Genomic DNA, 53,546 nt, shown 5'->3' on the forward strand with positions numbered 1-53,546 from the left:
GATCAAACTCTCCATAAAAAGAAATTTGATTTGCTCAAATTGTTTTGCTGGCATCTCATCTTCATTCGATGTCCAAATTTATTTCGTTCACTTACTAAAGTAAGCTACTAAAATTTATTGATTACGTTTTGCTTGTTCAGTTTTCAAGGTTCATGTTAATTTACCGTGTCACCTCTTGGCGACTTATACATAATAACATCGATTATTCATGAAAGTCAACACTAAATCATAAGTTTTTTTAAAGAGATTCATTTTTTATTTAAAATCTTAGAAGCGAGGTCGTTATTATGGTTCGCAAAACATTGATTTCACTGCTTTTAATCGTAACACTTTTTGTCTTTTTTAAGCCTATAAATTCAACAATGATTTCTGTATTTAATATCGCCAATGCTCCAACAGTTGTGACAAAAGGACATTACGGTACATCTCTTATCGTGGAGATTTCATTCTCTGATGAATCTCTATTAGACTGGCTACAAACGGTGAAAGAACCTTATCCATTGCTTCTTCTAGATGCAGCATGGATGAAACGCTCACCAGAACATATAAAAGTCATTCAAGAACGGAAGCTGCCTACAGGATTGCTAGGTCCAGAAGATTCAGTAGATAAGCCAGTCGATATTGCTCTTGTGCAAAAAGATATTGATACGTATGAAAAATATTTAAAAGAGAAACCGTTATGGTTTGCTACTCGAAACCATCAATACTCACAGGATTTACAAAAGTCTTTATTTCAACAACAAATGAATTTGCTTTCACCTTCACTAATTTGGCAAGGCAAACAGACACCTAAAATGCAAAAGGGCGATTTTGTTTTTATTCCATTGCATCAAGATCTTTCTATTTCGCTTAAAGACCTTAATACGTTAATGCAACAACATCAATTTATGTCAATTGAAGAAAATATATTTGGCTATAAAGTGCAAACGAAAAAATCTCCATAAAAAAATTGCCTCCATTATCGAGAGGCAATTTTTTTATGCGTTTTTAGCTTGTTCACGACGCGCTTTGCGGCGTGCTTCTAATTTTTGACGATCTTCATCAGATTTTGCATTATATTTAGGTAACACCAATAATTGGTAGGCATTAACAGCTAGTAATGGGAATAATAATAATGCAACATATTCATTAATATTTTCGTCACGACCCATTAACGCAATTGTCCATTCTAATGTTGTTATAACAATCATAAAGAACAATGCAGAAATAAATACATGCTTTTTACCTGTTAATTTTACTTTTTGAACGGCTGTTGCAACCGCTGCAAAAATTAGCACAATTAATAATCCTACATAGAATAACCAACCTTGCCCTTCTTTTATGCCTGGTATAAAGCGGAAGAAAATAATATCAAAAATAGTGATTGCAATTAATAATAGCTGTACCCAATTCCATAATGTCAGTGTTCTAAAAATATTAACACCAACTTGATGAAGTGTTAAATAAGCAAAAAAGCCAGCCTGTGCAATTACACTCATTGTAAATCCTAAGAAAACCATCCATAAAAGTCCGGCGAAAAATTCACCCCATTGACCATTTGCTATGTATGGTTGGAAAAATTCCCAACGAATAAACAAACTACAAACTCCGTTGACTACACCACCAACGAGCATTGCAAAGAAGAAAAACTTTGCCCAATTTCGTATCGTCACAACTAAAAGTCCCCCAATTTCTCAATATATCTGTCCTTATTTTATCAATGCATTGTTAAAAAAGCTATTTCTCATCTTAACCAATACATAAAGTCATCAGAAATGTGAACAATAATTGAAAGAGTCTATCTACAGAAAGGACTGATTGTCGATGCGAAAATTCACCTTATTACTCATGCTAACGCTTTTGCTTTCTGCCTGTGCACAAGATAAAACCTCTACCATGTCCTATGATGAAATCAAAAAAATCATGATCGACTCTTTGCAAACAGAGGATGGTAAAAAGGCATTGCGACAGCTTTTAGAAGAGCCGAGCTTCCGTGAGCTTTTGATTTTAGAGCATGAAGAAGTAAAAAAAGCTACTGAGGAAACATTACTTTCCAAGGAAGCAGAAGATTTTTGGAAAAAAACATTTGAAGACCCAAAGTTTAAAGAAACTGTTGCAAAAAGCATGCAAAAACAACAGCAGGATATTATGAAGGCTTTAATGAAAGACCCTACTTTCCAAAAAGATATGGAAGCTTTTTTTGGGCAGCCTGATATGCAAAAACAATTAGAAACCATTCTAAAATCATCCAATATGCGAAAGCAAATGGAGGAAGTAGTAAAGGAAACAATTGAAAGTCCTTTAATGCAGTCTAAATGGCAAGAGCTGTTAAAAAAGAGTGGTGGTGACACCGCTTCATCAGAAGGTGGCGATAAGAAAGAAGCCAGTGGTGAGGGCGGAAGTAGTGATGAGGCAGGTAAGGAGCAAAAAAGCGCTGAGTAACCTATTTACACATAAAAAGCGGATTTCCACACTCATCAAGGGAAATCCGTTTTTTTATTATTTATTTAATTTTTGAGTGATCTTCGTCGCGATATCTAAATAAATTTGTCCTGTTGGATGGTTTTCCGCATAAACAGAAGGTGCAAAATCTTCATCCGTCCAATCTGGTTGGCCTAGTGGAATTTGTCCAAGTAACTCTGTACGTAGCTCTTCTGCTAATTTAGGACCTCCGCCTTGCCCAAAGACAAATTCACGCTCGCCTGACTTAGATTCAAACCAAGCCATATTTTCAATAACGCCAAGAATTTCATGATCCGTTTGTAAAGCCATTGCCCCTGCACGAGCTGCAACAAATGCTGCTGTTGGGTGCGGTGTCGTTACAACAATTTCTTTTGACGATGGTAACATTTGATGGATATCTAATGCAACATCGCCTGTGCCTGGTGGTAAGTCTAATAATAAGTAATCAAGCTCGCCCCATGCTACATCACGGAAAAACTGATCTAATACTTTCCCTAGCATTGGACCACGCCATACGATTGGCGCATTATTTTCAACAAAGAAGCCCATTGAAATCATTTTTACACCGAATCGGTTAACTGGGGAAATTCGATTATTCGATACTTTTGGCATATCTGTAACACCCATCATATCTGGTACGCTAAAGCCATAAATATCTGCATCAATTAAGCCGACCTTCTTGCCTAAGCGCGCTAAAGCAACTGCTAAATTTACCGACACTGTCGATTTACCTACGCCGCCTTTACCAGAAGCAATTGAAATCACCTGCACTGTACTTAATGGTGATAAAATATCCTGTGCTTCCGACTCTGTAGCTGTGCCTCGGAAGTTTTGAAGCTTTTCTGCTGATAGCTCTTCAAAACGAATACCAACTGTATTGGCACCCGCTTCTTTCAATACTTCAACAATTTTCATTTGTAGTTGTAATTGTTCTGGTGTATTCAACTTAGCAATCGCAATTTTTACACTGACATGATTTTTTTCTTCTTTGATAGATACATTTATAATACCGTCAGTTTCTGCAAGTGATTTATGTAAAAATGGATCTTGTAGTTGTCCTAGTATTTCTCGTACTTGTTGTTCAGTAATCACGACGAACACTCCCCTTATATTGTTTCAAATAATAGTATATCATAATGATTCGATTTACGTTGTAGATGGCGCTTTACTCTAATTTAGCTAATAAATATTCCTCAATGCCTTCGACAATAGCATCTGCCATCTTTTTTTGATAGCCCTTATCTATTAATAATGCACGCTCCTCATCATTGCTAATAAAGCCAGTTTCTACTAATGCAGCAGGTACTTCCACTTTTTTGAGTAAATAAATTTGTTTAATAGACAATGCTTCCCGATCTGTATTTTGTAAATTTGTACGAATAGATTGTTGGATACTTTTAGCAAGAAGCTCTCCATCAGCATGTCCTTCTTTATGGTAAAATACCTGTGCACCTCGCCATTTTGTTTCAGGAATGGCATTTGCATGAATTGTAATAAAGATATCTGGTTTTTCTTTTTCAACAATATCCTTTCGTAAAAAGATATCTTGTTTTTTTCGTTCCCTTAATGTTCCGTATTTTTCTGATGGCGCATGCTCATCAATCACATCTCCATTTTTTGTTCGCGTCATAACAACTGTTGCGCCTTTTTTCTTTAATTGCTTTTCAACATGTTGAGCAATTGCCAATGTAATATCCTTTTCAATTACTTCACCTTTCGAAGCCCCTCCATCCTCACCACCATGCCCGGCATCAATAACAATCTTTATGCCACTAAGTGGGTCTGGTAAGAAGAAGTTACGGTCCGAAGCATTTGTTTCATATGCCACGACCACTATACTCATAAGCATAATTACTCCTAGTGCAAGCCAGCGCTTCACCCATATCCACCACCCTTTTACATTTAGTGTACGAAATTGGTGGATGAACTATGCCAGAAAGTAAAAAAACTCTCAAGTATTGCACTTGAAGTTTTTTAATTATTGTAGTGTAAACTCAGGTTTAAATTCACCCTTATATGGTGTATGCTCGACAAATACAGTTATATCATTCCCATCCTTATCTTTGCCTGTTCTTTTATACGTAAATTTCTTATCATTTAATTCCGTAATCTCAAGTGCAATACCATACTTCTTCTCACTAACTGACATATGGGCTCTAATTTTATTGTTATGAATGACATTAAAGTAACCATAGTCACCGCGACTTTTGCCTGTTTCAGGGTTGAAAAATTCGTATTGATTTGTATTCGCATCATATTTGGCAATACTAATAAAATTCGTATTCAATTGTGTGACATCGTTACCTGCTTCATCTAATACAGCAGACCCCTGCCATAGTGTCTTAGCTAGAATCACATCCCCATCAACGTCCGTCACAATATCGCCTGTCGTCGAATCAAGCGTCTTATCCTGATCTGTAAATGTAAGCTCCTTTTCTTTATATGGAATATGTTCCACAAAGACCTCTACATCATTACCAGCCGCATCCTTCCCCATTCTTTTATACGTGAAGATATTATCGTTTAGCTCTATAATGTCTACAATGGTTTGAGCGTCTTTGGACTCCGAAATGAAGACCCTATGTTTCCCATCATTTGTGATAAAGAATGTTCCTTGATCGCCACGGCTTTCGCCAGTCGTCACATCAAATAGTTCATAATGCCCTGCATCTGCATTGTATTTAGCTAAACCAATAAAGTTTGCGTTCTCTGCCGTTACGTCATTGTGATCCTTATCATAGGCTTTTGTCGCTTGCCAGTTTGTGCTACCAAGAATGTCGATCATTTCTTGCCCCTTTGTTACTTGCTTCTCGGCTTGTTCCTTCACTGGATTTTCTGTTCTGACCTCCTCGTGCTTTGTCGAACTGTCTTGCGCTGGCTTCTTATCTTGACATGCAACAAGCAGTGCCATTGCTGCAACAGATACTATCAATAGCTTCTTCATATCTCTTACCTCCATTTTATATTTTTCAAGCTATGCAAAACTTATTGATCTTGCTTTCACAATAGTGTTTGCTCTAGCTTCAAAAACTATACTGAAATGGAATGTAAAACAAAAAACCCTCTCCCGTATAAATGGGAAAGGGTTGAAAACATTGATATAACGCTTGATTAACGTTTTGAGAACTGAGGTGCACGACGAGCGCCGCGAAGACCTGGTTTTTTACGTTCTTTCATGCGTGAATCACGAGTAAGTAATCCAGCTGATTTTAATGCAGCACGGAAATCTGGGTCTACTTGAAGTAGAGCACGAGCGATACCATGACGAATTGCACCAGCTTGACCAGTGTATCCACCACCGTTAACGTTTACGTGGATATCATAGCTTCCTGTAGTTTCAGTAGCTACTAATGGTTGTTTAATTACTTCACGTAATGCAGCGAATGGTACGTATTCTTCGATTTCACGTTTGTTGATAACAATTTTACCTGTACCTGGTACTAGACGTACGCGAGCTACAGAGCTTTTACGGCGACCAGTGCCGATGTATTGAACTTGTGCCAAAGTAATATCCTCCTCTTAATTTATATTATCCACGAAGCTCGTAGCTTTGCGGTTTTTGTGCAGCATGCGGATGCTCTGTTCCAGTGTAAACGTTAAGTTTAGTGAACATTTTGCGACCTAAAGAGTTTTTAGGAAGCATTCCTTTAACTGCTAATTCGATCATTCTTGTTGGGTATTTATCTAACATTTCACCAGCAGTACGAGTTTTTAAACCACCTGCAAATTGAGTATGGTGACGGTAAAGTTTACCCTCTAATTTGTTACCAGTTAAATGGATTTTGTCAGCGTTGATGATGATTACGTGATCACCTGTGTCAACGTTTGGTGTGAATGTTGGTTTATGTTTACCACGTAAGATTGCAGCTACTTCAGAAGCTAAACGTCCAAGAGTTTGGCCTTCTGCATCAACTACTAACCATTTACGGTCTACTTCGTGACCTTTAGCCATGAATGTTGTACGCATGTATATATCCTCCTAATCGATTCGATTACCGTTATTTTTCATTAGACTACACTATAAGTTTCGGGGCTTATTTGTGGTGGTAATGAAAATACCATCTGTTATCATATAATGAATGACTTTCAAAGTCAAGCAATTTCATTAAACACCAGGCGATGTTGTTAAGAATCATAGAACGTTATAAATAGAACACTTTTTCTAGGTACAAGCCGTGTGGTGGTGCGGTTTTTCCTGCTTGATTGCGATCCTTTGAAGCAATTACAAGTGCTACATTATCAATTGCACGGCGACCTATGCCAACCTCCCAAAGAGTACCTGCAATAATCCGCACCATATTATATAAGAAGCCATTTCCTTCAATCACCATATGGAGCTCTTCACCATGCCATTCAAACTGTAGGGCTGTCACAGTACGTACTTTATCCTTAACGCTTGTATTGGCTGCGCAAAAGCAGGAAAAATCATGCGTACCAATAATCGCCTTTGCCGCTTCCTGCATTACCTCGACATTCGGCTTCACACCATTTGTTTCAACTGTATAATATCTTCTAAATGGGCTTTGAATAGATTCACAGGACCAAATATAGCGATAACGCTTCCCTGTGACACTATAGCGTGCATGAAAATCATGTGCCACTTCTTCTACCAACAATACGCGAATATCTCTAGGAAGCTGTACATTTAAAGCCTTGCTATATTTTTCAACAGGAATGGCGAGCGACGTATCGAAATGTACTGTTTGTCCTGTTGCATGTACTTTTGCATCTGTACGTCCACTAGCCGTTACCTTAACCTTTTCTCCTTTATGCATAATGGTTAACACACGCTCAAGCTCAGCTTGAACTGTACGCTCCCCAGGCTGTACTTGATAGCCTGAGAAATGTGTCCCATCATAGCTAATGATACCTTTTAATCGTCGCATCTAGCATACTCCTTTAGCTTCTATAGAAGAATAGCAATACACCTACTGCCACTAATAATACAAGTGCAAATGTATCACCCATATCCCATTTTAGCTTGCGATATCTCGTTCGCCCTTCACCACCACGGTAGCCTCTTACTTCCATGGCTGTTGCTAAATCCTCAGCTCGTTTAAAGGCACTGACAAAGAGAGGTACTAATAATGGTACAACAGCCTTGATACGGTCTTTAATAGGCCCTGACGATAAATCTGAGCCTCGCGCCATTTGTGCCTTCATAATTTTATCTGTTTCATCCATTAACGTTGGGATAAAGCGCAATGAAATCGACATCATTAAAGCTAATTCATGAACAGGTACTTTCAATGCCTTTAATGGATTTAATAGCACTTCAATACCATCTGTAATTGAAATCGGTGATGTTGTTAACGTTAAGATCGATGTCATAAATACTAATACTAAAAAACGTATTGAAATATAGATTCCTCGTCTAATTCCCTCATCATAAATAGTTATAAACTTCGACTCAAAAACAGGTACGCCCTCCTTCGTCATAAAAATATGAAGAAGGAATGTAAATGCCATTAAAAAGAGCACAGGCTTTAATCCATTAATTAAGAAATATAGGCGAATACGTGATATAAAAATAATTAGCAACGTGAATGCCAATAAGATAGCATATGTTACTGTATTATTAGCCAAAAATACAATAACAATAAAGGCAAATACAAAAATTAGCTTTGATCGTGGGTCAAGCTTATGAACGGGGGAATCGCCTGGTAAGAAACGTCCAAAAATCATTTTTTCCATCATGGTTTTGTACGCTCCTCTCTTAATGCTTGTGCTATTTCAGCTACAAGCTCCTCCTCCGTCAAACAAACTTTAGAAAAGGATTGCCCAATCATTTGCTCAACCTTGTGCTGAAAGCGAACAATACGTGGTGGCTCTAAGCGGAAGCTTTTCAATGTATCAACATCTTTAAAAATATCTCGTGGTGTTCCACTTAACACATTTTTCCCCTCATGCATAATTACGATATTATCGGCATACCGAGCTGCATCCTCCATGCTGTGTGTAACTAAAATTGTTGTCAGCTGACGTTCCTTATGAAGCTGGTAAAACAAATCCATAATTTCCTTTTGCCCTCGTGGATCAAGACCAGCTGTTGGTTCATCTAATACGATAACCTCAGGGTCCATCGCTAAAACGCCTGCAATCGCAACACGGCGCATTTGACCGCCTGATAAATCAAATGGCGATTTTTCAAGCACTGCTTCTGGTAAGCCCACTAAGCGAACAAGCTCCTTTGCTCGTGCTTCCGCTTCCTTCTCTGGTACACCAAAGTTCATTGGTCCAAACATAATATCCTTTAGTACCGTTTCTTCAAATAGTTGATGCTCAGGGAACTGAAAGACAATCCCAACCTTTTGTCGTACTGCCTTTAAGTCCTTTGCCTTTTTACCAGCTACTACTAGACGATCTCCAATATGTACTTGTCCTGAAGTAGGTCTTAGAAGTGCATTAAAATGCTGAAGAATAGTCGATTTACCAGACCCAGTATGCCCAATAATCGCTTGGTACGTATGTGATGGAATATCAAAATTCACATCGAATAATGCCCATTTTTCAAAGGGCGTTCCTTGTGCATAAGCATAGCTTACTTGTTGAAGTTTGATGTCCATAAATCATTCACCAACTCTTCTTCTGTCATATGTTGCCCCATTAACGGAACACCTTCCTTTTGCAATAGCTTTGATAACTTTAAGGCAAATGGTAAATCCAGTCCAAATTCAACGAGTTTATCACCAAGGGCAAAAATTTCAGCAGGTGGCCCTTCTGCAAACTTTTTACCATCGTTCATAAATAGAATACGATCTGCTAGCATCGCCTCTTCTAAGTCATGTGTAATAGATAATACCGTTAGCCCTGTTTCAGTGCGTAATGTTTGAACAGTTTGTAGCACTTCTCCACGTCCTTGAGGGTCTAACATAGATGTAGCCTCATCTAAAATAAGAAGCTTTGGCTTTAGCGCAAGTGCACCAGCAATAGCAACACGCTGTTTTTGCCCTCCTGATAAATGATGTGGCTCATGGTCTAAAAACTGACTCATTTTTACCTGCTCCAGCGCTGCATGTACACGCTTCACCATCTCTTCAAATGGTACAGCATTATTTTCTAATGCAAAGGCAACATCATCCTGTACTGTAGCCCCTACAAATTGATTGTCTGGATTTTGAAAAACCATCCCCATTAAAGAGCGAGATTGCCAAAGGTTTTCCTCACTTAACGGCTCACGTAAAATACGCACATCTCCCTGCTGAGGAAATAACAAGCCATTCATTAGCTTGGCAATGGTCGATTTACCAGAGCCATTATGACCGACTATCGCAATCCATTCGCCTTCTTCAACTGCAAAGCTGACATTTTCAACAGCATTACGATTGTTTGGCTCTTCTGGTGTATATGAAAAAGTAACATTATTTAAAGATAAAATTTCAGACATAACTAGAACTCCTCTCTCCATGCTCCGCTCTACTAACTAACTTACACTTTTTTATGTATGAATTCTACTACAATCCGTATGTCGATAAAGAAAAAGGTTAAAATAACAAAAGCATTACTTTAACAAGGAAATACTCTTCCAAGCAGTGGGGTCTTACCACCTGTTAATAGGCTTTAAAACTTGTATGGACAGCCATATATTAAAAAAAGCACCACAAATTGGCGCTATCTTTCAATAATAAAAAAGCGCGCACCTCATTCGATAGAAATGCGCTAGTCGTTACATTTGCAAGAAATATGGGTGCTCAAGCCCTTATCTCTCTGAATGAGGTGCGGAGAGCTAAACGAGACGCCACACGATTTAAGTGTCCGCTCATCATAACGCTCAGCTTAATTATTTGTCGTATAAATCATTTATAAAGAAAGAGGGTGGTGATTCCCACCCTCTTCACCACAAGTTTTCTCTTATGATTAAACTAGTTCAATCACAACAACAGGTGCACCGTCACCACGACGAGGACCTACTTTAAGAATACGAGTGTAACCACCTTGACGCTCTGCATAACGTGGTGCAACATCATCAAATAACTTTTGAAGTGCAAATGATGTTGTTTCGTTACCTTCTGCATCAGTCGTCGTTACTAGTTCACGACGGATAAATGCAGCAGCTTGACGGCGTGCATGTAAATCTCCGCGTTTACCTAAAGTAATCATTTTTTCAACAGCTTTACGTACTTCTTTAGCGCGAGCCTCAGTAGTTTCGATACGCTCGTTGATGATTAAATCAGTAGCTAAGTCACGTAACATCGCTTTACGTTGAGAACTTGTACGACCAAGTTTTCTGTAACCCATGGATGTTTCCCTCCTTTATAAAAAATATCTGATCTTATCAGTGTTGTATAAATCGCTTAGTCTTCTTTGCGTAATCCTAAACCAAGCTCTTCTAACTTCGCTTTTACTTCTTCTAATGACTTACGTCCAAGGTTACGAACCTTCATCATATCGTCTTCTGATTTATTCGCAAGTTCTAGTACTGTATTGATACCAGCGCGTTTTAAACAGTTATAAGAACGAACAGAAAGATCAAGTTCTTCGATAGTCATCTCTAAAACTTTTTCTTTTTGATCCTCTTCTTTTTCGACCATAATTTCAGCAGTTTGTGCCTCATCTGTCATGCCAACGAAGATGTTAAGATGTTCGGTTAAAATTTTTGCTCCGAGCGAAATCGCCTCTTTTGGACCGATGCTACCATCTGTCCACACATCAAGAGAAAGTTTATCGTAGTCAGAAGACTGACCTACACGAGTATTTTCCACTTGGAAATTGACGCGTGATACTGGAGTGTAAATAGAGTCGATCGGGATCACGCCGATAGGAAGATCCTCACGTTTGTTTTGATCAGCAGGAGTGTAACCACGACCACGTTGTGCATACATACGCATACGTAAATGACCGTTTTTAGCGATTGTTGCAATATATAGATCAGGGTTTAATATTTCTACATCACTGTCATGTGTAATGTCAGCAGCCGTAACTGTACCATCGCCTTTTACATCAATCTCAATAACTTTTTCTTCGTCAGAGTAGATTTTAAGAGCTAGTTTTTTCACGTTCAAAATGATTGAAGCTACATCTTCTACTACGCCTTCTACAGTTGAGAATTCGTGAAGAACACCATCAATTTGAATTGAAGTGACAGCAGCTCCTGGTAATGAAGACAGAAGGATACGACGTAAAGAATTACCCAAAGTGTTTCCATATCCGCGCTCAAGCGGTTCTACAACAAACTTTCCATATTTGGAATCTTCGCTGATCTCCACCGTTTCAATCTTTGGTTTTTCAATTTCGATCATTTCAATTTACCCTCCTTCAAAACATCGAATGTATAGGTTCTTTCCATCATAGATGCGATCGTCAATGACGTATCGTTTATTATCTGCACAAGACAGTCTGTACAAAAAATGATGTTCTCATACAATATGAGGCACCCATTACACGCGACGACGTTTTGGCGGACGGCAACCATTATGAGGAACTGGCGTAACGTCTTTAATAGCAGTTACTTCTAAACCAGCAGCTTGAAGTGCACGAATAGCAGCTTCACGACCAGCACCAGGACCTTTAACAGTTACTTCCAACGTTTTCAGACCATGTTCAAGGGATGCTTTAGCAGCAGTTTCTGCAGCCATTTGAGCAGCGAATGGTGTAGATTTACGTGAACCACGGAAACCAAGAGCACCAGCGCTTGACCAAGATACAGCGTTACCTTGCATATCTGTAATCGTTACGATTGTATTGTTAAATGTAGAACGGATGTGTGCAATACCAGATTCAATATTCTTTTTCACACGACGTTTACGAGTTTGTTGTTTACGAGCCATGTTAAGAAGGAACCTCCTTTACTAATTATTTTTTCTTGTTCGCAACTGTTTTACGAGGACCTTTACGCGTACGCGCATTGTTCTTCGTATTTTGACCACGAACAGGTAAGCCACGACGGTGACGGATACCGCGGAATGAACCGATTTCCATCAGACGTTTAATGTTTAATGAAGTTTCGCGACGTAAGTCACCTTCAAGTTTGTAAGAATCTAATTGTTCACGGATTTTGTTTAACTCATCTTCAGTTAAGTCGCGTACGCGTGTATCTTCTGAAACACCTGCGTCAGCTAGTACTTTTTGAGCTGTAGTTTTACCAATACCGTAAATGTACGTTAATGAAATTACCACGCGTTTTTCGCGAGGAATATCAACACCAGCAATACGTGCCATTCGCTAGAGCACCTCCTTTAGAATTAACCTTGTTTTTGTTTATGTTTAGGATTTTCACAGATTACCATTACTTTACCGCGTCGGCGAATTACTTTACATTTTTCGCAGATCGGTTTCACAGATGGTCTCACTTTCATCTAACCTAACCTCCTTAGTAGTCCGGAGCGCAAAAGATTATTTAAAACGGTATGTGATACGACCGCGAGTTAAATCATAAGGAGATAACTCGATAGTAACCTTATCTCCAGGTAGAATACGGATAAAATGCATACGAATCTTACCAGATACGTGTGCTAGAATCACATGTCCATTTTCTAATTCTACCTTAAACATCGCGTTTGGCAAAGTCTCAACAACTGTCCCTTCGACTTCAATTACATCATCTTTCGCCATCTACTCTGTCTCCTCTCTATATGCAAATTAAAGTTCTCATCGTTACATCAAACGGATATCTGCTGCAACTATAGAAGCAACCTCGTTTCAACATATGTTTGGATTGTATGAGAGATGTTTGAAAGACGCTCGTCTGGTTTCGCTTCACACAATCCACGGAAAATACAGAACCAGTAAGGGCACTGAATCCCCCATGTTTACACGAATACCGGAATGTCTTGGATGAGATATTCATACCCGTTACACAGATGCTTCCACGAAACCCATTATACTCTTCTAAAAGTAATGTTGCACTTTTTAAAAGAAATATATACCGGGCACAATATGCTTTTGCAACTCTCAAAAAAATTATGTTTCGTTGTTGCTCCCGCATGCCTCCCGCGGAAGCAGTATTCTGCGCCCGGAGCCGGGTATCAGCTGCGGCTGCCCTGTAATAGAGCATCAAGATCAGCAAACACTTTGTTAATATCTTGCTGTCCATCTATATTAGTTAACACACCTTTAGCTTCATAGAAATCAAGTAAAGGTTGTGCTTGTTTCATATTTACTTCCAGACGGTTCGCAACCGTTTCAGGATTATCATCTGCACGTGTATAAAGCTCGCCACCATCTTTATCACATTTTCCTTCCACAGCTGGTGGATTAAAAATTAAATGATAAGATGTACCACAAACTTTACAAATACGTCGACCTGAAAGACGAGCAATTAACTCATCCTTTGCAACTTGAATGTTTAATGTATGTTCAATTGCTTTACCAAGATCAGCAAGAATGCTGTCTAATGCTTCAGCTTGAGGAACAGTACGTGGGAAACCATCTAATAAGAAGCCCTTTTCACAATCAGGTTTAGCCAGTCGTTCACGAACAATGCCAATCGTTACTTCATCAGGTACAAGCGCACCTTGATCCATAAATGATTTAGCCTGTAAGCCTAGTTCAGTGCCTTCTTTAATAGCTGCACGGAACATATCGCCTGTAGAAATATGAGGAATCGCGTACTTCTCAACAATTTTATCTGCTTGAGTGCCTTTACCAGCACCTGGCAGACCCATTAAAACGATATTCATTAGGAAATATTCCTCCCACAAAAGGTTTGCTGATTTAAGGAAACGATACAACGTTCCCTAAAAACCAACATTATTTCATGAAGCCTTTGTAGTGACGTTTAACAAGTTGAGATTCTAGCTGTTTCATCGTTTCGAGCGCTACGCCGACTACGATAATAATACTAGTACCACCGATTTGCACTGAAGCAGGCAAATTCATGAAGTTCATGAAAATAATCGGCATTACTGCAATCACAGTTAAGAATATCGCACCAACAAATGTTAGTCGATATAACACGCTTGTTAAATACGTTTGAGTGTTTTCACCAGGTCGAATACCTGGAATATAGGCACCTTGTTTCTTCAAGTTATCTGCCACATTTTCTGGATTCACTTGTACGAATGCATAGAAATATGTGAACGCAATGATTAAAATAACGTAAATTGTCATACCGATAGGCTGCGTATACTGCAGATTATTGGAAATCCAAGTTGTGACGTTATTCTCACCAAAGAATACAGCAAGTGTTTGAGGTGTTACAAGAAACGCTACCGCAAAGATTACCGGAATAACCCCTGCAGCATTTACTTTTAACGGTAAATGTGTTTGTTGACCACCAGTTTGCTGATTACGTCCAGTAACTCGTTTTGCATATTGAATTGGAATTTTACGTAGTGCTTGTTGCACATAGATAACGCCAACTACAACAGCAAGTAATACTAACACAAGTAGAGCAAGGATGATAATATTGATAAATAATTTATCGCCAGCACCCTCGATTTGTTGTGCATAAATTTGGTTAACTCCTGTAGGCAATGCTGCAACGATACCCGCAAAGATAACAATGGAAATACCATTACCAACACCATGCGCAGTAATCTGCTCTGCAAGCCATACTAGGAATGCTGTTCCCGCTGTCAATACAATTGCGATTACAACATATGTTAGAATCCCCTCGTCTTTAATCAATGATCCGCCATACATTCTATTAAAACCAAATGACATTGCGAATGATTGGATAAAAGCAAGAATAATTGTAAAGTAGCGAGTAAATTGTGCAAGTTTACGTCTTCCGACTTCACCTTGCTTTGCCCACTCAGCAAATTTCGGTACTACATCCATTTGCAATAGCTGAACAATAATTGAGGCTGTGATGTAAGGCATGATCCCCATCGCAAAGATAGAGAAATTCATTAAAGCACCACCGCCAAAAGTATTGAGGAAACCAACGAGGTTGAACTCATCAGTTGCCTTTAATACATCAGCGTCAACGTTTGGTACTGGAATAAATGTTCCAATACGAAAAACGATTAACATTAAAAGGGTGAAAATGATTTTATTTCGTATATCTCGAACACGCATAAAGTTAGAGATTGTTTGAAACATTAAATCACCTCAGTAGTTCCGCCGGCATTCTCGATTGCTTCTTTCGCTGAAGCTGAGAATTTATGAGCTTTGACAGTAAGCTTTTTGTTAAGCGTTCCATTGCCAAGAATCTTAATTCCAGCTTTTTCATTGCTCACTAGACCAGTTTCAAGTAATAATGCAGCAGTTACCTCTGCACCGTCTTCGAAACGGTTTAAAGCTTCAAGGTTAACGATAGCGTATTCTTTACGGTTAATGTTCGTAAAGCCACGTTTTGGTAAACGACGGAATAGTGGGTTTTGACCGCCCTCAAAGCCTGGGCGTACTCCGCCACCAGAACGAGCGTTTTGACCTTTATGACCTTTACCTGCTGTTTTACCGTTACCAGAACCGATACCACGACCAACGCGGTTGCGTTGTTTACGAGAACCTTCTGCTGGTTTTAACTCATGCAGTTTCATAGTGGGTGGCACCTCCTTGTTCAATAATTGAAAATTAAATTTCTTTTACAGTAACTAAGTGAGCTACTTTATCAAGCATACCGCGAGTAGCTGCGTTATCAGCTTTCTCTACAGTTTGGTGTAATTTACGTAAACCTAGAGCTTCGATTGTTTTGCGTTGCGCAGGTTTAGTACCAATCACAGATTTAGTAAGGGTGATTTCTAATTTGTTAGCCATTATCTTTCCCCCCTTATCCTAATAGTTCTTCCACTGATTTACCACGTAATTTAGCTACGTCCTCTACGCGTTTTAATTCAGTTAAACCTTGAATTGTAGCACGCACCATATTGATTGGTGTGTTAGATCCAAGTGATTTTGAAAGAATATCAGTAATACCAGCAAGTTCTAGTACGGCACGTACTGGACCACCAGCGATAACCCCTGTACCAGGAGCAGCAGGTTTGATTAGGATTTCTCCTGCACCAAAGCGACCTTGCACTAAGTGTGGAGTTGTTCCACCTACGCGTGGCACTTCGATTAAGTTTTTCTTCGCATCTTCAACAGCTTTGCGGATAGCATCTGGCACCTCTTGAGCTTTACCAGTACCGAAACCTACATGTCCGTTTCTATCTCCAACTACAACTAATGCTGTGAAGCGGAAGCGACGTCCACCTTTAACAACTTTAGCAACACGGTTAATAGTAACTACGCGTTCTTCAAGTTCTCCAAGTTTGTTTGCGTCAATACGACTCATGAAATGTGTCCCTCCTTCTTATTAAAATTCTAAACCGTTCTCACGTGCAGCTTCAGCTAAAGCTTTAACGCGTCCATGATATAAGTAACCACCACGGTCAAATACTACAGCAGTAATATTTTTTTCCGCAGCGCGTTTTGCGATTGTTTCACCGACTTTAGTTGCAGCGTCAACATTGTTGCCAGCACCTTCAAAACCTTTTTCTTGAGAAGATGCGCTAACAATTGTTACGCCTGCTACGTCATCGATAAGTTGCGCGTAAATGTTCTTGTTAGAACGGAATACGTTTAAGCGTGGACGCTCAGCAGTACCCGAAATTTTAGAACGTACGCGTGCATGACGTTTTTTACGAACTTGATTTTTATCTTGTTTCGTAATCACAAGGGTCACTCCTTTCTAATGCTTAGGCCGCATTATTTACCTGTTTTACCTTCTTTACGACGTACATATTCGCCTTCATAACGAATACCTTTACCTTTATAAGGCTCTGGTGGACGAACGTCACGGATGTTAGATGCTAGAGCACCAACGCGTTCTTTGCTGATACCTTTAACGATGATTTTAGTGTTAGAAGGAACTTCAATTTCTAGACCATCTTCAGGTGTGAACTCTACTGGATGAGAGTAACCTACGTTAAGTACAAGTTTTTTACCTTGTAGTTGCGCACGGTAACCAACACCGATAAGTTCTAAAGCTTTTTCGAAACCTGCAGAAACACCAGTAACCATGTTCGCTAGAAGCGCACGAGTAGTACCGTGGTTTGTGCGGTGTTCTTTTGATTCAGAAGGACGTGATACAGTGATTACGTTACCTTCTTGCTCAATTTTCATATCTTGGTGGAAAGAACGAACAAGTTCGCCTTTAGGACCTTTAACAGTAACAGTGTTGTTTGTATCAACAGTAACTGTTACGTTAGCAGGTACCTCGATAATTTTTTTACCTACACGAGACATTTAGCTGCACCTCCATTCATTTATTGCTAATTACCAAACGTATGCTAGAATTTCTCCGCCAACTTGTTTAGCGCGAGCTTCTTTATCTGTTAATAAACCTTGTGAAGTTGATACTAAAGCGATACCAAGACCGTTCAATACTTTAGGCACTTCATTTGTTTTAGCATATACACGTAATCCTGGTTTAGAAATACGTTTTAAGCCAGTGATAACACGCTCGTTATCTTTTCCATATTTTAAGAAGATACGGATAATACCTTGTTTGTTGTCTTCCACGTATTCTACGTCACGTACGAAACCTTCACGCTTTAAAATTTCAGCGATTTCTTTTTTCACGTTGGAAGCTGGTACTTCTAACTTCTCGTGACGAACCATGTTCGCATTACGAATGCGAGTAAGCATATCTGCAATCGGATCAGTCATTGTCATTACATTTACCTCCTTCCCAAATTAGGGGATTACCAGCTGGCTTTTTTCACGCCAGGAATTTGTCCCTTATATGCAAGTTCTCGGAAACAAATACGGCAAAGTTTGAATTTGCGATATACTGAATGTGGACGACCACAGCGTTCACAACGTGTATATTCTTGCACTTTAAACTTTTGCTTACGTTGTTGTTTAACGATCATAGATTTTTTAGCCACGTTTTCGCCCTCCTTGTTTGATTACTTTTGGAACGGCATACCGAATTGTGTCAATAACTCGCGAGCTTCTTCGTCAGAGTTCGCTGTCGTTACGATCACGATGTCCATACCGCGTACTTTTGAAACTTTATCGTAATCGATTTCTGGGAAAATTAATTGTTCTTTAACACCTAGTGTATAGTTACCGCGACCATCGAATGCTTTTTTAGAAACACCACGGAAGTCACGTACACGAGGTAGTGCGATAGAAATTAATTTATCCAAGAATTCATACATACGCTCACCGCGTAATGTAACTTTAGCACCGATAGGCATACCTTCACGAAGACGGAAACCTGCGATCGATTTTTTCGCTTTAGTTACAACTGGTTTTTGACCAGTGATAGTTGTTAATTCTTCAACAGCTGCATCTAACGCTTTAGAGTTTTGAACTGCATCACCAACACCCATGTTGATAACGATTTTCTCAACTTTTGGTAGTTGCATAACTGATTTATATCCAAATTTGCTCATAAGAGCAGGTGAAACTTCATTTAAATATTTTTCTTTTAGGCGGCTCATGTGTGTACCTCCCTTCTTTTATACTAATTAGTCGATTACTGCACCTGATTTTTTTGCTACACGAACTTTTTTACCGTTTTCGATTTTATAACCTACACGAGTCGGCTCGCCAGATTTAGGATCGATTAGCATTACGTTCGAAACGTGAATTGCAGCCTCTTGGCTTACAATACCACCTTGTGGATTCAATTGGTTAGGTTTTACGTGTTTTTTCACGATGTTCACACCTTCAACAAGAACGCGATCTTGTTTTGGGTAAGCTGCAAGAATAACGCCTTCTTTGCCTTTATCCTTACCAGTGATCACCTTAACCTTGTCACCTTTTTTTACATGCATGCTGTCGCACCTCCTTGATTGGCACTATCATGAAATTAAAGAACTTCTGGAGCTAGAGAAACGATTTTCATGAAGTTGCTGTCACGTAATTCACGTGCAACAGGTCCGAAAATACGAGTTCCGCGTGGTGATTTATCATCACGAATAATTACACAAGCATTTTCATCAAATTTAATGTACGTACCATCTTTACGACGAACGCCTGATTTAGTACGAACGATAACAGCCTTAACAACGTCACCCTTCTTGACAACGCCACCTGGTGTTGCTTTCTTAACTGTACAAACAACGATATCACCGATGTTAGCAGTTTTACGGCCAGAACCACCAAGTACTTTAATTGTAAGAACTTCACGTGCACCTGAGTTGTCAGCAACTTTCATACGACTTTCTTGTTGGATCACTTAGGTTACCTCCCTTCGGAAATTGGTTGTTCCGAAATAGTTATTAAATAATAACCGCTTTTTCTACAACTTCTACTAGACGGAAACGTTTTGTAGCTGATAGCGGGCGAGTTTCCATGATACGTACGATATCACCGATTTTCGCTGTGTTTAACTCATCATGAGCTTTAAACTTTTTAGAATATTTTACACGCTTGCCATAAAGTTTGTGCTTTTTGTATGTTTCAACTAAAACAGTAACAGTTTTGTCCATTTTGTCTGAAACAACGCGGCCTGTGTAAACTTTACGTTGATTGCGCTCAGTCATACTTGAAAACCTCCTTTATCAGTTATTTGCACTGATTTCTCTTTCACGAATAACAGTTTTCATACGCGCGATTGCTTTACGCACTTCACGAATACGAGCTGTGTTTTCTAATTGACCAGTCGCCAATTGGAAGCGAAGGTTGAAAAGCTCTTCTTTCAGTGATTTCACTTTTAATTCTATTTCAGAAGTAGCAAGGTCACGGATTTCATTAGCTTTCATTAGATTCACCACCAGTTTCTTGACGTTTTACGATCTTACATTTAACAGGAAGTTTGTGTGATGCTAAACGAAGTGCTTCACGTGCAACTTCTTCAGATACGCCAGCAATTTCGAACATTACTTTTCCTGGTTTAACTACTGCTACCCAACCTTCTGGAGAACCTTTACCAGAACCCATGCGGACTTCTAGAGGTTTTTTCGTGTAAGGTTTATGTGGGAAGATTTTAATCCAAACTTTACCGCCACGTTTCATGTAACGAGTCATCGCGATACGAGCAGATTCGATTTGACGGTTTGTAATCCAGCTAGCAGTTTGAGCTTGTAAGCCCCATTCGCCGAACATTACTTCTTTACCGCCTTTCGCTTCGCCACGCATTTTGCCGCGGTGTTCACGACGGTATTTAACGCGTTTAGGCAATAACATATTATTTGCCTCCTTCCACAGATTTCTTCGTAGGAAGAACTTCACCACGGTAGATCCATACTTTAACGCCTAATTTACCGTAAGTAGTATCAGCTTCTGCGTGTGCATAGTCGATGTCAGCACGTAGAGTATGAAGTGGAACAGTTCCTTCACTATAGTGTTCAGCACGCGCGATATCAGCGCCACCTAAACGACCAGATACTTGTGTTTTAATTCCTTTTGCACCAGCACGGATTGTGCGTTGGATCGCTTGCTTTTGCGCACGACGGAATGATACACGATTTTCTAATTGACGAGCGATGTTTTCAGCTACTAGACGAGCATCAAGATCAGCACGTTTGATTTCGATAATGTTGATGTGTACACGTTTACCAGTTAAATCGCTAAGGTATTTACGAAGGTTTTCAACTTCAGTACCACCTTTACCGATTACCATACCTGGTTTCGCAGTGTGAATTGTAATGTTTACACGGTTTGCAGCACGCTCGATTTCTACTTTAGAAACAGAAGCGTCTTTAAGAGCCGTTTCAATATATTTACGCACTTTGATGTCTTCGTGAAGTAGAGTTGCATAGTCTTTTTCAGCGTACCATTTTGACTCCCAGTCACGAATAATACCAACGCGTAGTCCTATTGGATGTACTTTTTGACCCACGGATTAACCCTCCTTCTTCTCAGATACCACTAGTGTAATGTGGCTTGTGCGTTTGTTAATTGCGCTTGCACGTCCTTGTGCACGTGGACGGAAACGTTTTAATGTTGGACCTTCGTCAACAAATACTTCAGAAACTACTAAAGAGTTGATGTCAAGATCGTAGTTGTGCTCAGCGTTAGCAACTGCAGATTTTAATACTTTCTCAACGACTGGAGACGCCGCTTTTGGAGTATGACGTAAAATTGCAACTGCTTCACCAACTTGCTTACCTCGGATTAAGTCTACAACTAGACGTACTTTACGAGGAGCAATGCGTACTGTACGAGCGATAGCTTTAGCTTGTGTCATTAGGATTTACCTCCTCTCAAAATTAGCGTCTTGTTTTCTTGTCGTCTGCACCGTGACCTTTATAAGTACGTGTCGGTGCGAACTCACCAAGTTTATGGCCTACCATATCTTCTGTTACGTATACAGGAACATGTTTACGTCCATCATATACAGCAATCGTTAAACCGATGAAGTTCGGGAAGATTGTAGAACGGCGTGACCAAGTTTTGATAACTTGTTTTTTCTCAGAAGCCTCTTGTGCCTCCACTTTTTTCATTAAGTGGTCATCAACAAAAGGTCCTTTTTTCAAGCTGCGACCCATGTAGGAACCTCCCTCCGTGATTCCACCACGGCTCTCACATAGAACCGTAGTTTAATCACTTTATTTTTTACGACTACGGATGATAAATTTATCCGATTTGTTTTTCTTCTTGCGAGTTTTGTAACCAAGTGCTGGTTTACCCCAAGGAGTCATTGGTGATTTACGTCCGATTGGTGAACGTCCTTCACCACCACCGTGTGGGTGATCGTTAGGGTTCATTACAGAACCACGTACTTCTGGGCGTTTACCTAACCAACGGCTACGACCTGCTTTACCGATGTGTACAAGTTCATGTTGTTCGTTACCAACTTGACCGATTGTAGCGCGGCAAGTAGCTAACACTAAACGTACTTCACCAGATTGTAGACGAACGATTACGTATTTTCCTTCACGACCAAGTACTTGCGCAGAAGTACCAGCAGAACGTACTAATTGTCCACCTTTACCAGGTTTTAATTCGATGTTATGGACTGTAGTACCCATTGGAATGTTTGCTAATGGTAATGTGTTACCTACTTTAATATCAGCATCTGGACCAGAAATGATTGTTTGACCAACCTCTAATCCTTTTGGTGCTAAGATGTAAGCTTTTGCTCCATCAGCGTAGTTGATTAATGCGATATTCGCAGAACGGTTTGGATCATATTCGATAGTAGCAACTTTTGCCGGAATGCCATCTTTAACACGTTTGAAATCGATAACACGGTATTGCTTCTTATGACCACCACCATGATGACGAACAGTGATTTTACCTTGGTTGTTACGACCAGCTTTGCGTTTAGTTGGTTCAAGCAATGATTTCTCAGGCTTGTTCGTTGTAATTTCCGCAAAGTCTAATGACGTCATGTTACGACGACCATTAGAGGTAGGTTTATACTTTTTAATCGCCATTGTGTTTTCCCTCCTTCTTGAGTGTTCAAATCATAAATCCATTATGGATTACATTTCGAATAATTCAATTTCTTTGCTATCAGCAGTTAATTTAACAATTGCTTTACGGCGTTTGTTAGTGTAACCACCATAACGGCCAACGCGCTTGAATTTACCTTTGTAGTTAAGAACGTTTACTTTCTCAACTTTCACGCCAAAGATTTCTTCTACAGCGTCTTTTACTTGAGTTTTGTTAGCGCGAGTGTCTACTTCGAAAGTATACTTTTTCTCTGCCATAAGTTCTGAAGAACGCTCAGTAATGACCGGACGTTTTAAAATATCACGTGCTTCCATTATCCAAGCACCTCCTCAACTTTTTCTACTGCAGATTTAGTAAATACAACTTTATCATGACCTAATAGATCAAGAACGTTGATACCATTTGCAGTTAAAACTGTTACACCTGGGATGTTACGAGCAGATAATGCTACGTTTTCATCTAGGTCAGCAGTTACGAATAAAGATTTTTTCTCTAAAGAAAGATCTTTAAGAATTTTTGTGAATTCTTTTGTTTTTGGCGCTTCTAAAGTTAGAGCATCAAGAACTAAGAAGTTTTGTTCTACTACTTTAGCTGATAAAGCCGATTTAAGAGCTAAACGACGAACTTTTTTAGGTAATTTATAAGAATAGCTACGTGGAGTAGGACCGAATACGATACCACCGCCGCGCCATTGTGGAGAACGGATAGAACCTTGACGAGCACGACCAGTTCCTTTTTGACGCCATGGTTTACGACCACCACCAGCAACTTCAGAACGGTTTTTCACTTTGTGATTACCTTGACGTAGAGAAGCGCGTTGTGCAACTACTGCGTCGAATAATACTGCTTCATTTGGCTCGATTCCGAAAATCGCATCGTTTAATTCGATTTCGCCAACTGAAGCACCTGTTTGACTAAGTACAGATACTTTTGTCATTCCTGTTTCCTCCTTTCTTTCAATAATTACTTAGCTTTAATTGCAGTTTTTACTGTAACTAGAGCTTTTTTAGAACCAGGAACATTACCTTTAACAAGTAGTAAGTTACGTTCCGCATCAACCTTTACGATCTCTAAGTTTTGGATTGTAACTACATTGCCACCCATTTGACCAGGTAATTTCTTTTGTTTGAATACGCGGTTCGGAGCAACTGGACCCATTGAACCAGGACGACGGTGGTAACGAGAACCGTGGGCCATTGGACCACGAGATTGTCCGTGGCGTTTAATTACACCTTGGAAACCTTTACCTTTAGTAACACCTGTTACATCAATTACATCGCCTTCTGCGAAAATTTCTACATTGACTTCTTGACCAACTTCGTACTCTTCCACGTTCACGTTGCGGAATTCACGAATGAAGCGCTTAGGAGCAGTATTCGCTTTTGCTACGTGACCTTGTTCTGGTTTGTTAGAAAGCTTAACACGCTTATCTTCGAAACCAACTTGGATTGCTTCGTAGCCATCTGTTTCAACAGTTTTCTTTTGAAGAACTACGTTTGGAGCAGCTTCAATAACTGTTACTGGGATTAAATCGCCATTTTCAGCGAAAACTTGTGTCATACCAATTTTTCTACCTAAGATTCCTTTAGCCATCTGTCACACCTCCTGTAAGTTTTAAAAAAGTTATATTGTTTTTACCATTAAAGTTTGATTTCGATATCAACGCCAGATGGTAAATCAAGTTTCATTAACGCATCAACAGTTTGTGGTGTTGGGTTAACGATATCGATCAGACGTTTATGCGTACGCATTTCGAATTGTTCACGAGAATCTTTGTACTTGTGAACAGCACGAAGAATTGTGTACACAGACTTCTCAGTTGGAAGTGGAATCGGACCTGATACACTTGCACCTGAACGTTTTGCAGTTTCCACAATTTTCTCAGCAGATTGATCTAAAATACGGTGATCATACGCTTTTAAACGAATACGAATCTTTTGTTTTGCCATTATTTTCCCTCCTTCTCGCCTATTTTCTAGACATTCTCCACGAAAATTCTCCCACACACCGCCATGGCAAAGCGGCCGGGTGTGTCGGCAACCTCTCGCTTCATCGCAGTCAAAGACCAACATTCAACATTATATACAATAAAAAAAGAATAAGCAAGTCTTTTCGCTAAATTCTTTTAAATGTTGCTGATATTCTTACTACTACTAAATTCTTCGCTTATTTAAGCCGTTTATTAGTATATAAAATTTCAAGAGATATTGCAATACTTAAGGTTATCTTATTAATATTTTCAAACTTTCAAATAATTTCAGCTAAAGTAAAGCTATCAAGAAAGTCACATAACATCGGACTTTTTTGATAGCTCCTTTGAATTTCTTCTTATTAAATAGTTATAATGATTCTCGAACTACCCTTTTATAATAGCCTACTGACAAAATAGCAAAGATTGCATAGAGTGCAATATAGCAGCACATTGCTATCCAAAGTGGTGTCGTTAACTCTGTACCGAATAAAAACCACCCTGATTTTACAGCAAAATAGCTGTGCAATAAGCCAATCACTAATGGAACACCGAAATTAAAGGCTTGCTTCATATAAATACCTTTCATAATATCCTTTTCTGCAAAGCCAATCTTTCTTAGAATTGTATAGGAATCACGTTCTTCTTCTGCCTCAGACATTTGTTTAAAATATAGAATACTGCCTGTCGTCATTAAGAAAGCTAAGCCTAAAAATGCTGTGATAAAAATTGTAAGTCCTAAAGATTCAATATTACCCTTACGTTGCATCTCATAGGAGGATTGTTTATATTCATGCGTATCCCCTTCATTATCTACAATTGTTAAAATATCTGCACCTGTTTGCTGGTATAATTGCTCTGCTGCTGCTCTATCGCTTTCTGCTTGTAACGTAATTGTTGTTTGCTGATGCCAAGGATATAGCTCTGATTGTGTTGCAAGATGCTCAAACATTTTGTCTGTCACAACGAAGATTGGACCACCACCCCCAGCTGTTATAATACCGCTAATAAGACTATGCTCCTGAATATCAACAATATGAAGAGTTTCCTTAAACTCCCCTGCTGATACATCGATATCTCGATCTTTCTCTAGCGGAAACATCTCTGCCATATAGCCACCATAGTTTGTTAAAATAGCATCATTACCTGATAATGAAGCTGTAGGAACCTTTTGCTGGTAATCAGAGAGTGGAATCGTATAAATAACACCTTCCATTGTATATAAAGGATTGTCTTTTTGCTCTTCAGACATTAATTGACCTACAGTAGCTGACACACCTTGTAAACGGTAATCCACTGCACCATATGCAATATTATGTTGCTCTAACGCCTCTACAAATGCCTGACTGTTATTCTCTAGCAATACAAAATCACCCGGTACTTGACTATAAGCAGATGCCTCTGATGAATAGTAAGCAATATAGGACAAAGTTGTAATACCTAGAGATACACCTGTTAATACAGTAATAAGTGTTAATGACTTTGCATTGCTTTTCATGCGATGCATAATCGGTGTTAATGCTAAAACATCCTGAACTGATAAATGACCTTTTTTCTTTAAGCGAATTATGTTCATAATAAATGCTATAGAGAAACGGAAAACAAGGAAGGTTCCACCAATGGTCGTTGCTAAAATAATAAGCATGCTGACCAATAAATTACTAGTTGCTTCAATGTCAAATAGTTTAGTTGAGGCATAATAGCCGTAGCCAATTAAAATAAGTCCTAAAAACCCAATCACCATTTGTAAAGGGCTAAAGCGTCTTACACGTTCATCTGCTTGCTTGGCAGCGCTAAATAATGATAACAGTGAAACACGATGAATCATCCAAGCCATTTGTATAAGCACAATGATTAAAAGAACGGCAAATATAATGATGGACTGCTGTAATGCCTGTGTACTAAATGCCATTGTGACAAGAGCCTCTTTTTCAAGTACACGTAATAAAATCATAGCAAATACACGTGAGCTAAAGAAGCCTGCTAGCATTCCTACTATAACAGCCCCAACGAATAATAATATATTTTCAATCGCTAATAAGCGGACAATCAAGCCCTTTGTCATGCCAATTAATTGATATAAGCCGACCTCTTTACTGCGACGCTTCATAAATAGATGGTTGGCATAGAGCACAAAGAATAGCACAATAAAGTATAAAATATATGTTGCTGCTTTAAAGCCTGCTGTAGCTGTTCCACTTATTTGAACAGCCTCCCATACTTCAGCATTATATTGCAATGTGACAAAGGAAAAATACAATGTGACACTAAAAATAAGTGCAAAGAAGTAAAGATAGTAATGCTTCATATTTTTCTTCATACTACGCAGCACAAGCTTGCTAAGACTCATAGCCATCACCACCTAGCACACTTTGCGTATGCATAATTTCCTGGAAGAATACTTGCCTTGTTTTATCCCCCTTATAAAGCTCACTATAAATCAAGCCATCTTTCAAAAATAGTACACGTGTACAGAAGCTGGCTGCTACAGCATCATGTGTAACCATCATAATTGTAGCTTCTTTTGTTTCGTTGATGCTTTGTAAATTTTTTAATAGTGCTGTAGCTGATTTAGAATCAAGCGCACCTGTAGGCTCATCTGCAAAAACAAGGGATGGGTTTGTAATCAATGCACGAGCTGCTGATGTACGCTGCTTTTGTCCACCTGATATTTCATTTGGATATTTATTTAAAATTTCTGTAATGCCGAGTAAATGTGTTAGTTCTTTCACACGACTTTCTGCGACAGCTTTAGGTAGTTTACTAATAGCTAATGGTAAAAGAATATTTTCCTTTACTGTTAAAGTATCCAATAAATTATAATCTTGAAATATAAAGCCGAGTTGCTCTCGACGGAAATTTGCTAAAGCCTTTTCCTTCATGCCACGTAAGTTTTGCCCGTTTATTTCAATAACACCTTCTGTTGCAAAATCAATGGAGCATAAAACGTTTAAAAGCGTTGTTTTTCCTGAGCCAGATGGTCCCATAATCCCTACAAATTCACCTTTATTTACTTCTACATCAATGCCCTTTAACACTTCTTGAGCTGTTGATTTCTTTCCATAAACCTTTTTTATTTTACGACCAATTAAAACTGTCAATTTGGAAACGCCCCTTTCTCTATTTCAAGTGTACCCTGTTGTCACTGGTAATTCGTGCGTTTTACATGACAATATAAAAAGGTAGGTGACAATTTTGTCATCTACCTGTTAGTTTGGCATATTCGTTTTGTAGTGGAAAGCGTAATGTAAATAATGAGCCTTCACCAATCTTTGATTGTACATGAATACGAATACCTAATTTTTGTGCTACATTATAAGCTAAATAAAGACCCATACCCGTAGATTGTGTAGATTCTCTTCCAATTATACCAGTATATGATTTTTGAAAAATACGAGGTAAATCTTCTGAAGCAATACCAATACCTGTATCTTTGATATGTAATAATATTGCTTCTGTAGCATCAGCTTCTGTCCATATGATTATTTCAGAATCTGCTGGACTATACTTAATGGCATTTGAAAGAATTTGTCGAACAATAAATGCTAGCCACTTGCTGTCTGTTAGAACGGTTTCTGTAAGGTTATCAACATCAAAGCCAATACCTTTTTCGATACACCAAGCTTGCATCGCTCGAATTTCCTTATAAATAATTGGCTTCAGTTCGACCTCTGTTAAATAATTATCCTTTTCGATTGAGTGTAGTCGTGTTTGATGTAGCTGTTGATCCACTAATAAATGCAGCCTTAACCATTCATTTTCTAATTTTCGACGCAACTCTAAGTCCTCAACATGCTCTAGCATTAAATTAATAGCTGTTAAAGGCGCTTTTACTTCATGCACCCATGCTAGTAGCTCATCCGAATATTCCTGTAGCTGCACTTTCGCTTGATTTAACTCCACTTTCTTCTCATAAAAGATAGCTCCCATTTTTCGAAAATAAACTTCTTGAAAAGGCAATAAAGCTAGACGACTTTTATGAATCTCATCTAAATAGTTCTCCATATTTCCCAGGAAATCTTTTAATTTCCCAACTTCAACAATATAACGCCATACAAAAAAGAGTGTAAAACTAATAAGCAAACTAATGTTTACATACAAGGTGGAAATATCCTCTAATCCTATATCTAAAGCAAATAATATGTTCAATATTGCCAAGATAAAGATAAAAAAGCCTAGCCATGCTAACCGTTCTCGTATAAATAGTAGTAGCAATTTTATTCACATCCCTTGGTTTACTGCTATATAGCCAAGACCTTTTTTTGTTTGAATAACTTCTTGTAAACCAATATCCTCAAGCTTTGTGCGTAAACGATTAACATTTACCGACAAAGTATTATCATTTACAAAACGTTCATCATCCCAGAGCTTTCTCATTAGCTCATCTCTCGATACAATTTGATTTGCCTTTTCCACTAAGATTCGTAAAATAAAGAGCTCATTTTTTGTTAATGAGGCAGTCGCTCCATTATAGACAATCTCACTTCTTGCATAATCAATAACAGCATCATTAAAACGACTTATATCCATTTGCTCCTCAACATAATCGTATGTACGACGCAAAATAGCCTGTGTCTTAGCAAGCAATACTTCCATATGAAAAGGCTTTTGGATAAAATCATCTGCGCCCATTTGCATTGCCATTACCATATCCATTGGATGGTCACGAGAGGATAGGAAAAGGATTGGAACTTTTGAAAGATAGCGAATTTCTCGACACCAATGAAAGCCATCATAGGCAGGCAGTTGAATATCAATAAGCACAAGATGGGGCTTTTCCTCTATAAAATCATCCATCACCTTTTGAAAATTTTTTGGACCAATTACTTGTAATGACCATTGTGCAAAGCGTTCTTGAATCATCTTAAAAATGGATGGGTCATCTTCAATGAGTAAAATTTTCATCTCCACTTTCAAATTTCCTCCTCATACTTTCTAGTGGCTTACTTTATTGACATGTTATTGGCTATGTAAACATAAACTATGAAAAGCTTGAATTCCCTATATTTTAACATAAAAAAACCAATCTGTAGGCGTCCCCACAGATTGGTTTAGGAAATTAGCAAAAGCTAAAATTATTTTTGGATAGAAGAAACTACGCCAGCGCCTACAGTACGGCCACCCTCACGGATAGAGAATTTAGTACCTTCTTCAAGAGCGATTGGAGCGATAAGTTCAACGTTCATTTCGATGTTATCGCCAGGCATTACCATCTCAACGCCTTCTGGTAAGTTGATTACACCAGTTACGTCAGTTGTACGGAAGTAGAACTGTGGACGGTAGTTAGAGAAGAATGGAGTATGACGGCCACCCTCTTCTTTTGATAAAACGTAAACTTCTGCTTTGAAGTTAGTGTGTGGTGTGATTGAGCCTGGTTTAGCTAATACTTGACCACGTTGGATTTCTTCACGAGCTACACCACGAAGTAATGCACCGATGTTGTCACCAGCTTCAGCATAGTCTAATAATTTACGGAACATTTCTACACCAGTTACAGTTGTAGATTTAGCTTCTTCAGTGATACCGATGATTTCAACAACGTCACCAACTTTAACTTGACCACGTTCTACACGGCCAGTTGCAACTGTACCACGACCAGTGATAGAGAATACGTCCTCTACTGGCATCATGAATGGTTTGTCAGTTTGACGTTCTGGAGTTGGGATGTAGCTATCTACAGCGTCCATTAACTCAATGATTTTTTCTTCCCATTCTGGTTCACCTTCAAGAGCTTTAAGAGCAGAACCTTTGATTACAGGGATATCATCACCTGGGAAGTCATATTCAGAAAGTAGGTCACGGATTTCCATTTCTACTAATTCTAATAATTCTTCGTCGTCTACCATATCACATTTGTTCATGAATACTACTAAGTATGGAACACCTACTTGACGAGATAAAAGAATGTGCTCACGAGTTTGTGGCATTGGGCCATCAGCAGCAGATACTACTAAGATACCGCCGTCCATTTGAGCAGCACCAGTGATCATGTTTTTAACATAGTCAGCGTGTCCTGGGCAGTCAACGTGTGCATAGTGACGAGTTTCAGTTTCATACTCTACGTGAGAAGTATTGATTGTGATACCACGCTCTTTTTCTTCTGGAGCGTTATCGATTTGGTCGTAAGATTTAGCCTCACCACCCATTTTTTTAGAAAGAACTGTAGCGATAGCAGCAGTTAAAGTAGTTTTACCATGGTCAACGTGTCCGATTGTACCAATGTTAGCATGCGTTTTAGAACGGTCAAATTTTTCTTTAGCCATTAGAGATTGCCTCCTCAAAATTGTATGTTTTGTTTTTAAATTTATAGAATGAATGTTGATAGAGAACGGGCCCATCCCCTATCCTACAATCATACCTTACAGATTAGTTATACTTGATGCAAGATGAAATTTCAATTATTCACCTTTATTTTTTTTAATGATTTCTTCAGAAATTGATTTTGGTACTTCTTCATAATGATCGAATACCATAGAGAATACACCACGACCTTGCGTTGCAGAACGTAAAGTTGTTGCATATCCAAACATTTCTGAAAGTGGAACCATTGCACGAACAACTTGAGCGTTACCGCGAGCTTCCATACCTTCTACACGACCACGGCGAGAAGTGATGTTACCCATGATATCACCAAGATATTCTTCTGGAATTACAACTTCAACTTTCATCATTGGTTCAAGTAAAACTGGGTTACATTTAGAAACCGCGTTTTTAAGAGCCATAGATGCAGCGATTTTGAATGCCATTTCGTTTGAGTCAACATCATGGTAAGAACCATCGAATAATTTCGCTTTAATGTCGATTAATGGGTAACCAGCAAGTACACCATTTTCTAAAGCGTCTTTAAGACCTGCTTCTACAGCAGGGATGTATTCACGTGGAACTACACCACCAACGATAGCATTTTCAAATTCGAAGCCTTTTCCTTCTTCGTTTGGAGAGAATTCGATCCAAACGTGACCGAATTGACCACGACCACCAGATTGGCGAACGAATTTACCTTCAACTTGAGCAGAGCCACGGAATGTTTCACGGTAAGATACCTGTGGAGCACCAACGTTAGCTTCTACACGGAATTCACGGCGCATACGATCAACAAGGATATCAAGGTGAAGCTCACCCATACCAGAGATAATTGTTTGACCAGTTTCTTGGTCTGTATGTGCACGGAATGTTGGATCTTCTTCTTGTAGTTTTTGTAAAGCTTGACCCATTTTGTCTTGGTCTGCTTTAGATTTTGGTTCTACAGAAAGAGAGATAACTGGTTCTGGGAATTCCATTGATTCAAGAATAACAAGGTTTTTCTCGTCACATAATGTATCACCAGTTGTAGTATCTTTAAGACCTACAGCAGCAGCGATATCCCCTGCGAACACTTGAGAAATCTCTTCACGAGAGTTAGCGTGCATTTGTAGGATACGACCTACACGCTCACGTTTACCTTTTGTAGAGTTTTGTACATACGAACCTGATTGTAAAATACCAGAATATACACGGAAGAATGTTAACTTTCCAACGAATGGGTCTGTCATTACTTTAAACGCAAGAGCCGAGAATGGTTCTTCGTCTGAAGAATGACGTACGATTTCTTCGTCTGAATCTGGTAAAGTACCCTTAATAGCAGGTACATCTACTGGAGATGGAAGGTAATCGATTACTGCATCAAGCATTTTACGAACACCTTTGTGTTTGAATGCTGTACCACAAAGAACAGGGTAGAATTCTACCGCAATTGTTGCTTTACGGATTGCTGCTTTCAATTCTTCTTTTGTAATTTCTTCACCAGCAAAGTATTTTTCCATGATGTCTTCATTAACTTCAGCAATTGCTTCGATTAATTTTTCACGGTATTCTTCTGCTTGTGCTTGATGTTCTTCAGGAATTGGTTCACCTTCACGTAATGCTGTACCTTCTTCGTTATCGTAGTAAGTTACATTCATTTCGATTAAGTCAATAATTGCTTTGAACTCATCTTCAGCACCGATTGGTAATTGGATTGGATGAGCATTTGCTTGAAGACGCTCATGTAAAGTGCCTACAGAATATAGGAAATCCGCACCCATTTTATCCATTTTGTTAATGAATACGATACGTGGAACACCGTAAGTAGTAGCTTGACGCCATACAGTTTCAGTTTGTGGCTCAACACCTGATTGAGCATCAAGTACTGTTACTGCACCATCAAGTACACGTAAAGAACGTTCAACTTCTACAGTGAAGTCTACGTGTCCAGGAGTATCGATGATGTTAACACGATGGCCGTTCCATTGAGCTGTTGTTGCAGCAGAAGTGATTGTGATACCACGTTCTTGCTCTTGCTCCATCCAGTCCATTTGAGAAGCGCCTTCATGAGTTTCACCGATTTTGTGAATCTTACCTGTGTAATAAAGGATACGCTCAGTTGTTGTTGTTTTACCAGCATCAATATGAGCCATGATCCCAATATTACGAGTATTCTCTAGAGAGAATTCGCGTTTCATTAGGTATTTCTCCTTCCATATTGGGCTTATGCAATGTTTAGATTACCAACGGTAGTGAGCGAATGCTTTGTTCGCTTCTGCCATTTTGTGCATATCTTCACGTTTCTTAACTGATGCACCAGTGTTGTTAGAAGCATCAAGAATTTCGTTAGCTAAACGCTCTTCCATAGTTTTTTCACCACGAAGACGAGCATAGTTAACTAGGTAACGAAGACCTAAAGTTGTACGACGTTCTGGGCGTACTTCAACTGGTACTTGGTAGTTAGAACCACCAACACGGCGAGCACGTACTTCAAGAACTGGCATTACATTATTTAGAGCAGCTTCGAATACTTCGATTGGATTTTCACCAGAACGTTCTTTTACTAATTCGAACGCACCGTATAAAATCTTTTGAGAAGTACCTCTTTTACCATCAATCATCATTTTATTGATTAAACGAGTTACTAGCTTTGAATTATAAATTGGATCTGGTAACACGTCACGTTTGGAAACAGGACCTTTACGAGGCATGTGTTTTCCTCCTTTCATTGAATAAATAACTTATAAGTTTTAGATTATTTTTTTTCTTTAGGGCGTTTTGTACCATATAAAGAACGTGATTGCATACGACCGTTTACACCAGCAGTATCAAGAGCACCACGAACGATATGGTAACGAACACCCGGTAAGTCTTTTACACGACCGCCACGGATAAGAACAACACTGTGCTCTTGTAAGTTGTGGCCTTCACCAGGAATGTACGCTGTAACCTCAATTTGGTTAGTTAAACGTACACGAGCGTATTTACGTAACGCTGAGTTTGGTTTTTTAGGCGTCATTGTACCTACACGAGTACAAACACCACGTTTTTGAGGAGATTTAACATCAGTTAAAGATTTTTTAAATGAGTTGTATCCTTTGTTTAACGCTGGTGAATTTGATTTCGTGCTTTTAGATTTACGAGGCTTACGTACCAATTGGTTAATTGTAGGCATCGATATTTCCTCCCTTCATTCCTTCTTTTTTAATACCACACATCCAGGTGGTTCATTTTTAGGGTAAAAACAAAGTCTTTGTGCTTTTACACAAAAACTACTCTACAATAATCGCAACTACTGCAGCTCCAACGTGGATTCCACAGGCCTTGCCCAGTTCCTTTTTGGACTCAACAAGAATAACTGGTATACCGATTTCTCTCGCGAAAGATATGGCCGAATCGGTTACCCAATTGTCTGCATCAAGTGCCACAAAAAGTTCTTTCACTGAACCAGCTCGCATTGCTTTTACTGCTTGCTTTGTACCTATGATTGTTTGACTAGCCCTTACTTTATCATAAGACATTTTCATATCCTCCGAAGTACAGACAGTTAACTATCAACCTTCAATATATTATCATTACCCATTTATACTGTCAACTATTATCTTTAAAAAGTCCGAAGAGATGTGTAGAATACATCTCCTCGGCCTTATTTTAATAGCTATTCAGCAGAAATAACTTCCGTGTCAAGCTCATCTTTTTCGATGCGGATTTGACGATAACGTTGCATACCAGTACCTGCAGGAACAAGTTTACCGATAATTACGTTCTCTTTTAATCCAAGAAGCTCATCACGTTTACCTTTAATTGCTGCATCTGTTAACACACGTGTTGTTTCTTGGAATGATGCTGCAGATAAGAATGATTCTGTTTCAAGAGAAGCTTTTGTAATACCAAGGATGACAGGACGACAAGTTGCAGGGTTTTTGCCATTCATCACAGCATCTGCATTTGCCTCTGTAAATTGGTGAATATCTAGCAATGAACCTGGTAGTAGCTCTGTATCACCAGCTTCAATGACACGCACTTTACGAAGCATTTGACGCACCATTACTTCAATATGCTTATCCCCAATTTCTACCCCTTGCATACGGTATACTTTTTGAACTTCTTTTAGTAAATATTCTTGAACAGTTGAAACGTCTTTAACTTTTAATAATTGTTTTGGATCGATAGAACCCTCTGTTAACACCTGACCACGCTCTACTGTATCGCCTTCGATAACTTTTAGACGAGCATTATAAGGCGCTTGGTATTTACGAGTTTCTACATCACCTTGAATTGTAATTTCTTTTAAGCCCTCACGGATTTCTGTAATATCCGAAACCGTACCAGCGATTTCTGAAATAACAGATTGACCTTTAGGGTTACGCGCTTCGAATATCTCTTGGATACGTGGAAGACCTTGTGTAATATCATCCCCAGCAACTCCACCTGTATGGAATGTACGCATTGTTAATTGCGTACCTGGCTCACCGATTGATTGGGCTGCAATAATACCGACTGCTTCTCCAACCTCAACCTTTTCACCAGTTGCTAAGTTCATGCCGTAGCATTTTTTACATACACCATGTTTTGTATTACATGTAAACGCTGAACGGATTGTTACTTCCTCAATGCCAGCTTCGATAATTGCACGAGCAACATCTTGGTCGATTAAGCCGTCTTTTGCTAAAATCACTTCACCAGTTTCAGGGTGGAAGATTGTTTTCTTCGTATGACGCCCAACAATACGTTCCTCTAAAGACTCAATCAATTCTGTGCCTTCCATTAACGCACCAATTGTTAAACCACGGTCAGTACCACAGTCATCCTCGCGCACAATAACATCCTGTGCAACGTCAACAAGACGACGTGTTAAGTAGCCTGAATCGGCAGTTTTTAGGGCTGTATCGGCAAGACCTTTACGAGCACCATGCGTAGAGATGAAGTACTCTAATACTGTTAAACCTTCACGGAATGAAGATTTAATTGGAAGTTCGATGATACGACCAGCCGGGTTGGCCATCAGTCCACGCATACCAGCTAACTGAGTAAAGTTAGATGCGTTACCACGGGCACCTGAATCAGACATCATGAAAATTGGATTTGTTTTCTCAAGTGACTTCATCAGTTTCGCTTGAATTTCATCTTTTGCAGCACTCCAGCTTGAGATAACACGATCATAACGCTCATCTTCTGTAATGAAACCACGACGGAATTGCGCTTGAACTTTATCCACTTTTTCTTGTGCTTCTGCTAAAATTTCACCTTTATCTGGTAATACCACGATATCAGATACACCTACTGTAATACCAGCACGTGTTGAATATTTGAATCCTAGATTTTTCATGCGGTCAAGCATTTTAGATGTTTCTGTAATGTGGAAACGTTTAAATACTTCAGCAATGATATTTCCTAAGAATTTTTTACGGAATGGATTCACAACAGGCACTGACGCAAAATGTTTACGTAGAACAGCTGAACGTTGTGCATCAATTTTCCCTTTTTCATCAAGGCTGTTATAAGCAGCATCTGACTCAAGCTCTTTCAGTGTTTCTTCGTCAATTGTTAAATTCACAAAGTATTTATCTGGCGTTGCTTGCTCTAAGTTAAAATCAGTTGGCTCATTAATATATGGGAATGATTCTGGCAAGATTTCGTTAAAGATTACTTTACCAACAGTTGTTAATAAGAACATATTATTTTGTTCTTCTGTAAATGTTGGGTTGTTTAACGAACCAGCTTTAATTGCAATACGTGTATGCAAATGTACATGACCTGTATCATAAGCAATTAACACTTCATTCGGACCATAGAAAACAGAACCTTCACCACGAGCGCCTTCACGCTCAAGTGTTAAGTAGTAGTTTCCTAATACCATATCTTGAGATGGTGTTACAACAGGTTTACCATCTTTTGGATTCAGAATGTTTTGTGCAGCAAGCATTAGAAGACGAGCTTCTGCTTGAGCTTCTGCCGATAATGGTACGTGAACCGCCATTTGGTCACCATCGAAGTCAGCGTTATAGGCTGTACATACTAATGGGTGAAGACGAATAGCACGACCTTCAACAAGTGTTGGTTCAAATGCTTGAATACCAAGACGGTGAAGCGTTGGTGCACGGTTTAGTAATACTGGATGCTCACGGATAACATCTTCTAAAACGTCCCATACGTCGTTATTTAAACGTTCGATTTTACGTTTAGCCGATTTAATGTTATGTGCAAGACCACGCTCTACTAATTCTTTCATAACGAATGGCTTGAATAATTCGATAGCCATCTCTTTTGGTAAGCCACATTGGTACATTTTTAAGTTTGGACCTACTACGATAACAGAACGACCAGAATAGTCAACACGTTTACCAAGTAGATTTTGACGGAAACGACCTTGTTTACCTTTTAACATATGTGAAAGTGATTTTAATGGACGGTTACCAGGACCTGTTACAGGACGTCCACGACGACCATTATCGATTAATGCGTCAACAGCTTCTTGTAACATACGTTTTTCGTTTTGTACGATAATGCTTGGAGCACCTAAATCTAATAAACGTTTTAAACGGTTATTACGGTTAATTACACGACGGTATAAATCGTTTAAGTCAGAAGTTGCAAAACGACCACCATCTAATTGCACCATTGGACGAAGCTCTGGTGGAATAACAGGTAGTACATCTAAAATCATCCATTCAGGTGAGTTACCTGAGTTACGGAAGGATTCTACAACTTCTAAGCGTTTAATAGCACGAGTACGTCGTTGACCTTGCGCAGATTTCAACTCTTCTTTTAAAGATTGCGTTTCATCTTCTAAGTCAATTTTGTTTAATAATTTTTTAATAGCTTCTGCACCCATAGATGCTTCAAATGTGTTGCCGAATTTTTCACGGTATGCACGGTACTCTTTTTCAGAAAGCAATTGTTTACTTTCTAAATTAGTAGCACCTGGATCAATCACAACGTAAGAAGCAAAATAAATAACCTCTTCTAGGGCACGTGGGGACATATCTAAAATAAGACCCATACGGCTTGGAATACCTTTGAAGTACCAGATATGAGAAACTGGTGCTGCCAATTCAATATGGCCCATACGTTCGCGGCGAACTTTAGCACGTGTTACTTCTACGCCACAACGGTCACAAACTACGCCTTTATAGCGCACACGCTTATATTTACCACAATGACATTCCCAGTCCTTTGTTGGACCGAAAATACGCTCACAGAATAAACCATCTTTTTCTGGTTTTAATGTACGGTAGTTAATTGTTTCAGGTTTTTTAACCTCACCATATGACCAAGAGCGAATCTTATCAGGTGATGCTAAACCAATTTTCATATATTCAAATTCATTAACGTCTATCAAGGAGCCTACCTCCCTTTAGTATAGGTCTTTATAAAGACTCTTTTACGCAGCTCGATAATCGTTTGCAAAGATTTGCCTCTTTTACAAAGGATTAAAAATAGAATAGTGTATTGAAAGAAAAAGCCAGGCAGGGCATTAAATCCTGCCCGGCTAATTTGAAAAATAAGTTTTGCCATATTCACAACTGTGAATATTGGTTATCCATTATTCAAAAGACTCTACTGGCTCTTCTTCTGTATCTGGCTGTGGTGCAATATTAAGTGCATCAGCAGGTTGAAGATCTTCTTCTTCATCTAAATCGCGAAGCTCTACCTCTTCATCATTAACTGTTAACATCTTAACATCCATACCAAGAGATTGAAGTTCTTTAATCAATACTTTGAAGGATTCTGGAACACCTGGCTCTGGTACACTTTCACCTTTGACGATGGCTTCATATGTTTTTACACGACCAACAACGTCATCAGATTTAACTGTTAAGATTTCTTGAAGTGTATAAGCAGCACCATATGCTTCAAGTGCCCATACCTCCATCTCACCAAAACGTTGTCCACCAAATTGCGCTTTACCACCAAGTGGTTGTTGCGTAACTAGTGAGTATGGACCAGTTGAACGTGCATGTAGCTTATCATCAACCATATGCGCAAGTTTGATCATATACATGACACCTACAGATACACGGTTATCAAATGGCTCACCAGAGCGTCCATCGTACAGGATTGTTTTACCATCACGGTTCATCCCCGCTTCTTCCATTGTTTCCCAAACATCTTCTTCATTAGCACCATCAAATACTGGTGTTGCCATATGAACGCCTAGGTAACGAGAAGCCATACCTAAATGTAACTCTAAAACTTGTCCGATATTCATACGAGAAGGTACACCTAGTGGATTTAACATAATATCAACAGGCGTGCCATCTGGCATAAATGGCATATCCTCTTCCGGTAAGATACGAGAAATAACCCCTTTGTTACCATGACGTCCAGCCATTTTGTCCCCAACACGAATTTTACGCTTTTGAACAATATAAACGCGAACTAATTGGTTAACACCCGGTGGTAATTCATCGCCATCTTCACGGTTAAATACTTTAACATCAAGAATGATACCGCCAGCACCGTGTGGTACACGTAATGAAGTATCACGAACCTCACGAGCCTTTTCACCGAAGATTGCATGTAATAAACGCTCCTCAGCAGTTAATTCTGTAACCCCTTTAGGCGTTACTTTCCCAACAAGAATATCACCGTCACGTACTTCCGCACCAATGCGGATAATACCACGTTCGTCTAAGTTGCGAAGTGCATCTTCCCCAACGTTTGGAATATCGCGAGTGATTTCCTCAGGCCCTAGCTTTGTATCACGAGATTCAGACTCATATTCTTCAATATGAACAGATGTATAAACATCATCTTTTACAAGGCGCTCACTCATGATAACAGCATCCTCATAGTTAAAGCCGTTCCAAGTCATGAATGCAACTAAAACGTTACGTCCAAGAGCTAGCTCACCTTTTTCCATTGATGGACCGTCTGCTAAAATATCACGAGGCTTCACACGCTCACCAACTTTTACAAGTGGGCGTTGGTTATATGAAGTACCTTGGTTAGAACGAATGAATTTCTGTAATTTGTATTTTGTTAAATCGCCTTTAACCTCTTTACCATCCACAACTTCAATGCGACGAACATGAATAGAGCGAGCTTCAACATGCTCAACAATTCCTTCATACTTCGCTACTACAGCCGCACCTGAGTCACGTGCATCAACATGCTCCATACCTGTACCAACAAAAGGTGCTTCAGGGTTAAGAAGTGGAACTGCTTGACGTTGCATGTTGGCACCCATAAGTGCACGGTTAGAGTCATCATTTTCTAAGAATGGAATACATGCAGTCGCTGCAGAAACTACTTGTTTAGGAGAAACGTCCATATAGTCCATTTGAGCTTTATTGAATACTGTGTTATCTCCACGGAAACGGCCTACTACTTCATCATTTGCAAATGTACCATCTGGATTTAATGGTGAGTTTGCTTGTGCTACATAGTAATTATCTTCTTCGTCAGCTGTTAAGTAATCAATTTGATCTGTTACTTTGCCTGTTTCGTGGTCAATACGACGATAAGGCGTTTCAATAAATCCAAATTTATTTACTTTTGCGAATGAAGATAATGAGTTAATTAAACCAATGTTCGGTCCCTCTGGCGTTTCAATTGGACACATACGACCGTAGTGAGAATAGTGAACATCACGTACTTCGAAGCCAGCACGCTCACGTGTTAAGCCACCAGGTCCTAAAGCAGATAAACGACGTTTATGTGTTAGCTCTGCTAATGGGTTTGTTTGGTCCATGAATTGTGATAATTGAGAGCTGCCAAAGAACTCTTTAATTGACGCAATTACAGGACGAATATTAATCAATTGTTGTGGCACAATAGATGCTGTATCGTTAATAGACATACGCTCACGTACTACACGTTCCATACGAGATAGCCCGATACGGAATTGGTTTTGTAATAACTCACCAACAGAGCGTAGACGGCGGTTACCTAAATGGTCAATATCATCTGTTGAACCTACATGGTAAAGTAAGTTGAAGAAATAGCTTACTGAAGCTAAAACATCGGCAGGTGTAATATTCTTCACTTCTTCATCAATGTACGCATTGCCAATAATGTTAATTTCTTTTTGTGCTTCATCATTTGGTGCATAAATCTTAATAGATTGGATGGTTACATCATCCTCAAGCACTCCACCAACTTGCGATAAAGTACGGTAACCAATACCTTTTGACGCATCTTCAAGGTAAGGTAGAATTTTATCTAAAGTACGGCGGTCAAGCACTGTACCTTTCTCTACTAAAATTTCGCCTGTTTCTGGGTCTACAAGCGTTTCAGCAATCGTTTGGTTGAATAAACGATTTTTAATGTGAAGCTTTTTGTTCATTTTGTAGCGACCAACATTCGCTAAATCATAGCGTTTTGCATCGAAGAAACGAGAGTATAATAAGCTCTTCGCACTTTCAACTGTTGGTGGCTCACCTGGACGTAAACGCTCATAAATTTCTAAAAGTGCTTTTTCTGTACTTTCAGAGTTATCCTTTTCTAACGTATTACGTAAATATTCGTTATCACCAATAATATTGATAATCTCTTGGTCTGAGCCAAAGCCTAATGCACGAAGTAACACTGTTACAGGTAGCTTACGTGTACGATCAATACGTACATACACTACATCCTTAGCATCAGTTTCATACTCCAGCCATGCACCACGGTTTGGAATAACTGTAGCACCAAAGCCTTTTTTACCGTTTTTATCAGTTTTATCATGGAAATATACACTCGGTGAACGAACTAATTGTGAAACAATAACACGTTCAGCACCGTTAATAATGAACGTACCCGTTTCTGTCATTAATGGGAAATCACCCATAAAGACATCTTGTTCTTTCACTTCGTCTGTTTCTTTGTTATAAAGACGCACTTTCACACGTAATGGAGCTGCGTAAGTAACATCTCGCTCTTTACATTCATCGACATCATATTTAGGCTCACCTAATGAATAATCGATGAATTCTAATGAAAGATTACCTGTAAAGTCCTCGATCGGCGAAATGTCACGGAACATTTCACGTAAACCTTCTTCAAGGAACCACTCGTAAGACGCCGTTTGAATCTCAATCAGATTTGGAAGCTCAAGCACCTCTTTAATACGCGCAAAGCTTCTACGCTGGCGGTGTTGTCCGTACTGAACTAGTTGACCTGTCAACTCATTCACCCCTCAATAAAGCGATATTAGGTCTTTGCAAAATCATACAAATAGTGTATGATTTCGAAAGACAAAAAGAAAACGAGTCTTCAAAAAGATCTCATTTTCGGTTAACTAAACTTATCTTGGCAAGTATACCCATATTAAAACCTTTCTATACAAAAAGGGCATACGACCTCAAAATAATATTTTTGCATTTTACCATACTACCATAGCCGAATTGTCAAGTCAATAAATTATACATATTTCATTTATTTTTTTGCACGTACTATCCAGTACCCTTTTTTCTTCTCCACAACATCGACTTCTGAAAATTTTTCTTCTAAGTAACTTACTGTCGATGGTGCTCCTTGCTTCTTCTGAATAACTACCCAAAGCTCACCAGATGACACTAAATAATCATAGGCTCCATCATAAAAACGGAAAATTGTTTCCTTCCCTGCACGAATTGGTGGATTCGTTAAGATAGCTGCAGCTTTTACACCTTTATCAACCATCGATAGGCCGTCACTCACAAATATTCGCACATTTTGAACACCGTTTACTTGCGCGTTTTTTTGCGAAAGCGCAACTGCACGTTCATTTATATCCATCATAAAAACGGTACGGTCTGGATTTGTTTTAGCAATCGATAATCCTATCGGCCCATATCCACAACCCACATCAAAAATTGCACCATCAATATTAGGCATTTGAAAAGTGTCAATTAAAACACGGGATCCAAAATCTACTTCGCTTTTACTAAATACACCTGCATCCGTTTCAAACGAAAACGTATGCCCTAGTAACTTGAATGTCCAGTGACGAGGTTTACTCTCAGTTTGAGGCTTACTTGTATAATAATGATCTGACATTTTCATGCCTCCTCAGAATGAAGAAAAAAGCCCGCCAAAATGACGAGCTTTCCTTTTGTTAAAAAAGTAATGGCGAGATTACTTAACTTCTACAGATGCGCCAACTTCTTCAAGCTTAGCTTTGATTTCTTCAGCTTCATCTTTAGAAATACCTTCTTTAAGAGCTTTAGGAGCGTTATCTACAACTTCTTTAGCTTCTTTAAGACCTAAACCAGTGATTTCACGAACCACTTTGATTACTTTAATTTTTTCTGCACCAGCAGATGCTAATACTACGTCGAACTCTGATTTTTCTTCAGCGCCGCCAGCAGCACCGCCAGCAACTACTGCTACAGGAGCTGCAGCTGTTACACCGAATTCTTCTTCGATAGCTTTTACTAAATCGTTTAATTCAAGAACTGTCATAGCTTTGATAGCTTCTAAGATTTGCTCTTTATTCATTATAATTTCCTCCTAATTGGATAATGTTTTATTTTTAGTGGATCATACCACAGAAGTTTCAGTACGTATTAAATTACGCACCTTGCTCTTCTTTTTGTTCTGCAACAGCTTTTGTTGCAAGTGCGAAGTTACGCACAGGAGCTTGAAGTACAGATAAAAGCATAGAAAGTAGACCTTCGCGTGATGGAAGTTCTGCAAGTGCTTTAACATCTTCAACAGAAGAAACCGTACCTTCAATAATACCAGCTTTAATTTCTAAAGCTTCGTTTTTCTTAGCGAACTCGTTGATGATTTTAGCAGGCGCTATAACATCTTCGTTTGAGAACGCAATTGCGTTAGGACCAACTAATACTTCATTGATTCCTTCAAGACCAGCAGCTTCAGCAGCACGACGAGTTAAAGTATTTTTGTAAACTTTGAACTCAACGCCAGCTTCACGAAGTTGTTTACGAAGCTCAGTTACTTGTGCAACATTAAGACCACGGTAATCCACAACTACTACAGAAGAAGCGTTTTGGAATTTCTCAGTAATCTCTTGAACTTGTACTTGTTTGTTTTCGATTGCTTTGCTCATGATGACACCTCCTATTAGAATGGGTCATTTATACCGACAAAAGAAAAGCCCCTGAGTCAAATAGACACAGAGGCTGAAAGTCATCATCTTTAAATAAGAATCTGAATTCCGATGTCCTCGGTAGGAACATTAAGTGACAAGTCACTCCTACTGTCTACGGTACAAATGGATAATTCACAACAGCAACTATAATATCACATACAATTACTGCCGTCAACATATATATAAATTATTTTACTACTACGTTAGCAGCGTCAACTTTAACAGCTGGGCCCATTGTAGTTGTAATATTTACAGATTTCATGTAAGTACCTTTAGCTGCTGCAGGTTTTGCTTTTTGTACTACATCAAAAACAGCTAAGAAGTTCTCTACTAATTTTTCTGCTGGGAAAGAAACTTTACCGATAGGAGCGTGGATGATACCAGCTTTATCAGCACGGTATTCTACTTTACCAGCTTTGATTTCTTCGATAGCTTTTGTTACATCAAAAGTAACTGTGCCAGTTTTAGGGTTTGGCATTAAACCTTTAGGTCCTAATACACGACCAAGTTTACCAACTTCACCCATCATGTCAGGAGTTGCTACGATTACATCGAAATCGAACCAACCTTGTTGGATTTTTTGGATGTATTCTGCATCGCCTACATAATCAGCACCAGCTGCTTCTGCTTCTTTAAGTTTTTCACCTTTTGCGAATACTAATACGCGTTGAGTTTTACCAGTACCGTTTGGTAGCACTACTGCACCACGGATTTGTTGGTCGTTTTTACGAGTATCAATACCTAAACGGAAAGCAACTTCTACAGTAGCGTCGAAGTTTACTGTGCTAGTTTTTTGAGCAAGTTCGATTGCTTCTTGTGCACCATATAGTGCATTACGATCAATTAATTTTGCTGCATCTTGCAGTTTTTTACCTTTTTTAGCCATTATATATTTCCTCCTTGATTGTGGTTATAGCGGATTTTACCTCCCACGAATAAAGGTTGCGTGTTCATAAAGAAACTTCGCAACCTTCCAAAAAACAAAACATCAAGTAAATGGGATTAGTCTTCGATAACAATACCCATGCTTCGTGCAGTACCTTCAACCATTAACATAGCAGCTTCCACTGAAGCAGCGTTAAGGTCTGGCATTTTAGTTTCAGCGATTTCGCGAACTTTGTCACGTTTAACCGTTGCCACTTTTTTACGGTTTGGTTCACCTGATCCAGATTGGATACCAGCCGCTACTTTAAGTAGAACTGCTGCAGGTGGAGTTTTTGTAATGAAAGTGAAAGAACGATCTTCAAATACTGAAATTTCAACTGGAATAATAAGACCAGCTTGATCAGCAGTACGTGCGTTAAATTCTTTACAGAATCCCATGATGTTCACACCCGCTTGACCTAGTGCAGGACCAACCGGTGGAGCTGGGTTAGCTTTACCAGCAGGGATTTGAAGTTTTACAACTTTAATAACTTTTTTAGCCACGAGACACACCTCCTTAAGTCCGTGATGTGGTAATTGGGTTGCCCCTCCCACTCAATATCTGTCTGTCAGCTAATGCCGATAACATTAAAATTATCATTACAGACGTCATAGTAAAGTATGACAGTCTGACCTATGAAATGATAACACTTTTAAAATCTTTAAGCAAGTAGTAATTAACAAAATCTGCGAAATATCTACTAGCTGGCAATCATGCTTCTGTTACTAGAACTATAATTTTTGAATTTGTTCAAAGTCTAGTTCCATAATTGTTTCACGGCCAAACATATCGACTGTTACTTTTACTTTACCTTTTTCTGTATCAATCTCTTCAACACGACCTTGGAAATGAGCAAACGGCCCCTCTAATACTTCAACAGCCTCACCAACAGTAATATCCACTTCTACAACCTTATCCGTCATACCCATTTGCTGTAATAGACGATCTGCTTCTTCAGGAAGTAAAGGTGTTGGCTTCGCTCCTCCACCAGACGAACCGATAAAGCCTGTTACACCTGGTGTATTACGTACTACATACCAAGAATCATCAGTCATAATTAACTCTACTAACACATAACCTGGGAAAACTTTACGCATCATTGTACGTTTTTTCCCATCTTTCATTTCTGTTTCCTCATGCTCAGGAACAATTACACGAAAGATTTTGTCTTGCATGCCCATTGTTTCTACACGTTTCTCTAGGTTTGCCTTTACACGGTTTTCATACCCTGAATACGTATGAACAACATACCAATTTTTCTCCATAATCATTAGGACTTGTCGTCCGTCCCTCCCTTACAAATAAAAGTGAAAATGAATTGTGATATGCTAAGCGCACTCTTACCCTTTTCCACAAATATCTCATTTAAGATAAATTAATGATATATACCAAGTCTAGCATCGTCATCTCTTACTACGCCCATACTCTGTCCATAGCATCTTTATCCTAAACGAGAATAGATTACTGCCCTTCACTCCATTCATTTCACCTACCCATTTTAAAGAGGGGACTCACGGTTGAATGAAGATAAAACAAACGAAAAAACCCGTTATTGCATTGGACGGGCTATTTCAAGAATATTAACATCTATTTACTAAAATTTATAAATCTAAGTACCAGCGGAATAATGATGAAATACCTAGGTCAACTAGCACAAAAAACAGAGCCATAATGACAACAGTTGAAATTACAACGACTGTATATTTCGTTAGCTCTTTACTTTTTGGCCAGCTTGTTTTGCGCATTTCTGACATTACACTGCTTAAAAAGCCTTTGATCTTGCCCATTCTAGCCTAACCTCCAAATAATTATATCTGTCTATTTCCATATCATTCTTATAGTGTTTGTTTATGCACTGTATGTTTATTGCAATGCGTACAAAATTTCTTTAATTCAAGGCGTATAGTGGAACCTTCTTTAGCCTGAAATGTATAATTTCTTGATCCGCATTTTTCACAATTTAGCACGACTTTTTTTGCCATACAATCACCTTTTTCGGCACTTTATCTTTTTAAGACTAACACCTATATTTGTCAATGTCAATAAAGGCCTATATCCACTAAAACATTTCTTCAAGAACTAAATGTCGTTCTAATTTCCGCTTTACCCGCTGCAATGCATTATCGATAGATTTCACATGACGATTTAGTTTTGCAGAAATTTCATGATAGGATTGACCATCTAGATATAAGGCTAAAACTTGGAGCTCTAATTCACTTAAAATTTCACTCATCTTTTCTTCTAAGTACCCAAACTCTTCTCTATGAATCATTAATTCTTCTGGATCATCCATAATAGCGCCTGTTAATACATCCATTAGCGTTCGATCAGACTCTTCATCAAATATAGGCTTGTCTAAGGAGATATAGGAATTAAGTGGTATATGCTTTTGTCTAGTCGCTGTTTTAATAGCTGTAATAATTTGTCTTGTAATACATAGCTCTGCAAAAGCTCTAAAGGACGCCAGCTTATCTCCCTTAAAATCACGAATTGCTTTATATAAACCGATCATGCCCTCCTGTACAATATCTTCCTTATCTGCTCCGATTAAGAAATAGGACCTTGCTTTTGCTCTTACTAACAGACGGTATTTTGTAATTAAGTAATCCAACGCATCTGTATTACCTTGATGCACCATTTCAATAAGTTCTTCATCATTGAATCGTTCAAAATCTTGTGTCACTTGTACAATGCTATTTTTAAACATGGTATCACCTCAGTTACAACAGATAATTAGGAACAGTATAACGGAATTGGAAAATATGCGTCAATCAATCATTTCAAACCTCTTCGCCATTTTTCAAAAGCTAATGCAACATCTGGCTTTAATTCAATGCGAGAAGGTGGCTTGCTTTCATGTTTACGCTTTACATCATGCGAAATTTTATGTTGAATAATATTTGTTTCAATTTCTAGCTCTCTAGCTGACTTTCGTAGAGCACCATTACCAAAAATCACACTTTGCTCTGCCATATCAGATGTCGCTACATGAATTTGGACATTTCTTGCTTTTAGTTCTTGTGTCATTTTTTCAATGCGCTCATCTGCTGTTTCGTTTTTTCGAGTATAAATGACTTCTACATCATTTTCTATATAAGATTGCTCAATGCCTGGTACAAGATGTGCATCAAAAACAACAATTACACGCCAACCCATAGCTGCTTTATATTCAGCCATCAGTTCAATCAACCTTCTACGCGCATCCTCAAAATTAGCATCACGCAATGGTCGTAATTCTTTCCAAGACCCAATCATATTATAGCCATCAACAAGCAAAATGTTTTTCATTGTTACTCATTCGCTTCTTGACGCTTACGATACACTTCATACATTAAAAGTGCGGCAGCTACTGATGCGTTTAACGATGTAACATGCCCTATCATTGGTAAATGATATAAAAAATCACACTTCTCTTTTAATAAGCGCCCCATTCCTTTACCTTCACTACCGATAATAATCGCTAATGGTAATGTTGCATCCATTTTTCGATAGTCGACAGAGCCTTTTGCATCAGTACCAGCAATCCATATACCTCGTTCTTTTAATTCATCAACTGTTTGAGCAAGATTATTTACACGCACAACAGGAACATGTTCAATAGCACCTGTTGAAGCCTTTGCTACCACAGCCGTTAAGCTAACAGAACGGCGCTTCGGAATAATAATACCATGTACACCAATAGCATCAGCCGTTCTCATAATAGACCCTAGATTATGTGGGTCTTCAAGCTCATCTAAGATTAGGAAAAATGGGTCTTCCTGTTTTTTTGCCGCTGCTGCAAATAAATCCTCAAGCTCAGCATATTTATATGCAGCAACAGCAGCAACGATTCCTTGGTGATTAGCACTCGATAATTGATCAACTTTCTTTTTCGGCACAAATTGAACAACAATACCTCGTTCGCGTGCTAAATCTAGCAATTCATTGATACCAGATTTTTTCACGCCTTCTGCAATCCATACTTTATTCATATCGCGACCTGAACGAAGTGCTTCTAGCACTGGATTTTTACCAGCAATTATTTCGCCATTTTGTTCTACCATTATTTCAACACTCCTTTCGATTCCTCGACTATTTGAATAGCGTATGCAATAATTTCATAAACACGTTCTAGTTCATTTAATAAATATAAATTCCCAAGTATCGCCTCAAAGCCTGAGCTATTACGATAAGTTTGAACATCTGTATTTTTTGGGACAGAGCCGGACTTAGCATTGCGTCCACGACGGAACACAGCCAACTCCTCCTCTGTTAAATAATTTTCATCCATCATACGATGAACAACCATAGACTGTGCTTTTGCTGATACATAGTGAGTCGCTTCTCGATGAAGCGTATTTGGTTTAACTCGACCTGAGCGTAGCAAATGTTCGCGTACCTTCTGCTCCAATACGGCATCACCCATATAGGCTAATGCCAGTGCATTTAATTGCTTAATATCTTCATTACGAAGTTTATCCAACTTACTTACCCTCGTTTCCATCTAGTTCCTTGTCGTGTATCTTCTAAAATGATACCTTGTGCTTGCAAATGGTCACGAATCTCATCAGAACGGGCAAAATCACGGTTTTTACGTGCCTCTACGCGCTCTTGCAGTAATGCTTCAATTTCTTCGTCTAATAGCTCTTCCTCTTTTGCAAATTCAATACCTAAGACGTCACCCAGTACCTCAAAAGTTTCAATAAAGCTTTCCAATACTTTTTTGCAAGTATTTGTTTCATTCAAATAAATGTTAGCAATACGTGCTAGCTCAAATAATACTGAAATAGCATTAGCTGTATTAAAATCATCATCCATTGCCTCTTCAAAGAGCGCTTTTTGCTCAGCGATCTTGCTTAGCCATTCTTCTGAATGATCACCTAAGCTGACAGTAGTCGTTAGACGATGTTTAACATTGTTGTAGGCTGTACGAATTCGCTCTAAACCAGCCGCTGCTGCCTCCACCAAATCTTTTGCAAAATTAATCGGGTGGCGATAATGAACAGAAAGCATAAAGAAACGTAATACTTGTGGGTCAATCTGCTTACGAATATCATTCACTAAAATAAAATTCCCAAGAGATTTGGACATTTTTTCATTATCAATATTAATATAACCATTGTGCATCCAGTAGCGTGCAAATGTTTTATCATTATGTGCTTCCGATTGTGCAATTTCATTTTCATGGTGTGGAAAGGTTAAGTCTTGCCCGCCAGCATGAATATCAATCGTATCACCTAAATGCTCACGAGCCATGACAGAGCATTCAATATGCCAGCCAGGGCGACCAGCTCCCCAAGGGCTTTCCCAGCGAATTTCGTTTGGCTTAGCCGCTTTCCATAATGCAAAATCCAATGCATCATCTTTTTTCTCACCTGCTTCAATACGGGCACCAATTTTTAAATCATCCACTGATTGATGTGATAATTTACCATAACCATCAAATTTACGTGTACGGTAATAAACATCACCAGCAGATTCATAGGCATAACCTTTATCAATTAACACTTGAATGAATTCAATAATATCATCCATATGGTCTGTTACGCGTGGATGAACATCTGCCTTTTTGCAGCCTAATGCTGTGACATCTTCAAAATAGGCAGCAATAAAGCGCTCTGTTAATTCATGTACTTCCTCACCTAACTCATTTGCTGCTTTAATAATTTTATCATCTACATCCGTAAAATTTGATACAAACTTCACATCATAGCCTTTATATAAAAAATATCGACGTACTGTATCATAGACAATAACAGGGCGAGAATTTCCAATATGAATATAGTTATAGACAGTTGGACCGCAAACATACATTTTCACTTTGCCTTCTTCTAATGGTACAAAAGTTTCCTTTTGTCGTGTTAATGAGTTGAAAATTTGAATACTCATTGTGTTCCACTCTCCTTCTGTAAGCGTTCAATTGCTTCAGCAATGCGCTTCTCAAAAATATTTTAATGCTCTAGTCTTTCCCATTCTATCAGGAAAGCTGACAACTATAACATGGTGGCATTTCCCTACAAACAGCTTATCCGTTAACGTCTTAAGCCTTCTTGTATTTATAAAATAAAAAACGCCCCCATCATTCCCTAAAAGGAATGACAGAGACGCCTAATTTGCGTGGTTCCACTCTGATTGAAGGCAAAAGCCTTCCACTCTGGGCGTCCTTTAACGGGAACGACTCGATAAAGCCTACTACTTGTTCAGCCTTATGCTCAAAGGTGCATTTCAGTTTTGCCTAGGTTCAGACCACTTTCAGCCGGTGATGGTCCTCTCTTTAGAACATGCGCCACTTACTTCTCCTTCTCAACGCTTTTTCAATGTAAATACATTTTACAACGAACGAATAAATTGTCAATAAATTTCCCTTTATTGTGCAAATTTTTCAACGCGGTCAATTGTTTTCTCTTTACCAATTAAGCAAATTGCATTTGGTAGTTCTGGCCCATGCGTTTCTCCTGTTGTTACAACACGGATTGGCATAAATAAGTTTTTACCTTTATGACCCGTTGCTTTTTGAACAGCTTTAATAGCAGCTTTTACTGTATCTGGTGTAAATTCTTCTAATGCTTCAAGCTGTGTCTTAAAGGCTGTCATAACCTCAGGTACTTGTTCACCTGCTAAAACAGCTTTTGCTTCTTCATCATATTCAATCTGTTCTTTGAAGAATAGGCTAGATAATTCAATAATTTCAGCACCAAAGCTCATTTGATCGTGATAAAGAGCAATTAAATCTGTTGCCCATGCACGTTGCTCTGCAGTAAGCTCTTCAGGCAATAAACCTGCTTTTTGCAAATGTGGTAATGATAGTGCTACTACTTCTTCTAAAGGTAATTTTTTAATATATTGATTATTCATCCATGTCAGCTTTTGCTTATCGAACATAGATGGTGATTTTGATAAACGTTTTTCATCAAAGATTTTAATTAATTCCTCTCTTGAGAAAATTTCCTCTTCGCCTTCTGGTGACCAGCCAAGCAGTGCAAAGAAGTTAAACATTGCCTCAGGAAGATAACCTAAATCTTTATATTGTGTAACAAATTGAATAATCGATTCATCACGTTTTGATAGCTTTTTACGGTTTTCATTAACTATTAGTGTCATATGCCCGAAAGTTGGATATTCCCAACCAAATGCATCAAAAATCATCATTTGCTTTGGTGTATTCGATAAATGCTCCTCACCACGGAAAACATGGGAAATTTCCATAAAGTGATCATCCAATACAACAGCAAAGTTATAAGTTGGAATACCATTTGCTTTTACAAGTACCCAATCACCAACATCCTTCGATTCAAATACTACTTGTCCACGCACTAAATCTTCAAATTCATATGTTACGTTTTCTGGTACACGCATACGAATTGTATATGGCTCACCTGCTGCCTCTTTCGCTGCAACTTCCTCCGCTGATAAATGACGACATGTACCGTCATAAGTAGGTGCTGCTACACCTCTAGCCTTTTGCTCTTCACGAGATGCCTCAAGCTTTTCTGAAGAACAGAAACATTTATAAGCTAAGCCTTGCTCCAATAATTTTTCAGCATGCTCTTTATAAATATCAAGACGTTCCATTTGACGGTAAGGTGCATAAGGTCCACCAATATCAATCGACTCATCATATTCAATACCTAGCCACTTTAGGTTTTCTAGCTGAGATGCTTCTCCACCCTCTACATTACGTTCAATATCTGTATCCTCAATACGTACAATAAATTTACCGTTATGATGTTTTGCATATAAATAATTGAATAATGCTGTACGCGCCCCACCAATATGTAAATAACCAGTTGGAGATGGTGCGTAACGAACACGAACTTCTTTCGTCATAATTAAAAGCCTCCTAAATTTTCGATCAACAAATTGACTTTGTTTATTTTACCATTCTGTTATAGGAAATAAAAGCAAGGTTCGTGCACATTTATTTCTTAATCAAAAGGATTGTTGCCATTGCTGCTATACCTTCCTCACGTCCAGTAAAGCCTAATTTTTCCGTTGTTGTCGCCTTGACATTTACTTGTGAGGGCTCTGCATGTAATAATTCCGCAATACGATTTTGCATTTGCCCGATATATGGAGCCATTTTAGGACGCTGCGCCATAATTGTACAATCTACATTACCTAGAATATAGCCTTTATCCTCAACAATTTGCCAAATATGTTCTAATAGTTTGGCTGAATCTGCATCCTTAAATGCAGGGTCTGTATCTGGAAAATGACGTCCAATATCTCCTTCTCCAATTGCTCCTAGCGCTGCATCCGTAACAGTATGTAATAAAACATCTGCATCAGAGTGCCCTACAAGCCCTTTTTCATGAGGAATTGTAATACCTCCAATAATTAACGGACGCCCCTCCTCAAATGCATGTACATCAAAACCTTGTCCAATTCGAAACATATGCTAGAGAAACTACTTTAGCAAAACAAATGGCGTAAATAAGCTACTCGTTTGCTTCAATCGTAGTTTCATTCACCTTCTTTCACTTTTATATTTATTCACTATTATACCCTCATATTTTAACATATTCCCTAGGAAATTGAGCTGATAGCAAATAGCCAACGTTTTTATATGCTGATAGACAAAATCTCATTAGCCAATGTTGCTAATGAGATTCAGACTGTAGACAAACTCAATGAATTTTGAGTTTGCCTACAGTCTTTTTTCTTTTACAATAAAATAAAGTAAAGCCGTTGATTTCCACTACGGG

At 38.8% G+C, this 53,546-nt stretch carries 67 protein-coding genes, 1 pseudogene and 2 other annotated features; of the genes and pseudogenes, 2 read left to right on the forward strand and 66 right to left on the reverse strand.

Annotated features, from left to right (window positions below; genetic code table 11):
- Positions 1-287: 287 nt before the first annotated feature.
- Positions 288-944 (forward strand): hypothetical protein, encoded by a 657-nt coding sequence (locus ACIQVU_RS17145; protein ID WP_340808214.1) that lies wholly within the window; start codon positions 288-290, stop codon positions 942-944.
- Between the two features lie 33 nt (positions 945-977).
- Here ACIQVU_RS17145 and ACIQVU_RS17150 read toward each other — a convergent pair whose 3' ends face one another.
- On the reverse strand, positions 978-1,652 hold the full coding sequence (locus tag ACIQVU_RS17150) for a KinB-signaling pathway activation protein (RefSeq protein WP_340808215.1): 675 nt from the start codon (positions 1,650-1,652) through the stop codon (positions 978-980).
- A 151-nt stretch (positions 1,653-1,803) separates the two neighbouring features.
- Between ACIQVU_RS17150 and gerD the strand changes: the two genes are divergently transcribed.
- Positions 1,804-2,421, forward strand: a complete 618-nt coding sequence (gerD, locus tag ACIQVU_RS17155; RefSeq protein ID WP_340808216.1) for a spore germination lipoprotein GerD — start codon at positions 1,804-1,806, stop codon at positions 2,419-2,421.
- A gap of 57 nt (positions 2,422-2,478) precedes the next feature.
- On the opposite strand, the gene ACIQVU_RS17160 is transcribed toward gerD, so the two are convergent.
- The 65 genes and pseudogenes from ACIQVU_RS17160 to ispF form a co-directional block, all read right to left on the reverse strand.
- A complete protein-coding gene (locus ACIQVU_RS17160; protein ID WP_340808217.1) occupies positions 2,479-3,534 on the reverse strand; it encodes a P-loop NTPase in 1,056 nt (351 codons plus the stop codon).
- A gap of 73 nt (positions 3,535-3,607) precedes the next feature.
- Complete coding sequence (locus tag ACIQVU_RS17165) at positions 3,608-4,321, reverse strand: N-acetylmuramoyl-L-alanine amidase (RefSeq protein WP_340808218.1); 714 nt, start codon at positions 4,319-4,321, stop codon at positions 3,608-3,610.
- 99 nt (positions 4,322-4,420) lie between these two features.
- Entirely contained in the window at positions 4,421-5,386 is a 966-nt protein-coding gene (locus ACIQVU_RS17170; RefSeq protein ID WP_340808219.1) for a DUF4822 domain-containing protein, read from the reverse strand.
- A 167-nt stretch (positions 5,387-5,553) separates the two neighbouring features.
- Positions 5,554-5,946, reverse strand: a complete 393-nt coding sequence (rpsI, locus tag ACIQVU_RS17175) for a 30S ribosomal protein S9 (protein ID WP_340808220.1) — start codon at positions 5,944-5,946, stop codon at positions 5,554-5,556.
- A gap of 25 nt (positions 5,947-5,971) precedes the next feature.
- On the reverse strand, positions 5,972-6,409 hold the full coding sequence (gene rplM, locus ACIQVU_RS17180) for a 50S ribosomal protein L13 (RefSeq protein ID WP_340808221.1): 438 nt from the start codon (positions 6,407-6,409) through the stop codon (positions 5,972-5,974).
- Positions 6,410-6,584: 175 nt separating this feature from the next.
- On the reverse strand, positions 6,585-7,328 hold the full coding sequence (gene truA / locus ACIQVU_RS17185) for a tRNA pseudouridine(38-40) synthase TruA (protein ID WP_340808222.1): 744 nt from the start codon (positions 7,326-7,328) through the stop codon (positions 6,585-6,587).
- A 13-nt stretch (positions 7,329-7,341) separates the two neighbouring features.
- Positions 7,342-8,139, reverse strand: coding sequence for an energy-coupling factor transporter transmembrane component T family protein (locus ACIQVU_RS17190; protein ID WP_340808223.1), 798 nt, complete (start codon positions 8,137-8,139; stop codon positions 7,342-7,344).
- On the reverse strand, positions 8,136-9,008 hold the full coding sequence (locus ACIQVU_RS17195) for an energy-coupling factor ABC transporter ATP-binding protein (RefSeq protein WP_402896469.1): 873 nt from the start codon (positions 9,006-9,008) through the stop codon (positions 8,136-8,138). Before ACIQVU_RS17195 ends, ACIQVU_RS17190 begins: the two co-directional genes overlap by 4 nt.
- Entirely contained in the window at positions 8,984-9,829 is an 846-nt protein-coding gene (locus tag ACIQVU_RS17200) for an energy-coupling factor ABC transporter ATP-binding protein (RefSeq protein ID WP_340808226.1), read from the reverse strand. Before ACIQVU_RS17200 ends, ACIQVU_RS17195 begins: the two co-directional genes overlap by 25 nt.
- A 470-nt stretch (positions 9,830-10,299) precedes the next feature.
- A complete protein-coding gene (gene rplQ / locus ACIQVU_RS17205; protein ID WP_012296051.1) occupies positions 10,300-10,680 on the reverse strand; it encodes a 50S ribosomal protein L17 in 381 nt (126 codons plus the stop codon).
- 56 nt (positions 10,681-10,736) lie between these two features.
- Entirely contained in the window at positions 10,737-11,681 is a 945-nt protein-coding gene (locus tag ACIQVU_RS17210) for a DNA-directed RNA polymerase subunit alpha (protein ID WP_004233733.1), read from the reverse strand.
- 138 nt (positions 11,682-11,819) lie between these two features.
- The gene (gene rpsK / locus ACIQVU_RS17215; RefSeq protein ID WP_036151912.1) at positions 11,820-12,209 is read right to left on the reverse strand and encodes a 30S ribosomal protein S11; all 390 of its coding nucleotides are present in this window, start codon (positions 12,207-12,209) and stop codon (positions 11,820-11,822) included.
- 25 nt (positions 12,210-12,234) lie between these two features.
- Positions 12,235-12,600, reverse strand: a complete 366-nt coding sequence (gene rpsM / locus ACIQVU_RS17220; RefSeq protein ID WP_340808235.1) for a 30S ribosomal protein S13 — start codon at positions 12,598-12,600, stop codon at positions 12,235-12,237.
- Between the two features lie 23 nt (positions 12,601-12,623).
- Positions 12,624-12,737 carry a 50S ribosomal protein L36 gene (gene rpmJ / locus ACIQVU_RS17225; RefSeq protein ID WP_000868344.1) on the reverse strand — a complete coding sequence of 38 codons (114 nt, stop codon included), beginning with the start codon at positions 12,735-12,737 and terminating at the stop codon, positions 12,624-12,626.
- A gap of 37 nt (positions 12,738-12,774) precedes the next feature.
- On the reverse strand, positions 12,775-12,993 hold the full coding sequence (gene infA, locus ACIQVU_RS17230) for a translation initiation factor IF-1 (RefSeq protein ID WP_004233690.1): 219 nt from the start codon (positions 12,991-12,993) through the stop codon (positions 12,775-12,777).
- Between the two features lie 86 nt (positions 12,994-13,079).
- A pseudogene (locus tag ACIQVU_RS17235) lies at positions 13,080-13,157 on the reverse strand (type I methionyl aminopeptidase); the annotation flags it as partial.
- Between the two features lie 249 nt (positions 13,158-13,406).
- Positions 13,407-14,060: an adenylate kinase gene (locus ACIQVU_RS17240; protein ID WP_402896473.1), complete on the reverse strand. Its 654-nt coding sequence runs from the start codon at positions 14,058-14,060 to the stop codon at positions 13,407-13,409.
- Between the two features lie 70 nt (positions 14,061-14,130).
- A complete protein-coding gene (gene secY, locus ACIQVU_RS17245; RefSeq protein WP_340808241.1) occupies positions 14,131-15,426 on the reverse strand; it encodes a preprotein translocase subunit SecY in 1,296 nt (431 codons plus the stop codon).
- A complete protein-coding gene (gene rplO, locus ACIQVU_RS17250; RefSeq protein WP_340808243.1) occupies positions 15,426-15,866 on the reverse strand; it encodes a 50S ribosomal protein L15 in 441 nt (146 codons plus the stop codon). Before rplO ends, secY begins: the two co-directional genes overlap by 1 nt.
- 34 nt (positions 15,867-15,900) lie before the next feature.
- Entirely contained in the window at positions 15,901-16,083 is a 183-nt protein-coding gene (gene rpmD / locus ACIQVU_RS17255) for a 50S ribosomal protein L30 (protein ID WP_054771429.1), read from the reverse strand.
- A gap of 13 nt (positions 16,084-16,096) precedes the next feature.
- Positions 16,097-16,600: a 30S ribosomal protein S5 gene (gene rpsE / locus ACIQVU_RS17260; protein ID WP_004233664.1), complete on the reverse strand. Its 504-nt coding sequence runs from the start codon at positions 16,598-16,600 to the stop codon at positions 16,097-16,099.
- Positions 16,601-16,621: 21 nt separating this feature from the next.
- Positions 16,622-16,981, reverse strand: a complete 360-nt coding sequence (gene rplR, locus ACIQVU_RS17265) for a 50S ribosomal protein L18 (RefSeq protein ID WP_053997241.1) — start codon at positions 16,979-16,981, stop codon at positions 16,622-16,624.
- Positions 16,982-17,013: 32 nt separating this feature from the next.
- The gene (gene rplF, locus ACIQVU_RS17270) at positions 17,014-17,553 is read right to left on the reverse strand and encodes a 50S ribosomal protein L6 (RefSeq protein ID WP_340808251.1); all 540 of its coding nucleotides are present in this window, start codon (positions 17,551-17,553) and stop codon (positions 17,014-17,016) included.
- 30 nt (positions 17,554-17,583) lie between these two features.
- On the reverse strand, positions 17,584-17,982 hold the full coding sequence (gene rpsH / locus ACIQVU_RS17275) for a 30S ribosomal protein S8 (protein WP_004233658.1): 399 nt from the start codon (positions 17,980-17,982) through the stop codon (positions 17,584-17,586).
- A 29-nt stretch (positions 17,983-18,011) separates the two neighbouring features.
- A complete protein-coding gene (locus ACIQVU_RS17280) occupies positions 18,012-18,197 on the reverse strand; it encodes a type Z 30S ribosomal protein S14 (protein WP_004233656.1) in 186 nt (61 codons plus the stop codon).
- 21 nt (positions 18,198-18,218) lie between these two features.
- Positions 18,219-18,758 carry a 50S ribosomal protein L5 gene (gene rplE / locus ACIQVU_RS17285; RefSeq protein WP_340808257.1) on the reverse strand — a complete coding sequence of 180 codons (540 nt, stop codon included), beginning with the start codon at positions 18,756-18,758 and terminating at the stop codon, positions 18,219-18,221.
- Between the two features lie 27 nt (positions 18,759-18,785).
- Positions 18,786-19,094: a 50S ribosomal protein L24 gene (gene rplX / locus ACIQVU_RS17290; protein WP_053482809.1), complete on the reverse strand. Its 309-nt coding sequence runs from the start codon at positions 19,092-19,094 to the stop codon at positions 18,786-18,788.
- Positions 19,095-19,129: 35 nt separating this feature from the next.
- Positions 19,130-19,498, reverse strand: a complete 369-nt coding sequence (gene rplN / locus ACIQVU_RS17295; RefSeq protein WP_004233650.1) for a 50S ribosomal protein L14 — start codon at positions 19,496-19,498, stop codon at positions 19,130-19,132.
- A 43-nt stretch (positions 19,499-19,541) separates the two neighbouring features.
- Positions 19,542-19,805: a 30S ribosomal protein S17 gene (gene rpsQ / locus ACIQVU_RS17300; protein WP_004233648.1), complete on the reverse strand. Its 264-nt coding sequence runs from the start codon at positions 19,803-19,805 to the stop codon at positions 19,542-19,544.
- An 18-nt stretch (positions 19,806-19,823) separates the two neighbouring features.
- The gene (rpmC, locus tag ACIQVU_RS17305; protein WP_004233646.1) at positions 19,824-20,024 is read right to left on the reverse strand and encodes a 50S ribosomal protein L29; all 201 of its coding nucleotides are present in this window, start codon (positions 20,022-20,024) and stop codon (positions 19,824-19,826) included.
- The gene (gene rplP / locus ACIQVU_RS17310; RefSeq protein WP_340808262.1) at positions 20,014-20,448 is read right to left on the reverse strand and encodes a 50S ribosomal protein L16; all 435 of its coding nucleotides are present in this window, start codon (positions 20,446-20,448) and stop codon (positions 20,014-20,016) included. The genes rpmC and rplP overlap by 11 nt, the downstream gene beginning before the upstream one ends.
- Before the next feature lies 1 nt (position 20,449).
- The gene (gene rpsC / locus ACIQVU_RS17315) at positions 20,450-21,103 is read right to left on the reverse strand and encodes a 30S ribosomal protein S3 (protein ID WP_004233642.1); all 654 of its coding nucleotides are present in this window, start codon (positions 21,101-21,103) and stop codon (positions 20,450-20,452) included.
- 3 nt (positions 21,104-21,106) lie between these two features.
- Complete coding sequence (gene rplV / locus ACIQVU_RS17320; protein WP_004233639.1) at positions 21,107-21,451, reverse strand: 50S ribosomal protein L22; 345 nt, start codon at positions 21,449-21,451, stop codon at positions 21,107-21,109.
- A gap of 22 nt (positions 21,452-21,473) precedes the next feature.
- A complete protein-coding gene (gene rpsS / locus ACIQVU_RS17325) occupies positions 21,474-21,752 on the reverse strand; it encodes a 30S ribosomal protein S19 (protein WP_004233637.1) in 279 nt (92 codons plus the stop codon).
- Between the two features lie 60 nt (positions 21,753-21,812).
- Positions 21,813-22,643, reverse strand: coding sequence for a 50S ribosomal protein L2 (gene rplB, locus ACIQVU_RS17330; RefSeq protein ID WP_340808267.1), 831 nt, complete (start codon positions 22,641-22,643; stop codon positions 21,813-21,815).
- 48 nt (positions 22,644-22,691) lie between these two features.
- Complete coding sequence (gene rplW / locus ACIQVU_RS17335) at positions 22,692-22,976, reverse strand: 50S ribosomal protein L23 (protein ID WP_004233628.1); 285 nt, start codon at positions 22,974-22,976, stop codon at positions 22,692-22,694.
- Entirely contained in the window at positions 22,976-23,599 is a 624-nt protein-coding gene (gene rplD / locus ACIQVU_RS17340) for a 50S ribosomal protein L4 (RefSeq protein ID WP_053997235.1), read from the reverse strand. The genes rplW and rplD overlap by 1 nt, the downstream gene beginning before the upstream one ends.
- Before the next feature lie 26 nt (positions 23,600-23,625).
- Positions 23,626-24,255, reverse strand: a complete 630-nt coding sequence (gene rplC / locus ACIQVU_RS17345) for a 50S ribosomal protein L3 (RefSeq protein ID WP_053997234.1) — start codon at positions 24,253-24,255, stop codon at positions 23,626-23,628.
- Positions 24,256-24,302: 47 nt separating this feature from the next.
- Positions 24,303-24,611, reverse strand: a complete 309-nt coding sequence (rpsJ, locus tag ACIQVU_RS17350) for a 30S ribosomal protein S10 (RefSeq protein WP_004233624.1) — start codon at positions 24,609-24,611, stop codon at positions 24,303-24,305.
- Between the two features lie 390 nt (positions 24,612-25,001).
- The gene (locus tag ACIQVU_RS17355) at positions 25,002-26,981 is read right to left on the reverse strand and encodes an FtsX-like permease family protein (RefSeq protein ID WP_340808273.1); all 1,980 of its coding nucleotides are present in this window, start codon (positions 26,979-26,981) and stop codon (positions 25,002-25,004) included.
- Positions 26,971-27,732: an ABC transporter ATP-binding protein gene (locus ACIQVU_RS17360; protein WP_340808274.1), complete on the reverse strand. Its 762-nt coding sequence runs from the start codon at positions 27,730-27,732 to the stop codon at positions 26,971-26,973. The genes ACIQVU_RS17355 and ACIQVU_RS17360 overlap by 11 nt, the downstream gene beginning before the upstream one ends.
- A gap of 97 nt (positions 27,733-27,829) precedes the next feature.
- Complete coding sequence (locus ACIQVU_RS17365) at positions 27,830-28,846, reverse strand: sensor histidine kinase (protein WP_402896481.1); 1,017 nt, start codon at positions 28,844-28,846, stop codon at positions 27,830-27,832.
- Between the two features lie 6 nt (positions 28,847-28,852).
- The gene (locus tag ACIQVU_RS17370) at positions 28,853-29,536 is read right to left on the reverse strand and encodes a response regulator transcription factor (RefSeq protein ID WP_402896495.1); all 684 of its coding nucleotides are present in this window, start codon (positions 29,534-29,536) and stop codon (positions 28,853-28,855) included.
- A 170-nt stretch (positions 29,537-29,706) separates the two neighbouring features.
- The gene (gene tuf, locus ACIQVU_RS17375) at positions 29,707-30,894 is read right to left on the reverse strand and encodes an elongation factor Tu (protein ID WP_340808279.1); all 1,188 of its coding nucleotides are present in this window, start codon (positions 30,892-30,894) and stop codon (positions 29,707-29,709) included.
- 135 nt (positions 30,895-31,029) lie between these two features.
- The gene (fusA, locus tag ACIQVU_RS17380) at positions 31,030-33,111 is read right to left on the reverse strand and encodes an elongation factor G (RefSeq protein ID WP_340808281.1); all 2,082 of its coding nucleotides are present in this window, start codon (positions 33,109-33,111) and stop codon (positions 31,030-31,032) included.
- A 42-nt stretch (positions 33,112-33,153) separates the two neighbouring features.
- Positions 33,154-33,624 carry a 30S ribosomal protein S7 gene (gene rpsG / locus ACIQVU_RS17385; RefSeq protein ID WP_340808283.1) on the reverse strand — a complete coding sequence of 157 codons (471 nt, stop codon included), beginning with the start codon at positions 33,622-33,624 and terminating at the stop codon, positions 33,154-33,156.
- 44 nt (positions 33,625-33,668) lie between these two features.
- The gene (gene rpsL, locus ACIQVU_RS17390; RefSeq protein ID WP_332649143.1) at positions 33,669-34,088 is read right to left on the reverse strand and encodes a 30S ribosomal protein S12; all 420 of its coding nucleotides are present in this window, start codon (positions 34,086-34,088) and stop codon (positions 33,669-33,671) included.
- Positions 34,089-34,185: 97 nt separating this feature from the next.
- Entirely contained in the window at positions 34,186-34,434 is a 249-nt protein-coding gene (locus tag ACIQVU_RS17395) for a ribosomal L7Ae/L30e/S12e/Gadd45 family protein (protein ID WP_340808287.1), read from the reverse strand.
- 137 nt (positions 34,435-34,571) lie between these two features.
- On the reverse strand, positions 34,572-38,255 hold the full coding sequence (gene rpoC, locus ACIQVU_RS17400) for a DNA-directed RNA polymerase subunit beta' (protein ID WP_340808289.1): 3,684 nt from the start codon (positions 38,253-38,255) through the stop codon (positions 34,572-34,574).
- Between the two features lie 204 nt (positions 38,256-38,459).
- Positions 38,460-42,035: a DNA-directed RNA polymerase subunit beta gene (rpoB, locus tag ACIQVU_RS17405; RefSeq protein WP_340808291.1), complete on the reverse strand. Its 3,576-nt coding sequence runs from the start codon at positions 42,033-42,035 to the stop codon at positions 38,460-38,462.
- Positions 42,036-42,277: 242 nt separating this feature from the next.
- Positions 42,278-42,880 (reverse strand): class I SAM-dependent methyltransferase, encoded by a 603-nt coding sequence (locus ACIQVU_RS17410; protein ID WP_340808293.1) that lies wholly within the window; start codon positions 42,878-42,880, stop codon positions 42,278-42,280.
- 78 nt (positions 42,881-42,958) lie between these two features.
- Entirely contained in the window at positions 42,959-43,321 is a 363-nt protein-coding gene (rplL, locus tag ACIQVU_RS17415) for a 50S ribosomal protein L7/L12 (protein WP_340808295.1), read from the reverse strand.
- A gap of 73 nt (positions 43,322-43,394) precedes the next feature.
- Complete coding sequence (gene rplJ / locus ACIQVU_RS17420; protein ID WP_340808296.1) at positions 43,395-43,895, reverse strand: 50S ribosomal protein L10; 501 nt, start codon at positions 43,893-43,895, stop codon at positions 43,395-43,397.
- A gap of 32 nt (positions 43,896-43,927) precedes the next feature.
- Positions 43,928-44,073: a sequence feature (ribosomal protein L10 leader region), on the reverse strand.
- 51 nt (positions 44,074-44,124) lie between these two features.
- Complete coding sequence (rplA, locus tag ACIQVU_RS17425; RefSeq protein WP_340808298.1) at positions 44,125-44,823, reverse strand: 50S ribosomal protein L1; 699 nt, start codon at positions 44,821-44,823, stop codon at positions 44,125-44,127.
- A 116-nt stretch (positions 44,824-44,939) separates the two neighbouring features.
- Positions 44,940-45,365, reverse strand: a complete 426-nt coding sequence (gene rplK, locus ACIQVU_RS17430) for a 50S ribosomal protein L11 (RefSeq protein ID WP_004233593.1) — start codon at positions 45,363-45,365, stop codon at positions 44,940-44,942.
- 228 nt (positions 45,366-45,593) lie between these two features.
- Positions 45,594-46,127: a transcription termination/antitermination protein NusG gene (gene nusG / locus ACIQVU_RS17435; protein ID WP_274794964.1), complete on the reverse strand. Its 534-nt coding sequence runs from the start codon at positions 46,125-46,127 to the stop codon at positions 45,594-45,596.
- Between the two features lie 336 nt (positions 46,128-46,463).
- The gene (secE, locus tag ACIQVU_RS17440) at positions 46,464-46,649 is read right to left on the reverse strand and encodes a preprotein translocase subunit SecE (RefSeq protein WP_340808303.1); all 186 of its coding nucleotides are present in this window, start codon (positions 46,647-46,649) and stop codon (positions 46,464-46,466) included.
- 48 nt (positions 46,650-46,697) lie between these two features.
- A complete protein-coding gene (gene rpmG, locus ACIQVU_RS17445; RefSeq protein ID WP_340808305.1) occupies positions 46,698-46,844 on the reverse strand; it encodes a 50S ribosomal protein L33 in 147 nt (48 codons plus the stop codon).
- Positions 46,845-46,921: 77 nt separating this feature from the next.
- Positions 46,922-47,569, reverse strand: a complete 648-nt coding sequence (sigH, locus tag ACIQVU_RS17450; RefSeq protein ID WP_340808307.1) for an RNA polymerase sporulation sigma factor SigH — start codon at positions 47,567-47,569, stop codon at positions 46,922-46,924.
- Between the two features lie 68 nt (positions 47,570-47,637).
- Positions 47,638-48,150, reverse strand: coding sequence for an NYN domain-containing protein (locus ACIQVU_RS17455; protein ID WP_340808309.1), 513 nt, complete (start codon positions 48,148-48,150; stop codon positions 47,638-47,640).
- Positions 48,151-48,152: 2 nt separating this feature from the next.
- Positions 48,153-48,905, reverse strand: coding sequence for a 23S rRNA (guanosine(2251)-2'-O)-methyltransferase RlmB (gene rlmB / locus ACIQVU_RS17460; RefSeq protein ID WP_340808312.1), 753 nt, complete (start codon positions 48,903-48,905; stop codon positions 48,153-48,155).
- On the reverse strand, positions 48,905-49,324 hold the full coding sequence (locus ACIQVU_RS17465) for a Mini-ribonuclease 3 (RefSeq protein ID WP_340808314.1): 420 nt from the start codon (positions 49,322-49,324) through the stop codon (positions 48,905-48,907). Before ACIQVU_RS17465 ends, rlmB begins: the two co-directional genes overlap by 1 nt.
- Positions 49,325-49,329: 5 nt before the next feature.
- On the reverse strand, positions 49,330-50,730 hold the full coding sequence (gene cysS / locus ACIQVU_RS17470) for a cysteine--tRNA ligase (protein ID WP_340808316.1): 1,401 nt from the start codon (positions 50,728-50,730) through the stop codon (positions 49,330-49,332).
- Between the two features lie 208 nt (positions 50,731-50,938).
- Positions 50,939-51,157 (reverse strand) — a binding site (T-box leader).
- 50 nt (positions 51,158-51,207) lie between these two features.
- Positions 51,208-52,668 (reverse strand): glutamate--tRNA ligase, encoded by a 1,461-nt coding sequence (gene gltX, locus ACIQVU_RS17475; protein ID WP_402896491.1) that lies wholly within the window; start codon positions 52,666-52,668, stop codon positions 51,208-51,210.
- 91 nt (positions 52,669-52,759) lie between these two features.
- Positions 52,760-53,236 carry a 2-C-methyl-D-erythritol 2,4-cyclodiphosphate synthase gene (gene ispF, locus ACIQVU_RS17480; protein ID WP_402896493.1) on the reverse strand — a complete coding sequence of 159 codons (477 nt, stop codon included), beginning with the start codon at positions 53,234-53,236 and terminating at the stop codon, positions 52,760-52,762.
- Between the last annotated feature and the right edge of the window lie 310 nt (positions 53,237-53,546).

Origin of the sequence: Lysinibacillus sp. NPDC098008 (assembly GCF_044760715.1) — a bacterium.
Taxonomy (GTDB): domain Bacteria; phylum Bacillota; class Bacilli; order Bacillales_A; family Planococcaceae; genus Lysinibacillus.

Bases quoted from the DNA above. Each gene is read 5' to 3' on its own strand.
- ACIQVU_RS17145 (WP_340808214.1), top strand. From the start codon at position 288: ATGGTTCGCAAAACATTGATTTCACTGCTTTTAATCGTAACACTTTTT.
- gerD (WP_340808216.1), top strand. From the start codon at position 1,804: ATGCGAAAATTCACCTTATTACTCATGCTAACGCTTTTGCTTTCTGCC.
- ACIQVU_RS17170 (WP_340808219.1), bottom strand. From the start codon at position 5,386: ATGAAGAAGCTATTGATAGTATCTGTTGCAGCAATGGCACTGCTTGTT.
- rplM (WP_340808221.1), bottom strand. From the start codon at position 6,409: ATGCGTACAACATTCATGGCTAAAGGTCACGAAGTAGACCGTAAATGG.
- truA (WP_340808222.1), bottom strand. From the start codon at position 7,328: ATGCGACGATTAAAAGGTATCATTAGCTATGATGGGACACATTTCTCA.
- ACIQVU_RS17190 (WP_340808223.1), bottom strand. From the start codon at position 8,139: ATGATGGAAAAAATGATTTTTGGACGTTTCTTACCAGGCGATTCCCCC.
- ACIQVU_RS17195 (WP_402896469.1), bottom strand. From the start codon at position 9,008: ATGGACATCAAACTTCAACAAGTAAGCTATGCTTATGCACAAGGAACG.
- ACIQVU_RS17200 (WP_340808226.1), bottom strand. From the start codon at position 9,829: ATGTCTGAAATTTTATCTTTAAATAATGTTACTTTTTCATATACACCA.
- rplQ (WP_012296051.1), bottom strand. From the start codon at position 10,680: ATGGGTTACAGAAAACTTGGTCGTACAAGTTCTCAACGTAAAGCGATG.
- ACIQVU_RS17210 (WP_004233733.1), bottom strand. From the start codon at position 11,681: ATGATCGAAATTGAAAAACCAAAGATTGAAACGGTGGAGATCAGCGAA.
- rpsK (WP_036151912.1), bottom strand. From the start codon at position 12,209: ATGGCTCGTAAACAACAAACTCGTAAACGTCGTGTGAAAAAGAATATT.
- rpsM (WP_340808235.1), bottom strand. From the start codon at position 12,600: ATGGCACGTATTGCTGGTGTTGATATTCCTCGCGAAAAACGCGTGGTA.
- rpmJ (WP_000868344.1), bottom strand. From the start codon at position 12,737: ATGAAAGTGAGACCATCTGTGAAACCGATCTGCGAAAAATGTAAAGTA.
- infA (WP_004233690.1), bottom strand. From the start codon at position 12,993: ATGGCGAAAGATGATGTAATTGAAGTCGAAGGGACAGTTGTTGAGACT.
- ACIQVU_RS17240 (WP_402896473.1), bottom strand. From the start codon at position 14,060: ATGAATATCGTTTTAATGGGTCTGCCAGGTGCTGGTAAAGGCACTCAA.
- secY (WP_340808241.1), bottom strand. From the start codon at position 15,426: ATGTTTCAAACAATCTCTAACTTTATGCGTGTTCGAGATATACGAAAT.
- rplO (WP_340808243.1), bottom strand. From the start codon at position 15,866: ATGAAACTGCATGAGTTAAAACCAGCAGAAGGTTCTCGTAAACAACGC.
- rpmD (WP_054771429.1), bottom strand. From the start codon at position 16,083: ATGGCTAACAAATTAGAAATCACCCTTACTAAATCTGTGATTGGTACT.
- rpsE (WP_004233664.1), bottom strand. From the start codon at position 16,600: ATGAGTCGTATTGACGCAAACAAACTTGGAGAACTTGAAGAACGCGTA.
- rplF (WP_340808251.1), bottom strand. From the start codon at position 17,553: ATGTCTCGTGTAGGTAAAAAAATTATCGAGGTACCTGCTAACGTAACA.
- rpsH (WP_004233658.1), bottom strand. From the start codon at position 17,982: ATGACAATGACTGATCCGATTGCAGATATGCTTACTCGCATTCGTAAT.
- rplE (WP_340808257.1), bottom strand. From the start codon at position 18,758: ATGAGCCGCCTAAAAGAAAAATATTTAAATGAAGTTTCACCTGCTCTT.
- rplX (WP_053482809.1), bottom strand. From the start codon at position 19,094: ATGCATGTAAAAAAAGGTGACAAGGTTAAGGTGATCACTGGTAAGGAT.
- rpsQ (WP_004233648.1), bottom strand. From the start codon at position 19,805: ATGACTGAGCGCAATCAACGTAAAGTTTACACAGGCCGCGTTGTTTCA.
- rpmC (WP_004233646.1), bottom strand. From the start codon at position 20,024: ATGAAAGCTAATGAAATCCGTGACCTTGCTACTTCTGAAATAGAATTA.
- rplP (WP_340808262.1), bottom strand. From the start codon at position 20,448: ATGTTATTGCCTAAACGCGTTAAATACCGTCGTGAACACCGCGGCAAA.
- rplV (WP_004233639.1), bottom strand. From the start codon at position 21,451: ATGACACAAGCTAAAGCTATCGCTCGTACAGTACGCATTGCTCCTCGT.
- rpsS (WP_004233637.1), bottom strand. From the start codon at position 21,752: ATGGGTCGCAGCTTGAAAAAAGGACCTTTTGTTGATGACCACTTAATG.
- rplB (WP_340808267.1), bottom strand. From the start codon at position 22,643: ATGGCGATTAAAAAGTATAAACCTACCTCTAATGGTCGTCGTAACATG.
- rplW (WP_004233628.1), bottom strand. From the start codon at position 22,976: ATGGAAGCACGTGATATTTTAAAACGTCCGGTCATTACTGAGCGTTCT.
- rplD (WP_053997235.1), bottom strand. From the start codon at position 23,599: ATGACAAAAGTATCTGTACTTAGTCAAACAGGTGCTTCAGTTGGCGAA.
- rplC (WP_053997234.1), bottom strand. From the start codon at position 24,255: ATGGCTAAAGGAATCTTAGGTAGAAAAATTGGTATGACACAAGTTTTC.
- rpsJ (WP_004233624.1), bottom strand. From the start codon at position 24,611: ATGGCAAAACAAAAGATTCGTATTCGTTTAAAAGCGTATGATCACCGT.
- ACIQVU_RS17355 (WP_340808273.1), bottom strand. From the start codon at position 26,981: ATGAGTCTTAGCAAGCTTGTGCTGCGTAGTATGAAGAAAAATATGAAG.
- ACIQVU_RS17370 (WP_402896495.1), bottom strand. From the start codon at position 29,536: ATGAAAATTTTACTCATTGAAGATGACCCATCCATTTTTAAGATGATT.
- tuf (WP_340808279.1), bottom strand. From the start codon at position 30,894: ATGGCTAAAGAAAAATTTGACCGTTCTAAAACGCATGCTAACATTGGT.
- fusA (WP_340808281.1), bottom strand. From the start codon at position 33,111: ATGAAACGCGAATTCTCTCTAGAGAATACTCGTAATATTGGGATCATG.
- rpsG (WP_340808283.1), bottom strand. From the start codon at position 33,624: ATGCCTCGTAAAGGTCCTGTTTCCAAACGTGACGTGTTACCAGATCCA.
- rpsL (WP_332649143.1), bottom strand. From the start codon at position 34,088: ATGCCTACAATTAACCAATTGGTACGTAAGCCTCGTAAATCTAAAAGC.
- ACIQVU_RS17395 (WP_340808287.1), bottom strand. From the start codon at position 34,434: ATGTCTTATGATAAAGTAAGGGCTAGTCAAACAATCATAGGTACAAAG.
- ACIQVU_RS17410 (WP_340808293.1), bottom strand. From the start codon at position 42,880: ATGTCAGATCATTATTATACAAGTAAGCCTCAAACTGAGAGTAAACCT.
- rplL (WP_340808295.1), bottom strand. From the start codon at position 43,321: ATGAATAAAGAGCAAATCTTAGAAGCTATCAAAGCTATGACAGTTCTT.
- rplJ (WP_340808296.1), bottom strand. From the start codon at position 43,895: ATGAGCAAAGCAATCGAAAACAAACAAGTACAAGTTCAAGAGATTACT.
- rplA (WP_340808298.1), bottom strand. From the start codon at position 44,823: ATGGCTAAAAAAGGTAAAAAACTGCAAGATGCAGCAAAATTAATTGAT.
- nusG (WP_274794964.1), bottom strand. From the start codon at position 46,127: ATGGAGAAAAATTGGTATGTTGTTCATACGTATTCAGGGTATGAAAAC.
- secE (WP_340808303.1), bottom strand. From the start codon at position 46,649: ATGGGCAAGATCAAAGGCTTTTTAAGCAGTGTAATGTCAGAAATGCGC.
- rpmG (WP_340808305.1), bottom strand. From the start codon at position 46,844: ATGGCAAAAAAAGTCGTGCTAAATTGTGAAAAATGCGGATCAAGAAAT.
- sigH (WP_340808307.1), bottom strand. From the start codon at position 47,569: ATGTTTAAAAATAGCATTGTACAAGTGACACAAGATTTTGAACGATTC.
- ACIQVU_RS17455 (WP_340808309.1), bottom strand. From the start codon at position 48,150: ATGAAAAACATTTTGCTTGTTGATGGCTATAATATGATTGGGTCTTGG.
- rlmB (WP_340808312.1), bottom strand. From the start codon at position 48,905: ATGGTAGAACAAAATGGCGAAATAATTGCTGGTAAAAATCCAGTGCTA.
- cysS (WP_340808316.1), bottom strand. From the start codon at position 50,730: ATGAGTATTCAAATTTTCAACTCATTAACACGACAAAAGGAAACTTTT.
- gltX (WP_402896491.1), bottom strand. From the start codon at position 52,668: ATGACGAAAGAAGTTCGTGTTCGTTACGCACCATCTCCAACTGGTTAT.
- ispF (WP_402896493.1), bottom strand. From the start codon at position 53,236: ATGTTTCGAATTGGACAAGGTTTTGATGTACATGCATTTGAGGAGGGG.